The sequence below is a fragment of the Bradyrhizobium sp. Ses1 genome (genome assembly GCF_059512365.1).
This window is the reverse complement of the sequence record NZ_JCAMOQ010000016.1, coordinates 56996-114350: the sequence shown is the minus strand read 5'-3', so window position 1 is coordinate 114350 and position 57355 is coordinate 56996. Positions and strand designations below refer to the sequence as shown.

Sequence of the window (57355 nt, the reverse complement as noted above, 5' to 3'; positions counted from 1 at the left end):
CGATGTCAGGGGACGCGGACGAACGCAATTGGCGTGTCGGTTTCGGTCGGACTGTCTCAACCGTCCGGATTTGCGACACCTCGCGGGGAGCGGCGATGCAGTCGTCGACGGGCGCAGCTTCACGCCGTGAAGCGTCAGAGAAAGACAATGTGCGCGAGCGTCGCGCGAACCTCATCGGCAGGGCGGCCACCGCCGAGATCCCCCGCGTCACGGTCGGAGGGCTTCGGCTCGCCGTACTCGATCTCGAGCAGACCGCCGATTTCATGATCGAACAGGTTTCGCCAAAACGCCGCGCTGGCCGTCCGCTCTATCTGACGTCGGCGAATGGCGAGGTGGTGGCACGCTGCTCGACCGAGCCGATGACGGACCGCCTGTTCCGCGCCGCCGACCTCATCAATGCCGACGGACAGCCGCTGGTCACGGTGTCACGGTTCAAGTCATCGCAGCCGCTGCCGGAGCGGGTTGCCACAACCGACCTGTTCCACGTCGTCGCGCGCAAGGCCGAGGCGGCCGGGCTCTCCTTCTACATGTTCGGCGCTGACGAGGCGGAGAATGCCGCCGCTGTCGCCAATGTCCGCAGGATGTATCCGAAGCTGAAGATCGTCGGCCATTCGCATGGCTATCTGCGCGGCGACGCGCTACGTGCCAAGGTCGACGAGATCAATGCGTTGGCGCCCGACTATCTCTGGGTCGCGCTCGGCGTGCCCTATGAGCAGGCCTTTGTCGAGGAGTTCACGCCACGGCTCTCCAATGTCGGTGTCATCAAGACCTCGGGCGGGCTGTTCAACTTCCTCTCCGGCAGCCGCCGCCGCGCGCCGCAATGGATGCAGAATGTCGGGCTGGAATGGGCCTGGCGGATCTGGCTCGAGCCGCGCCGGCTGTTCTGGCGCTATCTGACTACCAATCCGCGCGCGCTCTATCTGCTATTTAACCGGAGCCATTCCACGCCAACCGAGCGCGACTGACGCTGCGTGCCGTGCCGAGCGGTTGCAATAGCAAATAATTAACCGCGCTTCACGAAGCTCATTCCATGACCGGAGCACAAATTCAGGTGGATGCGGGCGCGCTTGACGGCGCGATCCCGCACATGCGCGGTGTCGACATCGAGCGGGCCGCAAAGGCCATCATGAATTGGTCCATCACCATCAATGTGGTGGCATCGATGGGGACCCTCAACACTGCCCTATTGGCGGTGGAACAGACCTATCTGCAGCAGTTCGCTGCGCTGTCGATGTGGATTGTGCTGATTTATGCAAGCGCGTTTGTGCGACCTAATCTGCGGCTCGGGTTCAACCCCGACTTGATCGGGATCGTTTCATTCTATGTCCTTGCCGCCATTTCCGTGTTTTGGACGAACCTGAGCCTCGCGGCCATCATGAAAAGCGCGGCTCTTGCAATAACGACCCTCGGCGCATTCTGTCTTATCACGCGACTGGATATTGACGACATTGTCAAATCGGTCACTCGGGGCCTCCTGGTACTGGTTGCGGCATCCGCTTTGTTCGCCGTGTTCGTGCCGGACATAGGAGTTGACAGCAGTTGGATGCACAACGGCCAATGGCAAGGTGTTTATGAGTCAAAGCAAACACTAGGCTTCGTCGGAGCCTATCTCATGTTCTTTGCCTATTATCGAAAGACGACAGGGCAAAGATGGCTACCCTTCCTTGTCACGTTCTTGCTCGCTTCAACGTGCGTCCTGGCTTCGGGCTCGCGAGGCGCCGGTGCGGTGGCGTTGGCGGCCTGCGGATTGCTGTTCACCTCCTTGCGGTCGGTGAATTGCATGAAAGTCTATGCGGTGTTGCCCTTTGTCATGTGCATCATGGCGGGCTTGCTGATCCTGTATTTCTACGTGACCGGATACGACTCCATCCATTTGTTTGACACGACGATCGACTTCACGGAGAGAACCTTCATTTGGCAGTACGCGATAAGCCACTTCGACGATGCGCCCTTGCTTGGCTTTGGAATAAACGGATTTTGGACGACCCAATCGATCTATGATTATTTCGAGCAGAATCACGGTTGGGTGCTCGACAACTACCACAGCGGCTACATCACCATTCTCATGGAAACGGGGCTTTTGGGTTATTTGCTTTTTGCGGCAAGCGTCTTCCTGTTTTCGAACAAGGTGCTCCATCTGATTTCATCCCGATCGATCGATCGGTTTCATTGTGCCCTGATCATAGGGTTCTCCGTCCTCAGTTTTCAGACCAATTTTACGGAGACGATATTCCTCCGTTCCACGATGTTTACATCGGTGCTGTTGCTGGTCTTCTTCCTCGCAACCTGTCGGCCGGTGCTGCCGGAAGATCACGGCGATCGTGAGTTGGCGGAGCAATGATCGGCACACTTGCCCGCCGGCCAGCGGCCCTCAAGTTCCTCCTGCTGGCTTTCGTCTTGGCAATGTGGATCCCGCGAGCCTACGGATCCGAGCAGATCGCGTTTCGCGACGTCGCGGGCTTGGGACGCGGCATCAATATCCTGGGATATGACGGCATCTGGGAGGGCGCCGAAAATGCCCCATTCCGTTTGGAGAACCTGACCGCAATTCAAAGGGCCGGCTTCTCACATGTCAGAATCAATTTGTTCGGCTTCAAGCATATGGATTCGGATAACATCCTTGATGAAGCCGTCTTGAAGCGCCTCGATAGAGTTATCGAAGAGGTTCTTGCAAGGAAGCTCATTCCCATTCTGGATGAGCACGACACCGATTTTTGCCAGCGTTATATCTCGCGATGCGCCGACAAGCTCAAATCATTCTGGAAGCAGATCGCGTCGCGCTATGCAGGGAAGTATCCTGCGCTTGTATTCGAAATTCTGAACGAGCCTGGGGGACATATGACCTCGGCCGAATGGAACTCACTTCTCAATGAATGTCTCGGCATTATCAGGGTTGCGAACCCTGAGCGAACTGTCATTGTCGCTGTTCTCAACACCGACGATGCGCCTATTGACGAGTTGACTCTGCCGGCCGGTGACAGAAAACTGATCGTGACTTTTCACTATTACGCGCCGATAAGGTTTACCCATCAAGGCGCGCCATGGTCGCGAACATTCTCGACGATTGGACCCCAGGATTGGGGTGCCCGCGAGGACGAAGCGAGAGTTGTCGCTGATTTCACCAGAATCAATCTTTGGTCACGCCGCGAGAAACGTCCGATCTATCTCGGCGAGTTCGGGGTTTATGAGCGCGCGCCATCTGAAAGCCGCCAGAGATACTTGTCGTTCGTGGCGCGAAACGCTGACCGATTTGGCTGGGCATGGGCCTACTGGCAATTCGACCACGATTTCGCTGCGTTCGATAGCGTCCGTCAAATGTGGAATCGGGACATTTTGCGCGCTCTCATTCCGTCGGGGCAGTGAAGCATAGTCGCAGGTTTGGAGAAGAAAAATTGAGCGGAAGCGCGGAGAGCCGAGCCAAGGATGACGTCGCCGCCTATCGGGCCGTCGAACTGATCTACCATTCCTATCTCACGGGCCTCATCCTGATGCTATCGTCGCGCGCCGGCGCCGCGCGAGCGGCGGAGGTGGTGTTTCGGACCTTCCGACGCCAGCAACTGGCCCGCTTTGTTCCGGGATTGAAAAAGCTCGGGCTCGACAAGCTTCCGCACGCGGTCGCGTGCGCGCAATACCATTATCTTTCAAACCAAGTCGGCGGCGTTAAGGTCGAATATGTTTACGAGAGCGACCAAAAGGCCTGGGTACGATATCCGCCGCCGCGGTGGATCTGGTCGGGCACCGCGATCTGCGGCATTCCGTCGGAAGTGTCGCGCGCGATGCTGCGCGGATGGCACGCCAATAATGGCGTCGTCCTCGGTAATCCGCGGCTGGGCTTCGTCTGTACGGGCCAAACGGTCGACGGACAGCCCGGCCTGGAAGGCTACTACAAGGAGTGGGATCACGACCTCACACCCGATGAACGGCTGCAGTTCTCGCCCGGCGAGCAATGTCCCCCGTTTCGGGTCGATCTTGCGCCACGGCTTGCCGAAAACACCTGGCCCGAAGGGCGCCTTCAAAAGGTCCTGCGCAACTACGCGATGGAATACATCACGTCGATCGTGCCGGAAACCATCGCGGTGCTCGGTCCCGAGGAGGGCGGCCATCTTGCCGGCGCTGCGGCGCGGCTGGTCGGGATGCACACCTTTGACGACGTTGCATCGCTGCTCGGTGGTGTCGGTCCCGGCGCCGAGGGCTTCGCCAGCGCCTTCGCGCGCATTGCCCGTGGGCAGGGCGACGACGCCGAGTTGCGCGTGCAGGGCGCGACCGCGATGGTACGGCAGACCTCATGGCGCCTGATGGCAGAGCGCGGGCCGATGTCTCCCGCGGTGTTCGATGCCTGGAACGAGCTCTGGGTCGGCGCCGCGCTCGCGCATGATCGTTTCATGCGCGTCGACATGACGGAGCGCCGCGATCGCGGCGATCCGTCCTGGTGCTGGCAATTCCGGTGACGAGGTGGCGGGCGCCCAGCCTGACGATCGGCGGCCTAACCTCGCTTCCTTGATACTCTATCGAACGCGAGGCTCGTTGCGACGCCGAGCAGGCTCCAGAACAGGAGTCCGGTGAGCACGACGGTCACCACGAACTGGTGCGAAAGGGACGCTGGCACTTCGGCATGAGACTCGGGTGCAACAGGGGCGCCGACGAGATGCGGGATGACAATGAGTATGACCCCGAGAACCGCAGCCCACGGCTCCGAGCGCAGGATCAGGAGGTAGAGCGCTGATGCTGTCAGAGCGGCGGTTGCGATCCACCAGATTTGCCGCGCGGTGAGATCGGCGACCGGCAGGCCCGGCAACTCGGGAGGGAGGCCAAGACCAGGCGCCGCGACAAAAACGGCGAACCCGGCAAGGCCCCAAAACAGACCTTCGCGCCAATGGACCGGTCGTTGCCGAAGCGCATAGATGCCGGTGAGCAGGAGGCCGAAGCCGATCGCGGTAAGGACGTTGGCGGCGACGGTGAGGGCGCTGCGCTGGAAGCCCTCCTCGGGCTCCCATTCCGCATCGTGATGATGGTCTGCTTCAGCGCTGCCGGCGTGGGAAGCCTTGTGGTGTGCATCGGCCGCAGCCTTCTCGAAGACCTCGCTCTTCTGGAGCAGCGGCACCGTTCCGAAGAACTGAACCACCGATATCAGCGCGCCGACGATCAATCCGGCAAGCGATGCCGCAAACACGATCGATCTGAAGACGTGCATCTGTCGTCAGTGACAGGGGAAAGCGTTGGCATGGCGCACGTCGTGGGCGGCGTTATGGACGGCGCTGATGTGCGAAAAGCCGACCATGCCGACGACGAACAAACCAAGAGCCATCGCCAGAACGGCCTGAACGATGACATTCGTTCCGGTGGCAACGGTGGTAAAATTGGCTGATTGCGTCTGCTGCATGATGATCCTCGTTCGGCAAGTCATTCTAGCCCACGGCATCATCAGATGCGACCGAATTTTTTAGCCGGCGACGGACGTCGCGGCTGGTGAGATGAAAGTTGTCCGTTTCCCGGATGCTTCTCGCGGCCAGTTTGGCGCGGGCCGCCGCTTCGAACGAATCCCGGTGTATCAGGTAGAAATCGATGCACTGCTGTGACGAAGGCATGCAGCCCAGCAGCGTCCGGAATGCGCGCCGGTGCATGACGCATATGCCCATGTGTCCGGAGGGACGGAATGCCAATGAATCGATGTCGCTGCGCCAGATCGGTTCGCCTTCGTCAGACATCGACGATTCACTCGAACATAGGCGCAGATCACATGGCCGACCGGATGACGGCAGCAACGCCGAGCAGGAAGCCAACCTCGAACACCTGCTCGATGGCCCCGAGTACGTCGCCGGTATAGCCGCCGATCGATCGTCGCGACCACAGCGTGACCGCAACTGCCAGTGCGATGCCGCAAGCGATGCCGCCAATAAGCGCGATCGGGGCATGCGTGTCGGAGGTCGCGGCGAGCGGTGCCAGCGCGAGCAGCACGACGATCGTCGCGAAACCGATTTCGCCTGCCCGGAGCGGAGAGGGCGCATAGGCCACCTTCATCGCGGAGGTGTTACCCGCATATTTCATCCAGCCGATGATCGGCAAGCCCACGGCGCGACCGCCGGCTCCACTTGCAATCAGCGCCGCCGCACCAATCCACGGCGGCATCTCGGCGACCGCCGCGACCCGCAATGCGACCGCGAAGATCAGCGCGAGCGTGCCATAGGTGCCGATCCGGCTGTCCTTCATGATGGTGAGACGCTGTTCGACCGTCCAGCCGCCGCCCAAGCCATCAGCGGTGTCAGCCAGGCCATCCTCGTGGAACCCACTGGTGAGAAGGACGCTTGCCAACACTGCCATGAGCGCCGCGATCACTGGTCCTAATACGAGCGAGCTCAGCAGAAGAGCCGCCGCCGAAACCAAACCGACGATCGCACCGACCAGCGGGAAAAACTGCGCCGAGCGGACCAGCCACTCGGAATCAGGCGCATCGTTCGAAGCGCCGACAGGAATGATGGTGAGGAATCGGACCGCGTCGCGAAAACGATCCAGGCTCATCTAGATCCTTCCTTCCAGCACATCGCTGAGGTCGGCGACGTCGGTCAGCAGGCGGGACGCGGCGCGCACCAGCGGGACCGCCAGTAGTGCGCCGGTGCCCTCGCCAAGTCTCATGTCGAGAGCGAGCAACGGCTGTGCCTGAAGTGCCGCCAATACGATGTCGTGACCTTTCTCGGCCGACCTATGCGCGAAGACGCAATAGTCACGCGTCGCCGGCGCCAGCCTGACGGCGACGAGGGCGGCGGCGGACGAAATGAAGCCGTCGATGACGACCGGACGGCGATGTGCCGCTGCACCAAGCGCGGCGCCTGCCATCATCGCGATCTCGAGGCCGCCGAATTCCCGGAGTACCTCGAACGGCGCGGTCGCATCGCTGCGATTGGCTGCCTTGTGGATGGCGGCGCGCTTGCGGGCCATGCCTGGCTCGTCCTGGCCTGCGCCGACGCCGATGCAGTCATCGAGCGGCGCGGGCGCCAGCCGATGCACCAGCAGCGCGGAAGATGCGGTGTTGCCGATTCCCATTTCGCCGAGCGCGACGATGTCGGCCCCAGCATCGATTTCACTGGAAGCTATGGCAAAGCCGGCCGCGAGCGCCTTGTGCGCGTCCTGGGCCGACATCGCTGCCTCACGCGCAGAATTCGCGGTGCCGGTCCGAATCTTGATGCTGAGGAGATCGGGATGGGAAGGCAGCTCGCTGGCGACGCCGGCATCCACGATGCGGATCCCGACATCTGACGCGGCCGCAAAGGCGTTGGCGCTGGCTCGGCCTGCGAGATAAGTCCTCACCATCGCGGCCGTCACGGCGGACGGATATTGCGAAACGCCTTCTTCCGTCAATCCGTGATCACCAGCGAATACGAGCAGAACGGCGTTTTGCAGCGCTGCGGCGGATGGATGCGCGATCATGCCGAGTTGCACCGCCAGGTCTTCGATTCGTCCCAGTGAGCCCGGCGGCTTGGCTTTGCCGTCGATTCGCGCGCGCATCGTTGCGGCAAGCGTCTGATCGAGCGGAGCGATTGCGGGAATTTGCCAATCGGATGGGATTTGGAAGGTCATGGGCTCCTCGTGCGCGCCTTAAGTGACCGAAGCAAACGGGCGGGTCAACTGCGGTTGACCGCCGTCGCGGGGACAGCTAGCGTGGCGGCGATGGTCCTTCCTTCGGGAAGGTGAAAAAGGGAAGTCGGTGCAATGCCGACGCTGCCCCCGCAACTGTAAGCGGCGAGCCAAAGCCGAGGCCACTGGGATGACCGGGAAGGCGGCGAAAGGCGACGACCCGCGAGCCAGGAGACCTGCCATCGCGCATTGTGCTTTGGAGGTTCGTCGGGCGGGGTGCACCGGACGGAATGAGTTCGATGGTCTTCCACCGTCGAACGCGATCCAACAAAGCTCGCGGCCGTCATGGGCCTGACTTGAGCATCGTGATGGATCGCAACGACGTCGATCAGCAAGATACTGATTCTCGCCCGGGCGAATATTTGCCGCCGACTGCGCCCGGCAGTCCCGTCGTCGTGAGCGTATGCGTCACCTGCAAGACGTCGGAGGGCGTGTTGGCCGGGCCCGCCATGTTCGACGCGATCCGGGTCGCTACAGGCAAACGCGACGCGGCCGTTCAGGTCCGGCGCGTGCAGTGCTTGAGCGTGTGCAAGCGGCCGACCACGGTCGCGGTTTCGAGCTCGGATGGTTACACCTTCCTCTTCGGCGATCTCGAGCCCGAGGGCGCTGGTGCCGTCGCGTCTTTCGTCGATTCCTATCGCAAATCGACCTACGGCCTGGTGCCGTGGCGCGAGCGCGCCGAGATCCTGCGCAAGGGGATGGTGGCGCGGCTGCCGCCCGTTCGCTGGTCGCCCGAAGATGGCAGCGCTCCGAAATGACTGATCTCTCGACCACGCTGGTACTGGGCGGCGCACGCTCGGGCAAATCGGCTTTTGCCGAGCGAATGATTGCCGAAAGCGGCCTTGCTCGCGTGTATCTGGCAACAGCTACCGCAGGCGATGGGGAGATGCAGGACAGGATCGCGCATCATCGCAGCAGGCGCGGTTCGGATTGGACGACCGTGGAGGAGCCGTTGGCGCTCATCGATGTCCTTACGCAGGTATCGCGACCCGGCTGCGCGGTCCTGGTCGATTGCCTGACACTCTGGCTCTCCAACTTGATGCTCGCCGGGCGTGACCTCGATGTCGAGGCGAAACGGCTCGCGGAATTTCTAGGCGTCGCCGCAAACCCCGTTGTCCTGGTGTCGAACGAGGTCGGTCTCGGCATCGTGCCCGAAACCAGGCTCGGCCGCGATTTCCGCGATGCGCAGGGCCGTCTCAATCAGATGGTCGCCTCAAGCGTTCCCAACGTCGTGTTCGTCGCGGCCGGCCTTCCGCTGTGGCTCAAACGTTCCCTTAAGGAGTCCTGAAATATGTCCCGTGTTCCAGTCACCGTGCTCACCGGTTTTCTCGGTGCCGGCAAGACGACACTGTTGCGCTCGCTTCTGACGCAAGCCGACGGCCGCCGCATCGCCGTCATCGTCAACGAGTTCGGAGATGCCGGTTTCGACGGCGGTCTTGTCGAGGAATGCGCGGCCAAGGCCTGTGCGCCCGGCGACATCGTCGAGCTGACCAATGGCTGCATCTGCTGCACGGTCGCCGACGATTTCATTCCGACCATGGACAAGCTGCTGACGCGCGACGAGCCGCTGGACGCGATCGTGATCGAGACCTCAGGCCTCGCGCTGCCGCAGCCACTCTTGAAGGCGTTCGCGTGGCCCGCGGTCCGCACGCGCGCAACCGTCGATGGCGTGGTGACGGTCGTCGACGCGTTGGCGCTATCGGAAGGACGCGTCGTGCTCGACGAACATGCGGTCGCGGCCCAGCGCGCCGCGGACGAGGAAATCGATCACGACGACCCGATCGAGGAAGTGTTTGAGGATCAGCTCGCCTGTGCCGACCTCGTGGTCGTTTCCAAGAGCGATCTGGTGTCGCCGGATGTGCTCAGCGGCATCGAAGACCGGCTTGCTGCACAATTGAGGCAAGGTGTCCGTGTCGTACGCTCCCATGGAGCGCTTGCGCCCGACGTCCTCATCGGGATGAAGGCCGATGCCGAGAACGACCTCGCTGCGCGGGCCGGGCATCACGGAGAGGAAGAGGAGCACGATCACGACGATTTCGACAGTATCGTCGTAAGGCCTGCGGCGGCCGAGAGCGTCGAGGCGATGCGCGCACGGGTCAGCGATGTCCTCAGTCTCGCGGGGGTGCTGCGCGTCAAGGGCCATGCGCGCATCTCCGAAAAGCCTGCGCCGATCGTGGTGCAGGCGGTCGGCAGCCGTGTTGAGCTGGCGTTCGCGCGGCCCGACGCCAGGCAGGCCGAGCATCTTGTCGTGATCGGCCTGAAAGGATTTGACGCCGATGCCGCACGTCGGGCGCTTGCGGGATAGCCTTTCGAAGGGCGATCAATGCATCTGAAACTCGACAGCGGTGGCAGCATCGACGACGGAGATGTCGCTCGCGACCTCGGCCAGGAAACCGCCGACATCGTGATATTGTCTGCCGCGGACAGTGATCTCGCGGCCTTCGGCGCTGCGCATGCGGCATTGCCTGCGGACTTCCCGAGTGTCCGTCTGACCAATCTGCTGGCTCTTGGTCATCCCGCTTCTGTCGATCTCTATGTCGAACGTACGCTCAGCGAAGCCAAGATCGTCGTTCTTCGGATGCTCGGCGGCGAAAGCTATTGGCCGCACGGTGTCGAAAGCCTTCGGCGCGATGCGATCCAGCGCGGGACGTTGTTCGCCTGCATTCCCGGAGAAACCGACTGGAACGCCGCATTGGCTGCGCGCGGCACGCTGGGCGCCGACGAGACCTATGAACTGTGGCGCTATTGCACCGAAGGCGGCATCGACAACGCGCAGTTGGCGCTTTGCTTCGCTGCGAATCTGATCGGCTACGGCAGCAGGCCGCCCTCGGCGCGGCCAATGCCGGCCGCCGGCTTCTGGAACGGCGAACCTGCCACTGACCAACGCCCAAACGCTGCCGTGATCTTCTACCGCGCCCTCGTCGCGGGCGGCGATACCGCCGCGATCAATGCGCTGTGCTCGGCGCTGGGGGCGCGCGATCTCAATGCAGTCGGGCTCTATGTCACGAGCCTCAAGGACGAGCGTTCGATCGCGTTCCTGCGCACGGCGCTCGCCGCGCACCCACCTGACATCATCGTGAACGCAACAGCCTTTGCGACGGCGACCGCGCGCGAGAATGCGGGGATATTGTCCGAGACCGATTGTCCCGTGCTGCAGGTCGCTCAGGCTGGCATGTCCCACAACAGCTGGGAAAGCTCGACCCGCGGCCTCAATCCGCGCGACCTTGCTATGCATGTGGTCCTGCCGGAGGTCGATGGGCGCATCTTCGCCAATGCCATCGCATTCAAGGAAGCCGGCCAGAGCATTGGCTCCTTCACGCCGACGGCCTTTCGGCCGGTCGAAGATCGCGTGGCGGCGACGGCCGATCTTGCCGCTGCGTGGGTGCGGCTACGCCGTACGCCAGCGAGCCAGCGACGGGTCGCCATTGTCCTCGCCAATTATCCCAACCGCGACGGCCGTCTTGCCAATGGCGTCGGTCTGGATACGCCGCAAAGCCTGATCGGAGTCCTCGCTGCGATGAGGAACGAGGGGTACGAGATTTCCGGCGCACCCGATGATGCGGCCGACATGATGCGGTTGTTGCAGGAAGGTCCGACCAATGCGCTCGGAGAGCGCGGCTTGCGGCGTGGTGGCGCATCATGGCCGCTTGCGGAATACGGCGCGGCATTTAGTGCACTCTCTCCCAATGTTCAGCGTGCGGTCACGAAGCGTTGGAATGATCCCGTCCATGATCCGCATGTCGCCAATGGCGTGTTTCGTCTCGGCCTGCATCGCTTCGGCAACGTCGTCGTCGGCGTACAGCCGGCGCGAGGTTACAACATCGATCCCAAGAGCTCCTATCACGATCCGGACCTCGTTCCGCCTCATCACTATCTGGCATTCTATCTTTGGCTGCGCCGCGTGTTCGATGCCCACGCGATCGTGCATCTCGGCAAGCATGGCAATCTGGAATGGCTGCCGGGCAAGAGCACCGGGCTTTCCGCCGATTGCCTGCCGGACGCGGTGCTCGGCCCGTTGCCGCATCTGTATCCATTCATCGTGAACGATCCCGGCGAGGGCATCCAGGCCAAGCGCCGGACATCCGCAGTTATAATCGATCATCTGACGCCACCGGTGACCCGCGCCGGATTGCATGACGATCTGGCGCGGCTGGAATCGATGGTGGACGAATATTCGGTTGCGACCGACCTCGATCCGAAGCGCGCGGCTGTGATCGCCGAGGACATTCTTTCGACGGCGCGGGCCAAGCAGCTCGATGCAGACGTCAACCTGACGCGCGACATGCCAGTCGGCGAGGCGCTGCGCGCTCTCGATGCGCATTTGTGCGACATCAAGGAAATGCAGATCCGCGACGGACTCCACGTGTTCGGGCGCGCGCCCGATTCGAGACAATGCGCCGATCTGCTCGTGTCGATCGCGCGCGTGCCACGCTCGGACCGCAAGGCTGAAGACGCCTCGCTGCATCGCTCGCTGGCTCTCGATCTCGGCCTTGTCGATTTCGACCCGTTGACCCGCGACCTCGCTGGCACATTCAGAGGGCCACGGCCGGCGGTCCTAGCCGGGCTCGGCTCGGGCTTGTGGCGGACGACGGGCGACACAGTCGAGCGGATCGAAGAACTGGCGTTGCGGCTGGTGTCGGGTGAGATGAAGCCAGACCCATCATGGGTACGCACAGAAGCAGCGCTGAATTGGGTCGAGACGAGATTGCGACCGGCCATCGACGCGAGCCCGCCGCAGGAGATGATGGCGTTGCTGCGCGGCCTTGACGGTCGCTTCGTGCTTCCCGGTCCCTCGGGCGCGCCGACGCGCGGCAGGCCCGATGTGCTGCCGACGGGCCGCAACTTCTTCGCTGTCGACGTGCGCGCGGTGCCAACGCCCTCGGCATGGCGGATCGGGCAATCGGCGGCCGAACGGCTCGTCGAATCCTTCTGGCAGGAAACCGGCGAATGGCCGCGGACGATTGCGCTGTCAGCCTGGGGGACCGCCAACATGCGCACCGGCGGCGATGACGTTGCGCAGGCGCTCGCCTTGATCGGCGTTCGGCCAACGTGGGAGGAGACCTCCGGACGGGTGACCGGCTTTGCGATCACGTCCCTGTCTGAACTGAAGCGTCCGCGCATCGATGTCACGTTCCGTGTGTCAGGCCTGTTTCGGGATGCATTTCCGACCCAGATGGACATCATCGCGAGCGCAGTGGCGGCGGTCGCGGAGCTCGACGAACCTGATGACGCCAATCCCATCGCGGCGAATGTTCGCCGACGGCGGCAGGCGCTGGAGGCAAGCGGCATCAGCCGCGACATCGCTGAGCGACGCGCCGCTCATCGCGTGTTCGGCTCAAAGCCCGGCGCTTATGGCGCGGGGCTGCAAGCCTTCATCGACGAAGGCGGCTGGAACGATCGCGCCGATCTGGCCGACGTCTATCTGGATTGGGGCGGCTATTCCTATGGCGCGGGGGCTGAGGGGAACGCGGCCCGCGACGATCTCGTCGCGCGGTTGGCCGACGTCGACCTGATCGCGCAGGCCCAGGACAACCGCGAGCACGATATCCTGGACTCCGACGACTACTATCAGTTCATGGGCGGACTGGCTGCAACAGTATCGACATTGCGCGGGCAGGCACCGCGCATCGCGCATATCGATACGTCGCGGCCGGAGATGCCGGCGGTGCGACCGCTGGCGCATGAGATATCGCGCGTGGTGCGGGGCCGCGCCGCCAACCCGAAATGGATCGTCGGCGTCATGCGACACGGCTACAAAGGCGCGTTCGAGATGGCCGCGACCGTTGATTATCTGTTCGGTTTTGCCGCCTCGACCGACGCGGTCTCAAATCATCACTTCGATCAATTGTTCGCAGCCTATCTCGAGGACGACCCGGTGCGAGATTTCATCGAGCGCTCCAATCCGGCCGCGCTCCGCGAGATGGCCGCCCGGTTCGCGGAAGCCATCAGGCGCGGATTATGGACGCCACGCTCCAATCGCGCCGCGGATTTGATTGCCGAAAGCCTGTACGAAGCAAAGAGAGAAATCGCATGATGAATCCATCCGACGTAGCCGACGACGAGAACGCACGCCATCGCGAGAAGGCCCGGAAGCACAAGGCCGCGCGCGACAAGATCATGGCGACCAAGACCGGCGAAAAGGGGCTCTTGATCGTCCATACCGGAACCGGCAAGGGCAAGACATCAGCCGCGCTCGGCATGGTGTTTCGGCATATCGGTCACGGCTATCCTGTTGCTGTCGTGCAATTCACCAAGTCGCCGAAGTGGGATACCGGAGAAGCGCGGGTATTGGCCAGGTTTCCGGAGCTCGTGACATTGCATGTGATGGGCGAAGGGTTCACTTGGGAAACGCAGGATCGCGAGCGCGACATTGCAGCCGCCCGGAAGGGTTGGGGGCGCGCCAAGGAACTGATCCGCGACGATCGCCATCGCATGGTCCTCTTGGACGAACTCAACATTGTCCTCCGTTACGATTACCTTCCGATCGACGAAGTGCTTGCATTTCTCCGTGACGAGAAGCCGGCTGACAAGCACGTCGTCATCACCGGACGCAACGCGCACGCTTCGCTGATCGAGATGGCCGATCTGGTCACCGAGATGACGCTGGTCAAGCATCCGTTCCGATCTGGGGTGAAGGGTCAGAAAGGGATAGAATTCTGATGGCGCGGCCGACGCCGGCGCTGATGATCCAGGCCACCGGCTCGAACGCCGGGAAGTCGACTGTTGTCGCGGGCCTGGCGCGCGCGCTGGTGAGGCGCGGCCTCACGGTCGCGCCGTTCAAGCCGCAGAACATGTCGAACAATGCGGCGGTGGCGGTCGATGGCGGCGAGATCGGCCGCGCGCAGGCGGTGCAGGCCCGCGCCGCGCGGATGGCACCAAGCGTCCATATGAACCCGGTGCTCTTAAAGCCCGAGACCGACACCGGTGCGCAGGTGATCGTGCAGGGCCAGCGACGCAGCACGCTTCGGGCGGCCGATTATCTCGGAAAGAAGGCGGCGCTGATGCCCGCTGTGCTCGACAGTTTCGCACATCTCGCCCGGGCAGCGGACATCGTGCTGGTCGAAGGCGCGGGCAGTCCGGCCGAGATCAATCTGCGCGCCGGCGATATCGCCAACATGGGTTTCGCCACGGCAGCCGACGTACCCGTGGTGCTGCTCGGCGACATCGATCGCGGCGGTGTCATCGCCAGCCTCGTGGGGACGCATCTCGTGCTGGAAGCCGAGGAGCGCGCGCGCATTCATGGCTTTCTGATCAACAAGTTCCGCGGCGATCCCAGGCTGTTCGACCAGGGACTTGAAGCAGTGACGCGCATGACCGGTTGGCCCTCGCTCGGCGTGGTGCCGTGGCTGCCTGAGGCTGCCTGGCTGCCTGCCGAGGACGCCGTCGATCTCGATCGTGTGCAGACGTCATCCGCGCGGAGGGTCATCGCCGTTCCCGTGCTCGCGCGCATCGCCAATTTCGACGATCTGGACCCGCTGGGCATGGAGCCCGGTGTCAGGCTGGTATTCGTGCGGCCGGGCGAACCGATCCCGGCCAATGCCGATGTCGTGATCCTGCCCGGCAGCAAATCGACGATCGGCGATCTCGCCTTCCTGCGCGCGCAAGGCTGGGATATCGACATCAAGGCGCATGTTCGGCGCGGCGGTCAGGTGCTCGGGCTATGCGGCGGCTACCAGATGCTCGGCCGGACGATCGCTGATCCCGATGGCATCGATGGCCCGGCGGGCACGGTCGAGGGACTCGGGCTGCTCGATATCGCCACGACGATGGACGCCCATAAATCGACGACGCTTGTGCAAGCGGTTCATTGTGCCACAGGCAGCCCGATCGAGGGCTATGAGATTCATCTCGGCCGCACCAGCGGTGCAGATTGCGCGCGCCCGGTGGGCATGATCGCCGGCCGCCCGGATGGTGCCGGCTCGGCCGATGGCCGCGTGCAGGGGACGTATCTGCACGGGCTGTTCGTCAATGACAGCTTTCGAAAGGCGTGGCTCGCCAATCTCGGCATTGCGTCGTCTGTCGCTTATGAAGCTCGGATCGAATCGGCGCTCGATGCGTTGGCCGACCATCTGGAAGCGCATCTCGACATCGATCGCATGCTCGAGATCGCGCGGAGCCGTCAAACCACCAACGCCAGCGCGGCATAGATGACTGCTTCGAGCGAGCAGGCGGCCATCAGCAGCTTGAGTGCGCGGCGGATATCGGCAGAACCGGCATTCATCCGGGCGCCGGCGTTGAGGAAGGGGTCATCGACGAGGCGGTCGCCATAGCGGCGAGGCCCGGCCAGGGCGAGACCGAGCGCGCCTGCCATGGCGCTTTCCGGCCAGCCCGCATTCGGCGATCTATGCTTTGAAGCGTCGCGCCACATGACTTTGAATGCCTGCGCGACGGAGCCACCTGCAATCGGCGCAGCGAGTGCGATCAGTACCGCAGCCAGTCTTGCTGGGACGAGGTTGAGCAGATCGTCAAGCCGCGCCGCCGCCCAGCCAAAGGATTCGTGGCGCGGACTGCGATGGCCGATCATGGAGTCCGCGGTATTGACGACCTTGTAGACGAACAATCCCGGCAACCCGAGCAGCGCCAGCCAGAACAGCGGCGCGACGACGCCGTCGGAAAAATTCTCTGCGCAGGATTCGATCGCCGCGCGCGAGACGCCGCTGGCGTCGAGCTGTTCGGGATCGCGGCCGACGATCATGGACACCGCGCGCCTTGCCTCGGCAAGTCCGCCGCCGGTGAAGCCGGAGGCGACCCTGTTGACATGTTGATGGAGGCTCCGCTGCGCGATCAGGATGGAGGCCACAAGCCCTTGGGCTGCTTGCCCGAGCAGCGTCCACCCGAGCGTGGCTTCCAGCAGCAGGCCAAGGCCGCCGCAGATCGCGACCAGCAGGCCCGTGGTCAGGCATCCCGCGGCCCTGCGCCGTGTGGCCGACCATTGCTCGCGGTTCAGCGCGCGATCGAGCAGGTCGATCACGGAGCCCATCAGCGTCACCGGATGAGGGAGACGCCGCCACAGCAAATCCGGATCGCCAATAAGCGCGTCGAATGCGATCGCCAGCACAACGATCAGGATCGTCTCGCTTCCCGCCAGCATGTCATCGCGCCACACGGCCGAGTTCGGAGACGAGGCGTTCCAGCGCCTCCGAAAGCATCGGCCCGCCGCAGACAGTCAGTTTCTCGGGGATGACCAGGCGTTTCGACGGCGGATAGAAACGTTCCAGCGCGGGATGCAGCAGGAATGCCTCGCCTTCGTCCTCCGCGAAGTCGCCGCTATCAGATACAAGGAGCAGATCGGGTCTCAGCTTGACGATCGCCTCCAGCGACGCAAAACCTCCGAGCTTGTAGCCGAGGTCACTTGCCGCGTTGTTGAGGCCGATCGTGGCCAGCATGGAACTGATCAGACTGCCGCCGCCCGAGACCCAGCCGCGCCGCGACAAGGCGAGCACGCGATAGGATCGCTGCGATACCGCCGCCCTGGCGTGCTGGATTGCCGTGTCCAAGCGCCCTATCTCGGATGCGGCGCGATCCTTCTGGTGCAGCAGTTCGCCCATTTGCCGAATCTGGCTCTTCACATCCTCCAGCGAACGCGCAGCGTCGAATTCGATCACGCGGACGCCCTTGTCCTTCAGCAGCTCCCGTGTTGCACGCTTGGTGAACTTGCCGGCGACCACGGCGTCCGGTTGCAAGATCAGCACATCTTCTGCTTCGCCCGATAATCGAGGGTAGGCTGCGGCTTTTCCCGCGTTCCAGGAGCGGGCGGGGTCACGCGAATAGGGACTGAGGCCGAGAATTTGGCCTGGGTCGGCCAGCGCCAGCAGCAGTTGGTCGGTGCACACATTGATGGAAGCGACGCGTGGCAGATCGGCTGCATGGGCGGCATGTGCTCCGAACAGTGCTGCGAGTAACAAGAACGTTGCGCCGATCGCCGGCCGCGTTAGGCCAACAAGGGTCTCGCGCAGGAGCGCGATTGATGGCATGAAGCGATTATGAAGCACGGCGGTGATCTGACGGAAGCTATTGCGCACCACGGCGGCGAGCCTGCGGACTGGCTCGACCTGTCGACCGGAATCAATCCCTGGCCGTGGACGATTCCGCACTCCCTTCCAGACAGTGTGTGGACGCGCTTGCCATCGCGTGCCGACGAACGGGACCTCCTCGCCGCCGCACGCGAAGCTTACGGCGTACCCGACGATGCAGGCATCGCAGCCGCCGCCGGCACGCAGACCCTCATTCAATGGATTCCGCATCTCGCCGGGCCCGGAGCGGTCGCGATCGTCACTCCGACCTATGGCGAGCATTCGGCTGCGTGGAGGAGCGGAGGCCGAGAGATTATTGCATTGAATGATCTCTCCGCGCTGCCTGACCGCGCCATTCACGCTGTCGTCGTCAATCCCAACAATCCGGATGGACGTATCGCGGACCGCAGGGCGCTCCGGCAGGTTGCCGAACGGCTCGATCGTCGCGGAGGCTGGCTGGTTATCGATGAGGCCTTTGCCGATGTCGATCCCGGCATCAGTGCTGCCGCGATGAGCGCCAATCTTCCCATTCTCATACTGCGTTCCTTCGGCAAGTTCTATGGGCTCGCCGGACTTCGCCTCGGCTTCGTGATCGGCCGACGCGATATCGTCGAACGTATATCGGCGGCGCTGGGCCCGTGGCCGGTCTCCGGCCCAGCGCTTCACCTGGGCACGGCCGCCCTGCGGGATCGATCCTGGGCTGATGCGATGCGTGCGAAGCTCGCTCGGCAGTCGAGCAAGCTGGATCGGGTCCTGACAGCGGCGGGCCTTCAGCTCGTCCGAGGGACGACGCTCTTTCGCCTTGCCTCCCATCCCGATGCCCCGACGTTGCACACCGAATTGGCCCGACGCCACATCTGGTGCCGGAGCTTTAACGGCGCACGCGAATGGCTGCGATTTGGCCTTGCGTCGGACGATGGTCTCGATCGCCTGGCCAGCGCGCTTGGTTCGGTCAAATAGCGCACCCCGCGCGCGCATCATCACATCCGCTTCACCAGTGGGCACTGAACCCGGCGTAAGCCGCAGGTCCGGTCGTGCCATAGTTGTACACTTCCTGATAGTGCTCATTGAAAATGTTCTCGCCGCGCAAGTACACCTTCCAGGTCTCATCGATCTTGTATTCGGTGTAGAGATCGACGCGGACGTAAGGGGCGAGTGGTAGCGTCTCGTTTGAACCGCTGTAGCGCGTGGATACCGCGAGCACGCGTGGCTCGATCAGCCAGCCCTCGATCGGTGTGATCGGGAACGAGAATCTCGCCAGGTTTTCCGGCCGGCGCGCCAGCGTCAGGCCGGTCGAGAGATCCTTAGCCTGCAGATAGGTATAGGCGGCGTTGAATTTCAGGTAGCCCGGCAGGATATCGACGTTGACCCCTAGTTCCAGTCCGTCGGTTTCGGCACGCGAGACGTTGACGTAGTGCCCGAGCGGGTGCGCCGGATCGGTCACAAAGTCGATCAGGTTGCTGAACCTGTTGCCGAAGCCTGTCAGCGAAACCACAACGCGGCCTCCGAACAGGCTTTGGTCGATGCCGGCATCGTAGCCGAAGCTCTCCTCGGGACTGAGCGCGGAATTGCCATAGGTCGGCGCATAGAGCTGATAGAGCGTCGGGGCCTTGGCGCCTGTCCCGGCGCTCGCATGCAGCTTGGTGCCGGTCTCGGCGATCGTGTAAGCCGCGGTGGTTCGCCATGTCTCGAACCGTGCCACATCGACGACGTCGTCAACCCGGCCGCCCATCGTGATGTTGAGCCGCTCGCCGATCGGCAGTTGCCAGAGCGCAAACACTGAATTGGTGTCTTGCGTGCCTACGAGCTGTGGCGTCGACGCTCCAGGAATCGGCAATAGGTTGGTGGCGGAGGTGCTCGCCGTTTCATGCTGCACACGCGATCCGACGATGAGCGATCCCAGCGGGCCGACCTTCAGGTTGCCCTGATATTCCAGGCCCGTGCTGTCGCCGACGAAATTGGAGAGGATGGATGTCGTGTTCTGCGGCAGCTTGTTGATCTTGTAGGTGACGTCGTCGAACGAGCGGTCGATATGCGTCTCAAATGCGCTCACGCTATGGGTGAGAATGCCGCCGAACGTGTCGAACGACGCGCGTCCCCAGACCTGTTCGAGCAGGCGCGTCGCGCTCGACGGCGTGTCCGGGAACGTTCCGGAGGCCTGATCATAGGCGGACCGCGTGAATGAGGCCAGCATACCCGTCTCCAGGCGTACGCCTTCGCCGGAATCGTAGCCGACGCGTGCCGAACCGCCGACGCGGTCGAAGCCATCGCGCTCGAGCGGGCCATACTTGGCTTCGAGCGCGGGGATGCGATAGCCGTAGCGTGAAAAGCCGTTGCTGTGCTGCCCGCTTCCCGTGAACGCGTAGGACCACGGCCCAGAGGTTCCGGTCAGCGCTGCGCTGGTGCTCGCCGTGCCGTAGCTTCCGCCCTCGGTGCTGACGTCGAGTTGTGCCGGACCGGTGCCCTTCTTGGTGATGATGTTCACGACGCCGCCGATCGCGTCAGATCCGTAGAGCGCGCTCTGCGGTCCTTTCAGCACCTCGATCCGCTGGATCGCGCCCGGGGCGAACATCGCGAAATCGAAGTCGCCGCTGGCGGCGGTCGGATCGTTGACCCTGATGCCATCGATCATGACCAGCGTCTGGCCGGTATTGGCGCCGCGCAAGCGCACATTGGTCGTCGCGCCTGGTCCGCCGCTTTCGGTGATATCGAGTCCCGGCACGGTCCGCAGCGCATCGACGAGCGAAGTCGGATTGCTGGTCGCGAGCATTTCGTGCGTGACCACGCTGACCGAGCTTCCGGTCCGGCTCGCCGGCTCCAGTGTACGGTCGGGAGTCACGACCACTTCGGGAGTCGCGGCCGGCGCCTCGTTACCGGGCGCCGGGCGCGCAGGATGGGTCGTTGAAGCCCTTTGCCTATTCCTCGGAGCCGGCTTGGACCGGACCTCCGGATTGATGACGACAGCAGGAAGCTGTTCGGGACCCGATTGGGCCATGGCGCCAGTGTGACCGCACGCAGCAACGGCCGCACACCCGGCAAGAAAACGCCGCAAGTTCATTAATGCCCTTCCGCCGACCCACCGTCGAACGAGTTGATACCCGTCAACGGCCGGTCTCCTGGCTTGCGGTCGTCTCGCGATCCGCCTTCCCAAACCTGCTTGGCAGGCCCAGTGGCATCCGGATCGCAAATAGTCCGCTTACAGTTGCGGGGGCAGCCGCGGCATTGGGGAAGATTCCCGCACCGCGTTCCCGTTTCACCCTACAAAGGGCACCGATGACGCGCGCAAAGAAGCACAAGGCGGAGCAAAACTCAAATCGATAACGATCAGAACCCAACAGCATTTTTGCGGATCGCTGATAGCGGCGACCTGAATGACGAACACAGAAAGTTGCTGACAGGCGAAGGGACGGCAGATGGCAAATCCTACAGCCTTATGCGAGCATCACATGCCACCCACACGCGTCGCTAAACTTGGATGATACCGTTCATGTGAGCATCGACAGATTCAACGGAGGAACAGGAAATGTCGGTCCCATGCAAACTCGAACGCAGCCTCCTCAGTCACGATGAATACGAGACGATCCGCCTCACGCATCATCCCGCCATCTATGACGTCGAGCCGGCTGATCTTGCGGACATGCGATCCCGCTTGCGCAAGATGCGCGACAAGGAGCGAACGCTCGGCCGACAAAAGCGGCGAGAGACGCGCGGGAAAGGCCAGCCTCGCGGCGCGAACTTCCCCGGAACTGCCGATCGTCCATCACAACGCAAGCAGGTCTTTGCCGCGGCACTGAAGCGGGTTAACAGCGAACTCAGGCGTCTTCACAACCTGGCAGCTCGCACCGCCAATGTCGAAGCGGCTCGAAAGGCTATCGCGCTGCGTCGGGCCGCGGACTTCATTCCCTATCCCTCCGCCGGATCGACCGCCAACGAAGGGATGGTGCCGCGCTTGAGCACGCGTCGAAAAAAGATCGTCACGGGCGCGCGAATCGGACGGGTGTCGCAGGCGACGAAAGTCGCCCAGGCAATCCGCGATGCACGAGGGGCGTGAGCCGGCGCTGATCGAGTTGGTGACAGCTTCGCTGCCATCGAGATCTTTGAAAAGCACGGGGCTCTACCCATCCTACGGAAGGTCTGAACCTGTAATGCCTGTTCTCGACACCCGCGTCGTGGCTTCAGAATTCGGTGGCGCGATCCTGATCGGCGCGCTCTAGGGAATCTTGTCAAGCTGGCCCCCGGGGAATCATGTATTTTCAGGCGCGTCCTCCTTCGGCACTATGGAGATATCCTCAATGAGCGAGGTGATCTCATGCGCTACCTGATGGCACTCTTATCTGCGGCCGGCTTGATCTGGATTGCCGAAGCTGGTCCCGCTACGGCACGGGACTATCCCTATTGCCTGCAATCTCGAACCACTGGGATTCCGGGAGATTGCTCCTTCCGCACGCGGGCGGCATGTATGGCCGCGGCGTCGGGGCGAGGGGCCATATGCGCCGTCAATCCGCGCGTGGCATTCGGGCGATATCACCGGCGGGGCCGTGCGAACTCCAGCCAATGATCCAATACTCGCTGCGTAACCCGGCGCGACGACTGCTGCTCGAATTGTCTGCGCCTCAGGGCGCAACCAGCTTCTTGCGAATCGCATAGCGAACCAGCTCGGCTGTGGATGACATGCCAAGCTTGCGCATGGCGGACGCCCGATGGGTTTCGACAGTTTTCACGCTGAGCTTCAAGATGGAGCTGATGGCCTTGTTGGTATGCCCCTCTGCAATCAACTGCACGACGTTCTGCTCCCGCGATGTGAGGAGCGCACTGGACTTGTTCTGTTTGTTGAGCTGGTAGTCGGTCAGCAATTTCTCCAACACGACGCTGGTAAAGTAAGGTCGGCCGTCGAGCAGAGCTTCGATTGCTGAAATGAGATGCTTCCTGGCGTCCGATTTGAGCAGGAAGCCACGTACCCCGGTCAGAAGAGCCTCGGTCAAAATCTCCTCACTTTCATGCATGGTGAGGATCAACACTTCCGAACGCAGACGAAGCGTCTTGATGCGGCGGCTGACTTCCAGTCCGTTTACGAGGGGCATGGAATAGTCGGCGATGATGACGTCCGGTCTCGTTTCCAACGCCAATGCAATCGCCTGCTCACCGTCGGGAGCTTCTGCAGTTACAATCCAATTGGAGCGCGTTTCAACGATCGCGCGAAGCCCGGAACGTACGACTTCATGATCATCCGCAATCAGGATGCGTTTCATGGCGTCGTTCCCTTGCGCTGGAACGGTCGATAGCGATAGCCGACAGCGAGGTCAGAATCATACCGATTGGCTTTCCGGCAGTTATCCCGCAAAACCCTCGGATTTCGCAGGAAATATACTGAGGTCAGCTTAGCCTCCCGGGCTCATGGCAGAACAAGCCGGAACATCAAGCGCCGGATCATGCTTTGGCGTGTCATGCTTCCAGCAGGCGGGCGCGAACCGCGTAGCGGACCAGATCCGCCGTCGAGTGGATATCCAGCTTGCGCATCGCGGCCGCCCGGTGCGCTTCGGCGGTTTTGACGCTGAGGTTCAGGATGGCGCCAATGCCTTTGTTGCTGTAACCCTCCGCAATCAGCTTGACGACTAATCGCTCCCGCGGCGAGAGCCTGTCCCGATCTCCGGTCGAGACCTCGTTCGATTCAGGCGAACAGCTCTCGGTGCAAAATGGTTTATGCGCCAGAAGCGACTCAACCGCCGCCAACAACAGCCTGTTGGCATCCGATTTCAATACGAATGCCCGGGCGCCTGCCTCGAATGCCTCCTGGGCCAGCAGGCTGGAATTGTGGACCGTGAAGATCAATACTTCGGTTGGCAGGCGATACTCCCTGATCCGCCGCGCGACCTCCACTCCCGTCATGCGCGGCATGGAGAAATCGACGATTGCGACATGGGGTTGGTTTGCGATCGCCTCGGCAAGGGCCTTGCTGCCGTCGTTCGCCTCAGCAACGACTTCCCAGTCGGCACGTTGCTCCAGAACCGCGCGTAGTCCCGACCGCACCGCTTCATGATCGTCGGCGATAAGAAAGCGCTTCATGGCGGGTTAGCTCCCACTCGTGTTGCGTCGCAGGCTCGACCGGCACCAGTGACGCGAGTTCGGCTGTACGATCAGTGAACCCGTTTGCGCGGACCATGATGGCGGGGGCGGCCCTTGGCCGGCGGCGATTTTTCGGTCGCCGGACCGCGCGGGAACACCGCGGATAATGTCGTGCCGGGCTGCCCCGGTCCCGGCTCGGAGCGGATTTCGAGGGTACCTCCGATCTGCTGCAGTCTCACCTTCATTGCGGGAATTCCGACGCCGGGCGGCCCTGCCATCGCGCCGCCGAGCGCCTGGTCGAGCGGCATGCCGCGCCCATTATCGCTGACCCTCAGCCGGAAATGGTCATCGGTCGTCTCGATCGAGATCTCGACTTTCGTTGCTCTTGCATGACGAAAGACATTCGTCAGCGCCTCCTGGACCACCCGCAGCAGGGAGCGCTGCGTGTCGTAAGGTACGCGATCGATCTCGGGCGAGATGCTGGCATCGACTCTCAACGATGTGCGCGCCGCGAACCCTTCCGCATATCTCTCGATTGCTGCCTTCAGCCCGGCAACCGTCAGATTTTGCGGGTGCAGCAGGTAGGCAAAGGCCCGAATTTCCTTGATTGCCTGATCGATCGACGCATCGATATCGTCGCAAAGCCGCTCGGCATTGGTCGGCTCACTCAAGCTGTTCCGCATCCGCATGAGCCCGAGGCTTGCGGCGATCAAATGCTGGCAGGTCGAATCGTGGAGGTCGGAGGCAATGCGCTGCTGCATGTCTTCCTGAATGGAAACCAGCTTGGCGCCCATGCTCGCACGACCGTCCGAGATGGCTGCAAGGTCGTGGGAGGACGCTCCGTCCATGATCCGATGGCTACCGATAAAGGTGGCAATGCAGCCGGTCATGGGACCGCAGATTGGCGCAACGATTGTCTCGACAGTTCGTGGGGATCCCCCGAGCGCGAGCCGATGCCGGATCCGAACCTCGGCACCTCCGGCGCGACAAGCATCAAGCGCCTCGTGAACGGACCTGGCATCCTGCTTCCCCATGCAGTCGCAAACGGCCATCCCCCGGATGTCTTCCGACGCGATCCCAACAAGAGATTCGAACGCCGGGTTTATATCTTCATAAACAAAGCGCCCTTCACATGAAGGGCGCACCACAAAGAGAAGGTCGGAGGCTAGTTTCCAGTACAGCCGATCGCTCGCGCTTGCTGCGCCAATGCCTGGCCATCCCTGTGCATTGGTTCGATCCGATCCGCACGTAGGAGCATTATGTTGCTTCACGGTACGCATTCGCCTTCCACGCGGCTCTCGATGCTGAGAGCCGCCCTTGCCTCGACCAATCTCCCTGACCCGATCGGATACCCAGTCCGCACCATACACCGTCAGGTAGCAAAGCGCCATTGACGTGGAGCAATCTTTGGATTGGAACTCGCGAATTCTTGCGCTGCACCAGTCGCGAGTGGGACGGCGGCGAATGAGGCGCTGCCATTCGTGATTGGCACTAACCGCATATCGCCTTCGCGTCTCGTGCATCTTTCGGTTCTGATTGAATCAGAGCCGAAGCTCTGGAGAAACGCTTTAACGCCGAGTGCCCGCAAGGCGCAGCATCATCATGAACAGGTTGATGAAATTGAGGTAGAGCGACAACGCGGCAAGTACCGACTTGCGGCCTGCGGAAGTTTCATCGTCCCCAGAGTCGTACATCGCCTTGATGCGCTGCGTATCATAGGCAGTCAGGCCGGCAAAGATGCCGACGCCCACGATCGAGATCAGCCAGTCAAGTCCGGTTGAGCGCAGGAACAGGTTGACCACGCTTGCGATGATGACGCCAATCAAGCCCATGAACAGGAAGGTGCCCAGTCCGGACAGGTCGCGCCTGGTGGTGTACCCAAGGATGCTGAGCGCTCCGAACGTTGCGGCGGCGATGAAGAACACGCGTGTGATCGAGGAACTTGTGTAGATGTGGAGCAAGGTCGAGAGCGACACGCCGACCAGGGCTGCATAGACAAAGAACAACCAACGTGCCGTTGTCGCCGATAGCGTATGGATGCGTGAACTGATGAAGAACACCAGGGCCAGCGGCGCCAGGATGAAGATCCACATCAGCGGATTCTGCAGTAATGCCGGACCGGTGAGCTGATAAGTCAGCCAGGCGACAAGAGCGGTGAGGCCGACACCTGCGGCCATGTAGTTGTAGATGCGCAGCATGTAGTTGCGGAGGCCGACATCGACCGCGATGGCATCGCTGCTAATCGCACCGGAGGTGACTGTATCCTGGTCATAGTTTGACATGGCTTGCCTCCTCTCGACCGCGCCCAGCACGGGATAGCCAAGCCTATGGTGATGGCCCGATGCAGGATATCAGATAATCACCCGATATTCGGGGGCGGGAACTACGCTGCTTCGGCGCAGGGCATTGTGGCTGGAGGAGATGCCTTATTCACTGGGGCCGCCGCTCGTCGCCACTTGTCGAAGCGGATGCTATATTGCTTTCGGGCGGCTCGCCTCCTGATATCGGACGTCGCGCAGCATGGCCGCGATCCGCAGTTTCTGCCGCCCGCTCCTACATAGAATCCCGGATGTGCGGGCGGCAAAGTCGCCGATAGGATCGTAGTCATCGGCTGCCGGCATCCCGCATTCCTTGCTGCCCTTAGCGCTTGCACTATCGCCGATGGGAAATATGGAGGCATGCATGAACATCCGACTCGTGGTCGGCGCTCTGATCGTCGGCGTAGTTGCAGCCATCGCAGCGCCGCCAAGCCTGTCCGTGGCCCAATCGACTGACCAAGGCGCGGCTGCGCAGAAGAGCGCAACACCGAATACAAATATGAACCCACACAAGCATCGCCATTGGCGCCACCGCGGCGGACGGCATCCGCATTTCGGCAGCAGGCGGGTTCGCACCTATGCCCCTGCAGGGCGGTCGTCGGCCAACTGAACCGCTAGCCGGCCGATTGTGTGGCACGACAGGCCCAATCCGTTCACGTAACTTGAGCGATCGATGACTGATCCAAACGCAGTACAGGAACGAATCCGACAGCGGTGGATGTTCGATGAGCGAGACTAACGGGCAGCGGAGCGAGGGCGCGCCTGCCTCGACCGGTTCGGGAAGAGCCGATCTTCTATGGCGGCGGTTACCCTATGTCGTCGCACTCGTGCTCGCCATCGCAGGCGTCGCCTATACCAATATCTCGCATCAGCCGCTTGTAGGTTATTGGGAGTTCCTGGCGCTTGCCGTCGCTGTGGTCTGCGTCGTGACCAAATGGCCCGAGCTCGGCAGCAAGCAGGCTCAGTTTCGGTTGATCTGGACCCAGGCGCTTCATTGGGTGGCCGTCCTGGTGACGATGAACATCATGCTTGTCTCCGGCGTTCAACAGCTGCTCCCCACGCCGGCTACCAGCCTGGTGCTTCTGACCCTATTGGCGCTCGGCACCTTCCTCGCCGGCCTTAGCCTTTTGTCCCCGCAGATCTGCTTCCTCGGCATCGCCATGGGTGCCGCAGTTCCGGCGCTCTCCTGGCTGAAGCAGTCGGTGATCTTCTTCCTGCTTGCGGCCGTATTCCTGGTCGGCATCGGCATGACGTTCTGGCTTAGCTATGGCCGCGCGGCCGCACCTCACAACACCGAAGATCAAGTCGAGGCCTGAGATGCAGACGATACGGTTGCTTGGCGCCTTGTGCGTTTTCGCTTCAATTTCCACCCTCGCAACGCCGGCGCAAGGCGAGATATTCAGGGTCGGTCGGCTGTTGTGTTCGAGCAGCCCGCGGATTGGATTCCTTGTGGGATCGACGCAATCACTACGTTGCGTATTCTACCGGCGAGGTTCGTCGCAACGCTACATTTACGCAGGACGGATAAGGCGTGTCGGCCTTGACCTCGGCGTCACCGGAAGTGGCGTTCTATCCTGGGCCGTCTTTGCCAAGAACTCGCGGATTGGTCCCGGCACCATGCGCGGCAGCTATGTGGGAGCCAGCGCCAATGTTGCGCTGGGACCCGGCTTTGGCGCCAACGCGCTGATCGGCGGATCGCGCCGAAGCGTCGTACTGCAGCCGCTTTCCGTCGAGCGCGCGATCGGCGTCAATCTTGCGGCGACGGTAACCCATTTGACCCTGGGCGAAAGAGGACGTCGATAGCGCAGCCGCGAAATCTTCCTATCGAAGCAATTCGGAACATTGCTGAGCTTTGGCTCAGGGTTTTGTCGGATGTCGGTGTTGGCGGATGGGAGCTACGATCAGTCTTGATACGGTTCCCAATGGCGGCCGGGTGAACAACGGCTCGGCGCGCGCGACCCGTTAGCGCGCCGGCAATGGACCATGTGTCCGGATGTAATGGATGAGGTCCGTCGGCAATGAGAAAAGGCCGAAACCGCTGGCTGATCATCCTGCTCGCCGTACTTTTGGCCGCAGGTGGCTACTACGCCTGGCAGAGGCTCGCGAGCGACAATCTCCCGCCGGGAATCGCCAGCGGTAACGGCCGCATCGAAGCGGTCGAAATCGATATTGCCACCAAGACACCGGGGCGCATCCAGGAGATCCTGGTCAGAGAGGGCGATTTTGTCACAGTCGGACAAGTGCTCGCGCGCATGGACACGACGCAGCTCCACGCCCAGCTCCGTCAAGCCGAAGCGCAATTGCGCCGCGCGATCATCGGTGTCGATACCGCCAAGAGTCTCGTCGCCCAGCGAGAAGCCGAGCGAAAAGCCGCCACCGCAGTGATTGCGCAGCGCAACGCCGAGCTGGATACGGCCGACCGAAGGCTGCGGCGATCCGAGCAATTGATCAAAACCAACGCCGTGCCTCAACAGACGCTCGACGACGATCGTGCGGCCGCCGAGGGGGCGAAGGCTGCGGTGGCCGCGGCCGAGGCTCAGCGTGCGGCGGCGGAGGCCGCCATCAGTTCCACCCAGGCGCAAGTGGTCGACGCCGAAGCATCAATCGACGCGGCAAAGGCGGCCATCGAGAGTATCAAGGCCGACATCAACGATAGTACCCTGACAGCACCGCGCGATGGGCGCGTACAGTTTCGCGTGGCGCAGCCGGGCGAAGTCCTTGCCGCCGGCGGTCGTGTGCTCAATCTCGTCGATCTCGGCGACGTCTACATGACCTTCTTCCTGCCCACCGCGCAGGCCGGGCGCGTCGCAATCGGCGCGGATGTCCGCATCGTGCTTGATGCCGCGCCCCAACATGTCATTCCCGCCAAGGCGAGCTTCGTCGCAAACGTCGCGCAGTTCACGCCCAAGACGGTGGAAACGGAGGAGGAGCGTCAAAAGCTCATGTTCCGCATCAGGGCGCATATCTCGCCGGACCTGCTGCGCAGGAACATCGAACAGGTCAAGACCGGGCTTCCAGGCAGGGCCTTTGTCCAGCTTGACCCCAAAGCCGAGTGGCCGGCGCGGCTTACTGAGAGACTCGTCCAATGAGCGATCTGTCGACCGCAGGGGAGACCCGCCCATCGCCAGTGATACGCCTGGATGCGGTCGAACTGTCCTACGGCAAGACGCGCGCACTTGCTGGCATCACGCTCGATATTCCTGCCGCGCGCATGGTTGGGTTGATCGGACCCGATGGCGTGGGCAAGTCCAGCCTGCTGTCTCTTGTCGCCGGGGCTCGCGCGGTGCAGCAAGGGCGTGTCGATGTGCTCGGCGGAGACATGAGCGATGCCGCGCACCGGATGCTGACGTGCCCCCAGATCGCCTACATGCCGCAGGGTCTCGGCAAGAACCTTTATCCGACGCTGTCGGTGTTCGAGAATGTCGACTTCTTCGGCCGCCTGTTCGGCCACGGCAAAAGCGAACGCGAGGAGAGGATCGATCAGCTTCTGAAAGGAACGGGGCTTGCTCCTTTCGCGGATCGGCCAGCAGGCAAGCTGTCGGGCGGCATGAAGCAAAAGCTCGGCCTTTGCTGCGCGCTGATCCATGATCCCGACCTCCTGATCCTGGATGAGCCGACCACCGGCGTCGATCCGCTCTCGCGCCGCCAGTTCTGGGAGCTGATCGATGAGATCCGCAAGAGCCACCCGGGCATGAGCGTCGTTGTCGCGACCGCCTATATGGAGGAGGCGGCGCGTTTTGACTGGCTGGTTGCAATGAACGAAGGCCGCGTGCTCGCTACCGGCGCACCCGCCGACCTGCTGCGGCAGACCGGTGCTGATAATCTCGATGCCGCCTTCATTGCGCTGCTTCCGGAGGAGCAGCGGCGGGATCACACGGAAGTGGTGATTCCGCCTCGATCAAGCGAACACGCGGACGACATCGCGATCGAGGCCGAGCAGCTTACCGTGAAGTTCGGCGATTTCACCGCCGTCGACAATGTGAGCTTCCGCATTCCCCGCGGCGAAATCTTCGGCTTTCTCGGCTCAAACGGTTGCGGCAAGACCACGACCATGAAGGTGTTGACCGGACTGTTGCCCGCCAGCGAAGGCACCGCAAAATTATTCCGCCATGAGGTCGACACCAACGACATGGATGTCCGGCGCCGCGTCGGCTACATGTCGCAGGCCTTCTCGCTCTATTCCGAACTGACGATCCGGCAGAACCTTGAGCTACATGCGCGATTGTTCCGGCTTGCCCCTGACACGATCGAGGGACGTGTCCAGGAGATGACGCGGCGGTTCGACCTCGTCGACGTCATCGACGCATTGCCCGATGCGTTGCCCCTTGGTGTCCGCCAGCGCCTCTCACTTGCGGTGGCGATGATCCATGCACCCGACATCCTGATTCTAGACGAGCCGACATCCGGCGTCGATCCTGTGGCACGCGACGGCTTTTGGCAAATCCTGTCGGATCTATCCCGCAAGGACGACGTCACGATCTTTGTCTCGACTCATTTCATGAACGAGGCCGAGCGCTGTGACCGCATCTCGCTGATGCACGCGGGCAGGGTGCTGGTCAGCGACACGCCGGCGAGGCTTGCCGAGCAGCGCGGCGGCGGCAGTCTCGAAGAGGCTTTCGTCGCCTATCTGCAGGACGCGATCGGCAGGACGGACGCCAGGCTGCAGGTCGCCGCACCGGCCGCGGCTTTGCCGGGCGACCAAACCGGTGCGGCACACCAGCGGCTCATGCGCTTCTTCGATCTGCGGCGCGTGTTCGCCTACACCCATCGGGAGGCGCTCGAACTGCGGCGCGACCCGATCCGCGCCACGCTGGCTATTCTCGGCAGCCTCATTCTGATGTTCGTGATGGGCTACGGCATCAACATGGATGTCGAGAACCTGTCCTTCGCCGTCATGGACCGCGACGAAAGCGGGATCAGCCGTGATTATGTCCTGCAGATTTCCGGATCGCGCTTTTTCACCGAATTGCCAGCGATCACCGACTACGACGATCTCGACCGCCGCATGCGCAGCGGTGAGCTAAGCCTGGCGCTCGAGATCCCGCCGGGGTTCGGGCGCGACGTGGCGCGCGGCAGCAACGTTCAGATCGGCGCGTGGATTGACGGCGCCATGCCTTCGCGGGCGGAGACGGTGAGGGGCTATGTGCAGGCGATGCATGCCCAATGGCTGACGGAACGGGCCCGGCTGCTATACGGCAACGCCGCGGCGTCCGGCAATTTCCAGATCGAGACACGTTTTCGGTACAACCCCGACCTCAAGAGCATTGTGGCGATGGCTCCCGCCGTGATCCCGATCCTCCTGCTGATCATACCTGCGATATTGGCGACGCTGAGCGTCGTGCGCGAGAAGGAGCTTGGATCGATCATCAATTTCTATGTGACGCCAGTGACACGGCTGGAGTTTCTCGTCGGCAAGCAGCTTCCCTATGTGGCGCTCGCCATGCTGAATTTCTTCCTGTTGACCGCCTTTGCCGTGTTCGTCTTTCGCGTTCCATTCACGGGCAGTTTCCCGGCGTTCACCGTCGCGGCGCTTCTCTACGTGACTATTACGACGGCGATGGGGCTTGTGATATCGGCGTTTATGACCAGCCAGATCGCCGCGATCTTCGCGACTGCGCTGCTCACCATGATTCCTGCCACCCAGTATTCGGGCCTGGTCGATCCGGTGTCGTCCCTCCAGGGCGCTGGCGCCGTCATCGGGCGGATCTACCCGACCGCGCACTTCGTCACCATCACGCGCGGCACTTTCTCGAAAGGGCTCGATTTCGGCGACCTGTCGGCCGAGTTCATTGCGTTGCTCATAACCATCCCGGTGCTGCTTGGTGTCGGCGTGGTGCTCTTGAAGAAGCAGGCGAGCTAGACATGGATATCGCCAACCTCGTCCAGCTCGGCATCAAGGAATTGCGGGGTCTTCTGCGCGACCCGATGCTGATGATCCTGATCGTCTATGCCTTCACGATCTCCATCTATACCGCTTCCAGGTCGCAGCCCGAGACCTTGAACCAGGCTGCGCTCGCCATCGTCGACGAGGACAACTCGCCGGCATCGACGCGCATCATCACGGCGTTCAATCCACCCTATTTCACGATACCGCGCCTTATTCCGCAGTCGGACGTGAACATCCGCATGGATGCGGGTCTCGACACTTTCGCGCTCAACATTCCGCCGAACTTCCAGCGCGATCTACTGGCCCAGCGATCGCCGGCCATCCAGCTCAACGTGGATGCGACCCGCATGTCGCAGGCCTTTACCGGGAGCGGCTACATCCAGACTATCGTGAACGAGGAGGTCAGCGAGTTTCTGGCCCGCTATCGCTCGGCCGCGCCTCTGCCAATCGAGCTCGCCCTGCGCGCGCGTTTCAACCCGGAGCTCAACAAAGGCTGGTTCGGCGCCATCAACAACGTCATCTCCTCCATCACCATGCTGTCGATCATTCTGACCGGAGCCGCGCTGATCCGCGAGCGCGAGCACGGGACCATCGAGCACCTGCTCGTCATGCCGGTGACGCCATTCGAGATCATGGCGAGCAAGATCTGGTCGATGGGACTCGTCGTGCTTCTGGCCTCCAGCGTTGCGCTCGTGTTGGTGGTGCAGGGATTGCTGTCGGTCCGGATCGGAGGCTCGATTCCGCTTTTCCTGTTCGGCACCGCGCTCTACATCTTCGCCATGACCAGCCTGGGCATCTTTCTGGCGACGGTCGGCGGAACCATGCCGCAGTTCGGCCTGCTGATGATGCTGGTGCTGATGCCGCTGCAGATGTTGTCAGGCGCAACGACGCCGCGCGAGAGCATGCCTGAGATCATCCAGAACATCATGCTCGCCGCGCCCAACACTCACTTCGTCATTCTCGCCCAGGCCGTGCTGTTCCGCGGCGCCGGGTTCGACGTCGTCTGGCCGCAGATCGCCGCACTGCTGGCCATCGGCGCGATTTTGTTCGGGTTCTCCCTCTGGCGATTCAGACAGTTCTTGCGATAGCGAAGCAGCTTCGTTGCCACGCGGAGGCTGGAATAGGCCGGGCTGAGGCCTGCCAAGCAGGGCGGATCGTAATTTGTTCTGAGTGGCGCGCCAAATTGCCATCATTCTAGTAAGAATTGCAGAGGCGGACTCGCCTGGATCTTCTTGGGTTCCGAGATTCGGGGGAGAAGCCGAGGCGTACGGTGAATCCGCTGGAGTTCGAAAATGAATGCGCGCTACTCCACCCGATCATGTCGTCGGCTTGGGCAGGAAGCGTCGCTGCCGTGGTGAACGTGAAGAGCGGCGACATCGGCACCCTCAAGGCGAACCAGTGATTTTGTCGCTTCGATCGGTTCTGACATGTCTCTTACCGCTGGCGATCCTTGCGCTCGTCTGCAGCGCGGTCCGCGCGCAGGGCATAGCCCCCGACAAGGAATTGGTGGTGGCGACCAAGGAAGCCCCGCCTTTTGCGATGAAGCAGCCGGATGGGAGCTGGGGCGGTATCAGCATTGAGCTCTGGAAGAGGATCGCTGATCGCGCGCATCTTAAGTTTCGCCTGGTTGAGACGCAGAGTGTGCAGGATCTGCTGGATGGCGTCGCGAAAGGCACCTTCGACGCCGGCGTCGCGGCCGTAACCGTGACCGCTGCACGTGCACGCGATGTCGATTTCACCCAACCTTTCTACAACACCGGACTCGGGATTGCGGTGGCTCTCAACGAGAGCCCCTGGGTCTCGATCGGACGGGCGCTTCTCTCTTTCGGCTTCTTCCAGGCTGTCGGTCTGCTGCTTTGTTTTGCGATGGCGGTGGGCTTCATCATTTGGCTGCTGGAGCGGCGGAAGACGGAACATTTCGGCGGGGGCGCCAAGGGGCTCGGCTCCAGCTTCTGGTGGTCGACCATTGCCATGACGCAGGCCGGAGCCGCAGCGAATGCACCGGCAACGCTTCCCGGGCGGATCGTCGCGACCGGGTGGATGATCGCTTCCGTGATCGCGATCGCCGTGTTCACCGCCGGCATCACCTCCACCCTCACGCGCAGGGAACTGCAAGGCGCAGTCCACAGCTTCAACGACCTGCGATCCGTGCGCGTCGGCGCCGTCGCGAACTCTCCGACAAGCGACTACCTCACGCGCCAGCAGCTTTCGTTCCGAGCATTTCCAGACGCTCAAAGCGGCCTGTCCGCACTGAGCCGCGGTCAGATCGATGCCTTCGTGCATGACAAGCCGCTGCTGGCCTGGATCGTTCGTAACGACTTCTCCGGCTCGATCCGAGTCGTCGACACCAGCTTCAGCAGCGAGCGATATGCGATCGTGCTGCCGAAAGGCAGTGCCTTGCGGCCGATGCTCGATCTTGCCGTGCTCGATCAAATCGAAAGCGATCGGTGGCAACAGACGCTGTTCCTGGCTCTTGGAAACGCGCGATCGCCCTGACTCTCGCGTCGGCTCAGCCGGCGCTCGTCAGCGCTTGGCGCGATGAATGCTGCGCCGCTTTGAGGAAGATCAAGAAGCGATTCAGATGACGTCCGCTATGCGCAGGGGCGGTCGGCTTGGCGTGCAGAGGGTGACCTGCTCCCAATTGCGCTACGTCGGAAGTCGCCAGAGCATGATCCGGAAAAGTGGGAAGCGTGAGACGATTCGAAGAAACGTCATCACGCTCTAAGTAGGTCGCGGTTTCCGCTCAGACGGCAGTCCCTGCTCGATGCTTTGAAACCGCAGCGGTGCGAGGGCGACGGCGCGTTGCCACCAGTCCGTCACGCGTTCGTCGAGCGCGGTTCCGCCTCGGCCTTTGCCCGGGATGATCCTGATGCCCCTGACGACTTCGGCCTGATAGCAGCGGGCGAGGCGGGTGATCTTGATGACGATGCCGGCCCGGCCCCGCTTGGTCAGCGGGACCAGCAGGCGGCCGTTGCGGCGGAGCGATTCGATCCACAGCGGATGCGGATGATTGAAGCCGGCATGGACGATGATCACATCGGCCGGGCCGCTCACGTCGTTGCAGCCGTCGCCGTGGACCACTTCGACGTTCTTGTATCGGCGGAGATTGGCGGCGGCACGGTCGGCCAATGTCTTGTTACAGTCGATGGCAAGGACCATGCCTTGCGCGCCGACGATCCTGGACAGGATCGCCGAATAATAGCCGAGCCCGCAGCCGATCTGCACCACGCGCTCGTTCGCCTTGATGTCGAGAACATCGAAGAAATGCGCCCACAAGCTCGGCAGTCCGGTCTCGAGCTTGCGCCGTTCATCGATCGCCACCAGCGCGTCGTCGTAGAGGTGAACGGGATCCGCATCGGCGGTGGAGCTGTAGCCGCGTCCGACCTCGCGCCGGATGCGCCAGGGGCCATCGCCCGCAAAGTGCTCGCGCGGCACCGTGGCGAAAGCCCGCAGCAGGCGCGCCGACGAAATCTGCTCGCGTTGCCGGATCGCTTGCGCGTAGCGTCGTTTTGCCGTCGCCAGATCGCTCATCCCGCCTGGTGTAGCCCTGTCTGGTTGGCCCATGGATGCTGCCTTGACGGATTCGCGCCGAGTTCCTCCATCAGATTCCACGCGTCCTTCAGGTCCGGCGTAAGGAAGCCTTCCGAGAACTGCGCCGTAACAGGCACGAGCAGTTCGACGGCCTGCTCGCGCCTGCCGGCATCGCGCCAAAGGCGCGCCAGGCTGACGACCGATCGCAATTCCCATGCAAGCGCGCTCTGCTGGCGGGCCAGCTCGATCGAGCGGCGGAACAGCTCCTCGACGTCGTCGGCCACAGCGAGCCCGCCTTGAGCAAAGGTCGTTTCACCCTGCAGGCGATAGACCTCGGCGAGGAAGAAATGGTCACCGGTGCGCCTCGCAACCGCCAGGGCGCCGTCCAGCGTTCGCAGTGCCGCTTCCAGCCGGCCGACTTTCGCATAGGCAGTCGCGAGCAGGCTCCTGAACCAGCAGGTCGCCAGCCAGGCCTCCATGGCTTCATAGCCTTCCAGTCCCACCCGCATCTGCTTCAGCCCTTCGTCGATATCGCCGAGTTCGACCATCGCCCATGCGCGCAGAATGCCTGCCTGCTGCTTCCAATGCTGGAAGCCATGATCCGACGAGACCACCATGGCGCGGTCGGAATAGTTCATGGTGCCCTCGACATCGCGCAGGTGCTGGCAAAGATAGGCGCCGAACTCGAGGGCAAAGGCGAGCGTGAACGGATGACGCAGCTGTTCGGCGTTGACGATCGCATCCTCGGTGTGCTGGCGCGCCGCATCGGGACGGCCGAGAAACCACTGGAGATATCCGAGATAGGACAGCGACACGACGCCAGGATCGATACCGTGCCGTTCGGTCAGTTCGCCGTGCCATTCGGGCGTGTAGAGCCCGATGCAGCGCTGCAGATGATAGTGCGAAGCCGCAAATCGCCCGCGATAGAGCATGGTCATGGCGATCGACCTGTGGGCCTCGATCAGATATCCGGCATGCTGCTGCATCGATTGCGCGGTTGCCTTCGGGCGTACGCGCTTCGCGAATTGCAGGAGTTCGACGCTGAGATCATGGGCGCGCTTCAGATCGGCGCGGATGAAATGGTACACCCAAAGCCCGCGGGTCGCCGCGAACACATTTGCCTCATCGTCAAGCTGACGGCCGAGCTCGAGCGCCTGGGCGTAGTTTTCCTCGACCTCCTGCGCGGCGTAGCCCTTGGCGGCGATCAAGGCGTTGCCCAGCGCGGTGCGAAGCTCCAGCTCCATTTCGTCGCGTCGCATCATCTTGGGATGGCTTTGGGTGACGCCGAGGCCGCGCCGGAGATGGCTGATCGCTTCCAGATTGGCGCCCGCCTTTGCGGACTGCCTGCCCGCCTTCAGCCAGAAACCAACAGCAGGTTCGGCCTGGCCGGATTCGGTCAGGTGATAGGCGAAAAGCTCGGGCTCGCGCTCGGTACGTTCGGGATGGAGATCCGCAATCACCTCAGCGATCCGCGAATGCAGCCTTCGTCTTTCGCTGTGCAGGAGGCTCGAATGCGCCGCGTCCTGGATCATCACATGCTTGAAGGCATAGATCGCATCGGGCGGATGACCGCGGCAAACGATCAATCCCGCTTGCTCGAGATGATCAAGCGCTGCCTCGATCTGCTCCGCCGGAGCTTCGGCGACCGCGCGAAGGATCTCGTAGGAGAACTCGCGGCCGATCGTGGCTCCGATCTGGGCGATCTTCTTGAACGGCCCCATGCGATCGAGGCGCGCCATCAGCGAGTCGGTCAGCGTGGCCGGGATCGAGAGCTGGCGCCATGGTCCGGTGAAGACGTAGCGCCCATGCCGCTCGGTGAGCAGGTTGGATTCGATGACGGCCTTGGTCAGCTCTTCCAGGAATAGCGGCACGCCATCGGTCCTGACGATGATCTCCTCGACCACTTCCCTCGGCAGTTCCCGCCGGCCTGCGACCCGCTCGACCAGTGTCGTCCGCAGTTGCCGGCTGAGCCGGTTGAGCGTCAATGCCGTGATGTGGCGATGCGCATTCCAGCTCGGCTTGAATTCCGGGCGGCAGGTGACGATCACGAGGATGGCTGCGTTCTGAGCCCTTTCCACCAAGAGGTCGAGCACCTCCCGCGAGGTCGGATCGATCCAGTGGGCATCCTCCAAGGCGATCATCAATGGCTGGTCGCGCGCGAGCCCGACCAGATGGTTCACCAGCGCGGCGACCGTCACATCCTTGTGCTGCTGCGGCGAAAGCTCCGGCAGCGCATGCCGATCGCCGGTCGAGATCGACAATAGCGCAGCAAAGATCGGCACCACCTGCTGCACATTGCCCTTTGCGGCGATCACGGCCGCTTCGAGGCTTGAAAGCGCCAGCACCGAAGAGCCTTCGCGATCGAGTCCGATCGCGAATTTGAACTGCTCGATAAACGGATAGAACGCGGTGCCGGTGTAATAAGGAGAACACTGGAACGACAATTGCCCGTGATGCTCGCCCGCGATCCGCTCGTGAATCTCCTGGAAAACGCGCGACTTGCCGATTCCGGGCTCGCCCGACAGCAGCACGACCTGGCCATGACCCCGCTTGGCCTGTTGCCAGCGTCGCATCAGCAGGGCGATTTCTTCCTCCCGGTTGACCAGCGGCGTCAATCTCGGACCCATTGCCGCGGCGAAGCGTGTTTCCGTGCGCGCGCGGCGGACCACGCGCCAGGCCTGGACTTTTTCGGATATCCCCTTGAGCGCGTGAATGCCGAGGTTCTGGTAGTCGAACTTTCCCCTCAACAGCGATTGCGTCGAGGACGCGATGACCACCCCATTGACGGGGGCAAGCGGCTGCAGCCGGGCGGCAAGGTTCAGCGTTTCGCCGACGGCGGAATCGCGCTCCTCGGTGCTCTGCCCGATCAGGTCTCCGACGACGGCAAGGCCGGTCGCAATTCCGATCCTAACCGCAGGCGTATAGCTGGACGCCGCTCGCTGCTCGCCGCCCTGTGCCGATGACAGCGCCTCGACGATCTCAAGCCCGGCGCGCACCGCACGCTCGGCGTCGTCTTCATGCGCGTGCGGGTAGCCAAAATAGATCAGGATGGCGTCGCCGATATAGCGCGCGGCGAAGCCGTCATAGTGCTTCACGATCCGGACGCAGGTCTCCCTGAAACGGCCGATGATGTCGCGCACATCCTCGGGATCGAACTGCTCGGAGAGCGAGGTGGAGCCGACCATGTCGCAGAACATGGCGGTGAGCTGGCGCCGCTCGGCGGCGTTGCCCGTTCTCGGCGGGACGCTGCGATCCGCTACCGGATTGCTCGGTGCGATCGGGACGAGCGAGCCTATCGCGCGCTGCAGGCGCCTGCGATCGCCCATCGGCAGACCAAGCTTCGCCAGATCTTCTTCGGTCAGATCGGGGATGACATCGAGGCCGATGCGGTGCTGGATGAAAAGATCGGCGTATTGGCCGAGGCCGGCCTCCTCGAGCCAGTGCTTCAAGCCATCTGTCGTTTCAGAACCTGGCTTATTCTCCGGCATGATTATCCGTCGAGCTGCATCTCAGGAGAAAGGACGTGTCTCCGTTCGGTTGCGCACATTTTGGGGACTTTTGCCCGACCTCGGTCTGGACGGATCTGCGAAGTTCGAGAACAATAGCTCAACTCGAGCAAAAAGGCACGAGCTTGTCGGACATCGCAGCCACACCGTCGCAAGGATCGGCCGGCCGCAGCACCGGAGGCCAAGCCGTTTCGTGCATCCAGGCCTTTTCGAGCATCGGCGATATGCTGGATTTTTATTCCCGCAATGCGCCCGATCGGCCGGCGGTGCTTGCTCCCGGGCGCGGCGCGGTGACCTACGCCGAGCTTGCCACGCGCACCAGTGAGACTGTCCATCAATTGCGCAGGCTCGGCATCGCTCAGGCCGATCGCGTCGCCGTCGTATTGCCGCGGGGCGTCGATAACGCGCTGGCCGTCATTGCAGTCGCAACAGCAGCCGTCTGCATCCCGGTCAATCCGGACCTGACCGGGGATGAATTTCAGCGCTATTTCAGCGAGCTGGAGCTTGCCGCTCTCGTCACGTCTACGGAAGCGGGGTCTGCAAGCCGGGCTGCCGCGCACGCGCTGGGGGTTGCTGTGATCGATCTGTCGCCCCGGGGCGGCCAGGGTCTTGGCGCCTTCGAATTGGCAGGCCCGTCGGTTGGGCCTGCCGTTGTGGGCGGGGCTGCGCGCGGAGAGGATGATGCCTTTATCCTGCTGACCTCGGGCACGGCGTCTCGCCCTAAGATGGTGCCGCTGACACATGCGAGCGTGTGTCTTTCGGCCTACAATGCTGCGGTGGTCTTCGCGCTCGGGCCGCAGGATCGCCTGCTCAACATGCTGCCGCTGTTTCATGCGCATGCCCTGATATCCGGCCTGCTCACGGCGCTCGCGGCCGGATCGAGCGTGATCTGCACCGCGGGCTTCGACCCCGTTTCCTTCTTCGCCTGCCTCAAGGAGTTGAAGCCGACCTGGTATACTGCGGTGCCGACCATCCACCGCGCGCTGCTATCCGCTTCAGAGCATGACACAGAGATGACGCGGGGGTCTTCGCTGCGCGTGATCCGCTCGGCATCGGCGTCGCTGACCCCCGACATTCTCCAAGGGCTGGAAGCGCGGTTCGGCGTGCCCGTGATCGAGATCTACGGCATGACGGAAGGCGCATCCCAGATCGCCGCCAACCCTCGCCACCGGCGCAAGCCGGGCTCGGTCGGCCTGCCCGCCGGCCCCCAGATCGCGATCATGGATAATGAAGGCCGGCGGCTGCCGGCCGGCGAGCACGGCGAGATCGTGCTGCGCGGCCCGACCATCAGCCGGGGCTATTACAACGATCCCGAGGCGACCAGAGCCGCCTTCCGGGATGGCTGGTTCAGGACCGGCGACCTCGGCTATTTCGACCCCGACGGTTATCTGTTCATCGTCGGCCGCATCAAGGACGTCATCAACCGCGGCGGGCAGAAGATCTCGCCGTTGGAAGTGGAAGAGGCGTTGTTGGGCCACCCCGATGTGCTCGAGGCCGGCGTCTTCGGCATTCCGCACCAGAAGCTCGGCGAGACCGTCGGCGCAGCGATCGTGCTGCGGCCGCAGTCCGGCGCGACAGCGCATCAGCTTCGGCAATTCGGCCGGCAGCGGCTCGCCGCCTATAAGGTGCCTGGCCTGATCCGGATGGTTCAGGCGTTGCCGAAAGGGGCGAGCGGCAAACTCAAGCGAAGCGCGCTTGTCGAATTGGTGTCGGCCGGACCGGCAAGCGAGGACACCGAACACAAGCGTTTGCCTCGCTCCGAATTGGAGCGGCAATTGGCCGAGATCTGGGCGAGGCTCCTGGAAGTGGAGCGGGTCGGCGTCGATCAGGACGTCTTCGCGCTGGGCGCGGATTCGCTCGGCGTGACGCAAATGCTGTCGCGCCTGCGCGAACAATTCGGCGCTGATCTGTTGTTCAAGGAGATTTTCGACGCGCCGACGGTCGCTGAGCTTGCCCGGCGACTGCAATCGGGAGCGGCGGGCCGCGACCTCGTGATGCCGGGATGGCGCAAGACCGCAACAGAGTCAGGCCGCGCGCCGCTCTCGTTCCAGCAGCAGCGGATGTACGTCCTCAGCCGGTTGGATAAGACCAAGTACAATTACAATGTCGTCGAAGTGGCGCGCCTGTCCGGCCGGCTCGATGTCGCCGCGTTCGAGGCTGGTATCGCAGCGCTTTGCGAGCGGCACGAGGTCTTGCGTTCGACCTTCTCCGAATGGCTGGGCGAGCCGGTGCAACGCGTCGATGCGGCGATGCCACGGCTCGAACACGTGGACTCGAAGGGATGCGCCAAGGGTGAGCGCGAAACAGCGATCCGGCGGGAAGCACTGAGATTGGCGCATCACCAATTCGATCTCGAACATGAGTCGCCGCTCAAAGCCAGGCTGTTGCGCTTTGGGGTGACCGATCATGCGCTGCTGATCAACATCCATCACCTCGTCACCGACGGTTGGTCACAGCGGTTGTTCTGGCAGGAGCTTCAAGCGCATTATGCGGCAAGCCGCGCGGCCGCGTTGCCTCCGCTCGCGTTCCAATACCGCGACTTTGCCGCGTGGCAGCAGGATTGGGCGGCGACGTCGGCGGCAAAGGAGCAGTTGAGCTACTGGCGCAGGCAGCTTGATGGCGTCACCACGCTGCCGCTGCGCACCGATCGCCCACGCCCACAGATCTGGAGCGGGCGCGGCGCCCGGCATTACATCGAACTGCCGCAAGGCTTGTCGGCGCGGCTGAGGGCGCTGAGCCAGGCCAAGGGCGTCACGCCGTTCATGACGCTGCTCGCGGCGTTTCAATGCCTTCTCCATCGCTACACCGGCCACGACAATGTCGCGATCGGCTCTCTGATCGCGAACCGCAATCAGATCCAGACCGAACGCCTGATCGGGCTGTTCGCCAACACCGTGATCCTGCGAACCGACTGCTCCGGCGATCCGACCTTCGGCGAGCTATTGCGGCGGGTGCGGCATGTCACGCTCGACGCCTATCGCAACCAGGATCTGCCGATCGAGGAGGTGTTGCGGGCGCTGCAGGTGTCGCGCAGCCGCGACGGCAACCCGCTATTTCCGGTGATGTTCATCCTGCAAAGCGCTTCGATCGAGGCGGCGACGTTTCCGGGCTTGTCGACACAGCGCCTCGAGATCGATCCCCAGATTTCGCGCTTCGACGTCACGCTCGAGCTGGTCGAGGCCGATGGCCGTTTTTCGGGTTTCTTCGAATACAGCACCGACCTGTTCGACGCTTCGACGATTGCCGGAATGGCTGTGCATTTCGAGCGGCTCCTGAAAGCGGCCATTGCCGATTTCGAGGAGCGAATTTCGCGCCTGCCGCTGCTGTCGCCGGCAGAGCGCCGCCGCGCGCTGGCGGCTTGCAATGGGGTCGAAGCCGATTTCAGTGCCTTCGATCTCTGCGAGCGGTTCGACCAGCAGGTCGCGCGTGCGCCGGCAGCGGTCGCGGTCTCCGCAGGCGAGGTGCGTGTGAGCTACCGCGAGCTCGCCAGCCGCAGCGCGGCAATCGCCGCGCGGCTCGCGCAGGAGGATATCGGCGACGAGACGGTGGTCGCGCTATTCGCCGAGCGAAGCCCGGATCTGCTGGCTGCGATGCTCGCGGTACAGCGCGTCGGGGCGGCCTTTCTCTGCCTGGACCCGACCCAACCCGCTGCACGGCTGGCCGCGATTCTCGCATCCAGCGGGGCACACTTGATATTGGTCGGAGCAAGCAGCTCCTCGGCCTTGCAGGAAGTGCTTTCCAGCTCGCTTATTCAGCGCTCGATGCCCATCGTCCAGCTTGAGGGCCTGACCGCTGCCAATCCGGTAAAGCCGGCGCGGCGCACGCCATCGAATCTCGCCTATGTCATCTACACCTCCGGCTCGTCGGGGACGCCCAAGGGCGTGATGATCGAGCAGCGGGGATTGTCCAATCATCTCGCGTCCCTGATCTCCGAGCTTGGCCTGTCGTCCGCGGACGTCATCGCGCACACCGCGCCGCAGAGTTTCGTGATCTCGGTCTGGCAATTTCTCGCCGGTATCGTGGCCGGCGCACGCGTCCACATTTGTGCCGACGAGATCGTGCGCGATCCCGAACGGCTGGCGCAAGAAATCGAGCGGGCAGGGGTCACGGTGCTGCAGATCGTGCCGTCGCTGCTGCGGGTTATCCTTGAACAAGCCGACGAAGCGCCGGTGCGGCGCGCCTTCTCCCGACTGCGCCTCCTGATCTCGACCGGCGAGCCGCTCGCCGTCGATCTCTGCCGCGCCTGGTTTCGGCGGTTTCCCGAGGTGCCGTTGGTCGACGCCTACGGCGCATCGGAATGCTCCGATGACGTCGCGCTCTATCGCCTTACTGCGCCGCCGGCGCTCGCGACCAGCGTTCCGATCGGCCGCCCCTTGCCAAATACGCGCCTTTACGTGCTCGATCCGCATCTGCAGCCGGTGCCGGCCGGGATGGTGGGGGAGCTCTGCGTCGGCGGCGCCGGGGTCGCGCGCGGCTACATCAATGATCCTGGGCAGACGAATGCACGTTTCCTGTGCGACCCCTTTTCGCAAGATGCCGACGCGCGATTGTATCGGACCGGCGATCTCGCCCGGCGCCGCTCCGACGGCACGATCGAATGCATGGGGCGCATCGACGATCAGGTCAAGATCCGCGGCTATCGGATCGAGCTGAAGGAGATCGAGCATGTTCTGCTTGATCATCCGGATATCCGTGCTGCCATCGTCGAGCCGCGCGACGCCGGCGGCGAGACCCGGCTGGTCGCGCACATCGTCGCGGCTCCGGGCAGCCGGCCGGATGCCGGTGCGCTACGCGATTTCCTCAAGAGCAGGCTGCCGGGCCACATGGTGCCCGCAGCCCTCCTGTTCCTTGAACGCATTCCGCTCAACAGTCACGGCAAGGTGGACCGTGCCGCGCTGAGGGGGGTACATCAATCCGAACCCAAGGCCAGCGGCGTGACGGCGCCGGCGCGTCGCGGCACCGAGAAGACGCTGACCGATATCTGGATCGATCTGCTGAAAGTCCCCAGCATCGGCATCGCTGACAATTTCTTCGACCTTGGCGGCCATTCATTGTTGGCGGGCCAGGCGATGGCGCGTCTCGCGCGGGCGTTCGGGGTGTCGTTGCCGATCAAGACGATCTTCGAGGCGCCGACCGTAGAAGAACTCGCGCAGCGCATCGACGGTGCGTTGGCAAGGAAACCGCAGCACGTTCTGCCGATCATTCCGGATCTCGTGGAAACGGGCCCGCGCCTGCCGTCCATCGCGCAGGCCCAGATGCTCGGCATCGAGAGCGCGCTTCCGGGGCTTCCCCTGTTCAACCTGCCCTTTGCACTGCGGCTGCAGGGGCTGCTCGATCTCGCCGCACTAAAGAAAAGTCTTGGTGAGGTGATGCGCCGTCACGAGTCGCTGCGCACCGCCTTTGGCTGGGATGGCGACGAGCCCGCGCTCGTGATCACGCCGCCCGGCAAGCGCGCCGCGCCATTGAGCGTTGAAGATCTGGCGGTTCGGGCGCCGTCGGGCGACCGGCGCGTCAGCCAACTGCAGTTAAGGAAGGCCATGCTTCGCGCCGAGCAGGAAGCACGGACACCATTTGACCTGACACGCGCGCCGCTATGGCGGGCGCGCCTGTTGCGATTGGGACCGGACGACCATGTGCTGCTGCTCACGATCCACCACGCCATCGCCGATGGCTGGTCAATCGGAATCCTCTTTGACGAGATCTCGCGACGCTATGCGTCGCTCGTCGCTGGTCGCTCGGGACCGGCGCTGCAACCGGCGTTGCCGTTCTCCGATGCGGCGCTTCGTCAGCGCGGATGGTGTGCGACCGACGCTGCGGCGCAGCAGGCCAGTTATTGGAAGGAGAATTTGCGCGGCGCCACGCCGGTCTTTGGTGACATTGCCGGCGTCGCGCCGGCCCCACCTAGCGATCATCAGCCGGTGCGCCTGTCGGGCGATCTGGTCGCAGCGGTGACCGCCTTTGCAAGCCGAGAGAATGGCACGCTGTTCATGGCGCTGTTGGCGGGTCTGAAGACACTGCTCGCGATACAAACCGGCCGCGATGACATTTGCGTGGCCACTGCGATGGCCAATCGCTCCCGGCCTGACACCGAGCAAGTGATCGGACCGTTCGAGAACACCGTAATCGTCCGCACCCGCATCGATCCCGGCCTTTCGTTTCGACAGGCATTCGCCCGCGTGCGCGACAGCGTTCTCGAAGCCCATGCCCGACAGGAATTGCCCTTCAACATTCTCGCCGCGCGGCTCGCAGAAACGGGCATCGATCCAGCCTCCCTGATCCAGGTCTACTTCACCTTGCAGAATCCGCTGCGCCAGCCGCTGAAGTTTTCGGATGTGAAGATACGCACGCTTGGAAGCGCCTACCGCGAAGGACAGCCCGTGCTGCCGGTCAATCAGACTTGGCTCTCGCTGATGCTGAAGGAGCGGCAGACTGGCATCACCGGCTCGTGCAGTTACAAGCGCGAGCTGTTCGGACACCATGTGATTCCGCAATGGATGGAGGATCTTGTTGTGATCCTCACGCGTGCTGCAGCGCAGCCTGATGCGCCGTTGCAACGTTTGCTCCGTCGCCGCGCCGCATGAGATGCGCAGGCGTCGATTACTCCAGGCTGTAACGAGCGAGAAAACTACCTTGATTATTTGTCGCTTCGCGAGCAACATCGTTCCCGCGCCTGGCAAGGGGCGGCGGGAAACCCGGGGTATTTACTATGGGATTTGTTCCGTATCTTGATTTCGATAAGCTGACACCCGACGAAAAGAAAAGTCTGAGGGATCTGCTCAAGCGCGAGCGGGATCAGCTCAGAGATGCGTTGGCCCTCACGGAAAAGGGTTTGGCGAAGTTAGGCAAGGCCGCCAAAGCCAAGAAGGCCAAAAAGAAGAAAAAGAAGAGCAGGTAGAAGCTGCGCGACATCGATGCCATGCGCGTCAGCGCGAGAGGCCGCCTTGCCATCCTGCATCGCGCCTGGCCGCTCGTGCGTGGCATTGGCGCGGCATTTTGGCAAACAAGCGCAGATACCGATCGTCGGAGCTATCGGCGATGAAAGCCAGGCTCCGCGTATTCCCTGCCGTTTCGCGCAACCGCGATCCTGCAAAATATGCCGACGAGCTGATGCGGGTCGCGCATTTCGCCGACCGCAACGGCTTCGAAGGGATCTTGCTGTTTGCCGGCAATGACGTGTTCATCGAGCCGTGGTCGATGGCCCAGCATATCCTCGCGCGCACGCAACATTGTGCGCCGCTGATCGCGGTCAATCCGGTCTATCTGCATCCGTTCACCGCGGCAAAACTGATCTCCTCCTTTGCGCTGCTCTACGGCCGGAAAGTCTACCTCAACATGATCACGGGGACTGCGCTGAGCGATCTGCAGGGCCTGGGCGACGAGCAGTCCCACGCCGAGCGATATGCAAGGCTAGGCGAGTTCATCGCTGTGGTACGCCAATTGTTCGCGAGCACGCGGCCCGTTAGTTTCCGGGGCAGGTTCTACACCACGAATAACCTGCAGATCTGGCCGCGCCTGCCGAAGGAATTGATCCCGGAATTTCTGATCGCCGGCCAATCGGACGATGCCCGCCGCGTGGCGACGGAGATGCAATGCCTGATGATGCAGATGCTCCCGCCCGATCTCGAGCAGGGAATAAAGGCTCCCGGGTTGAATTTTGGGATCTTTGCGAGGGAAAGCCGCGCGGAGGCGAGGCGGGCCGCAAAGCGTCGATTTCAGGACAGCGACGACAATCGCGAATTATTCAAGCTGACCATGGGGAACACCGATTCCGTCTGGAAGCGGCGGCTTGGCAACGATGAGCAGGACGGCGCGATCCGCGACAACGGCTATTGTCTGCTTCCATTCCTGACCTTCCAGGCGGATTGCCCGTATCTCGTGGGCAGCTATGCTGAGATCGGCGCGAAACTGCGCAGCTTCGCCGAGTTGGGCGTCGGCAATATCATCCTCGATGTGGTCGCGGACGAGCAGGAACTCGATCACGTCCGCAAGGCGCTTGCGCGCAGCGGGGTGTTCTGAATAACGGCGCCGATAAGGTGGAAATGAGTCGACAACTTCGCGAAGTCGAGCTCCAGCGGCTTGCCGAGGCCGAGTCTGCGCTCGTCTGGAATCAATATCACCCCCGGAAACATCACTCGGTCGGGCGGCGTCCGGTGCGCGGGTTGAGCGGGGCGGTCGCCGGTCGCCGCAGCGCCTCGGGAAGAAACGGTTCGTCCGGCGCGGGTAAGGGATCGGCCCGGACGTCGGCCGCAGTTTGCGCCCGTTCGTGGGGGCTTTGATTGTCCCTGAACTTCCGCTTCACGTCGACGCCGCTGACGGGATCGTTGACGCCATGCTGGATGTCCCTGGTGTCCGTCATGATGTGTCTCCTGGAAGATCGGCGCCTCGAGTTGAGAACGCCCGCGCTGGCCCGCTGTTCCCCTGGTTTCCGAGTCGGGAACACGCAGCGTCGCAGGAACCTCTCGCCGGGCGCTTGCTTGATATCGAACGATCGACGACTCTGGAGCTGCAACTATGCACGACAGCACCGTCAAGAAAGTATCGGAAAAGACCTCGCCAAAGGGTGCGATGGGACAGACCTATCTGGTCTCGGGCAAGCGCGTTGCCATGCGGATGTGGAACAATGAGCGGCCGCAAACCGACCTGCCGCATCGACGCGATTACGAGACGGTTGGCTATGTGATCTCCGGCCACGCCGAACTGCTGTTGGAGGGGCAGACGATCAAGCTCGGCCCTGGCGATTCCTGGCTGGTGCCGGCCGACGCCGAGCACTGCTATCACATCATCGAGCCCTTCACTGCGGTCGAGGCGACCTCGCCGCCGGCGCAGGTACATGGCCGCGATGAGATGATGCGATAGGCCGCAAGGCGACGACGCGATCGGAGTCTCTGCACCTCTAGACCCCGATCGCGTTTTTTGCCACCACGTCGCGATAGAATTCCGCGCTCAGTTTCGGCACCCGCGCTTGCGTCTCGAAGTCCACCCGGTAGAGACCGAAGCGCTTCTCGTAGCCGAAGATCCACTCGAAATTGTCCATCAGGCTCCAAAGGAAATAGCCGCGCACCGGGACGCCCTCCGATGTCGCGCGCTGGAGCTGGGTTAGATAGTTGCGCAGATACATGATGCGGTCGAGATCGTAGACTTTGCCCTCGGCCGTAAGCTTGTCCTCGGATGAGGTGCCGTTCTCGCTGATATAGATGTTCTTGATGTTCCAGATCTTCGCCGCGAGCCTCGGCGCCCAATAGATCGTCTCGGGGCCGACCCGCAGCCATTCCGAATTCATGTGCGGGAACGAGGCCGGGAACGGCAGCACGTTGAAATGCGGCTTGCGGTCCGAGGCCGTGATGTAGAACTGCGGTGCGTAGATATTGAGCCCGACGAAATCGGTCGGCGAAGCGATGATCTTCAATTCCTCGGGCGTGAATTTGGGCGCATCGGCGCCGGCATATTCGAGGAAGCCCTCGGTATATTTGCCCTCCAGGATGACGCCGAGGAAGCCCGCGTTCAATTCGCGCGTGGCAATCTCGGCGGCGCGGATGTTCTCCGGTGTCGCGATCGCGGGTACGCAGGCGGCTATATTCTCGGCGACGCCGACCCTGGTGCCAGCGCGTCCCTTGGCGCGGATCGCCTGCACCGCAAGCCCATGGCCGAGCGCGACGTGATGGCGAACCTGGTTCAATTGCGCCGTCGGCAGTTTGAGCCCGGGCGCGTCGATGCCCCAGCCATAGCCGAAGTTGACGAAGCGGCCGGCCTCGTTGACGGTGAAGATGTTCTTCACCCGGTCGGTGATGCGCTCGGCTACATAAGCGGCGTAGCCGCCGAACGCCTTTGACGTTTCGCTCGATTGCCAGCCACCGACGCGGTCCTCCAGCGCTTGCGGCAGGTCCCAATGGTAGAGCGTGGCATAGGGCTCGATGCCGTTCGCGAGCAATTCGTCGATCAGGCGGTTGTAGAAGTCGAGCCCTTTCGGGTTCGGCGCACCTGCACCTTCCGGAAACACCCGCGGCCAGGCGATCGAGAAGCGATAGGCCTTGACGCCGAGATTCCTGATCAGGGCTACGTCCTCTTTGTAGCGGTGATAGTGCTCGTTGGCGCGGTCGCCGTTGCTGTTGTCCTCGATCTTGCCGGGCGTGTGGCTGAATGTGTCCCAGATCGAGCGGCCGCGGCCGTCCTCGTTGACCGCGCCCTCGATCTGGTAGGACGAGGTCGCGGTGCCCCAGACAAAGCCGGCGGGAAACGGGCCGGGCGCGTGCGGGTTGGCGGCAGCGGCCCGAGTCACGTTGCTCTCTGCGGCAGCGGCCGGCGCCGACGCGACGCCGAGCGCGGACATGCCCGCAAGCTTGGCGAAATGCCGGCGCGAAAATCTACCGAACATCGGTCACTCCGGTGGGGTTGGCGTCGATCTGATAGACCGAGATCCGGTCGATCTCGAATGCGATGCTCTTGGGCGAACTGGCATCGACGAAGCCGACGCCGAGAAAGAATTTCGATCCCATCGCAAGATTGACGATCATGTACATGGGATCGTCGTATCCGATGGGGACCCTGATGTCGGACACCGGCTTGCGGTCGATGAAGTAGATCAGCCGATCTTCTTCCCACAGCACACCGTAATTGTGGAAGTCGGAGTCCGCGCCGGGCACGGTGAAATCAAACCCGCAGGACTGGATGCGCTGGGTCGAAGGAAGCCGCCAATGCGTCGTCATCACGACGTCGCCGGGCCGCTCGCCTCGTCCTTCCACGACGTCGATTTCCGGAGGCCAGCCGCCGTCGTCGGCGAGCATCCAGAACGCCGGCCACACGCCGCGGCCCAGTGGGATCTTCGCGCGAATTTCGAAATAGCCGTATTTCTGCGAGAACTTGCCCTGCGTCGTCAGGATGCCCGAGATGTATTCATTGTCGAATAGCGCCGGCTTCAGATCGGGCGGCGTGCGGCTGGCGACGATCGACAGCACGCCATTGTGAACCCTGAACGGGTCAAGTCCCAGCGGGGTGTTCATTCGGCCGCCATAGCGGGGATCGACATAGATCTGCTGCTCGCCATTGGCGCTGGTCTTGCGTTTGAAATCGGAGCCGTCGCCGCCCCAATAGCGGGCCTCCGGCCACGCCGCCCCGCCGGCATAATGCGGCACCCATCTTCCGCCTTCCAGCGGATGTTCGTTGAAATCGTCGCTGAAGGTCCGATGCAGCGGCCGGAAGGTCAGCGAGGTCGGCGGCTGATCCTCAACGCGGCGGCACTCGGTGGTCGTTGGATCGGTGGTCACCTGCAAGGTGAGTGCTGCCGGTGCCGATTGGAGATCATTCTGGGCGAGCGCGGGCACCGTCATGGCGACATAACCGATCGCGAGTAGAACTCTCGGGGTCAATTCGCCGATCATTTCCGGCCTGCAATGGGTAGGTTAATCCAGGTTAACCTTTCGCGCCGCCGCCGGGCAAGTCGCGTGTGAGCGCACGCGCGCGGGATCGTCCCGGAATGTAACGCAGCGGTGATCGCGGCCGCGGTTCCCGTTAACCGGATGTCAACGATCGAAGCAGCTGTCGCTTCAACCGAATCTTAGCGGTTTCTACTCGTATAGTGTGTCGATCGTCCCGGGGTGTGTGCGTGCGTTCATGATGCGGCGATGGCCCTATCTGGCCAGGAGTGCGCTGGTCGCGGCCAGCGTGGCCGCCTTTGCGGCGGGCGGACATTTTGTCGCGACCACCGCGATCGACACGCAGCAAGCCAAGCAGCTTGAGGAATTGGCCAATATCGCGCTGCGACGCTCCGAAGTCGCGGTGGATTTCAGCGTTGCCACGCTCAATGATGTCATGCAGCGCGGTCCGATGACCTGCGATGCCGCTTCCCTCCAGGCCGTCCGCCTCAAGGTCTATCAGCGTTCCCAGGTCAAGGACATCCGCCTCGTCAACCGGGAAGGATCGGTGATCTGCTCCGCTTATTCGGAGACGCTCGAGTTCGACAATGAATGGGTCACGCGGCCGCGCATGCTGCAGACCGCCGATCACAGCCTCCTGCTGTTTCGGGTCGACCAGATCAATGGCGTCGCGCTCGGCGTGTTGAAGGACATCGACGCGCGGACGTCACTGGTCGCCATCCTCGGTGTCAGCGCTATCCTGTTCGACATCCTGCCGACGGAATTGCGCGACCACGGCGAGGTGATCGCCCAGCTCGACAACGGCGCCGATATCGGGCGATTTGCCGCCTCGCAGGTGTTGGATGCGACCGACGCCGTGACCTTCAGCAGCGCATCGCACCGCTATCCCCTGCGTGCACTGGTCCGGGTCGCGCCCGACGCCCTGCGACGCTGGAACAGGGACGGCTATTGGCCGTCGATGCTGCTCGCCGCCGTGCTCGGCCTCGCTTTCGGCCTGTTGCTGACGCGGGCGGTGGCGCGCCTGGAAGGGCCGATTGCCGATATCGACCGCGCCCTGGCGCGGCACGAATTCAAGCCGTACTTCCAGCCGACCTTCGATCTGCGCACCGGCGCGATCGGGGGGTGCGAGGTGCTGGCGCGCTGGGTGCACCGGGACGGCAGCGTCACGCCGCCGATGAATTTCATTCCGCTTGCCGAATCCAGTGGCCGCATCGAGGCGATCACCTGGCAGATCCTCGCACTGGCCTTGAAGGAGATGCGCCCGCGGCTCGCGGCGGACAAATATTTCAAGATGTCGGTCAACATCACCCCGCGCCATTTGCTCAGCGATGCCTTTGTCAGTCGGCTGCGTCGCGAGGTCAGGGAAAGCGGCGTCTCGGCGCGCCAGATCGTGATCGAGGTGACCGAGCGCGAAGCATTTCCGGACCTCGAGAAGGCCGCCGCCGTCGTCGAAGCGTTGCGTGAGCATGGTTTCAGGGTCGCGCTGGACGATGTCGGAGTCGGCCACAGCGGCCTGTCCCAGATCAAGCGGCTCGGGGTCAACACCATGAAGATCGACAAGTTCTTCGTCGATACCATCGTGCAGGATGGCTCGGCCGCGACCATCGTCGAGATGCTGGTACGGCTCGCGTCGAAGCTCAGGATGAACGTGATCGCCGAGGGCATCGAGACGGCCGAACAGCGCCAGGCGCTGCTCCGTTGCGGCGTCGAGTGCGGCCAGGGCTACCTGGTGTCGCCGCCATTGCCCTATGCAAAGTTCGACGAATTCCTCGTCGCATATGAGGCCCGGATAGAGGCCGAGGCGGTCGTTCGGCAAGCCTCCGTCGCTTAGCGCCCGCCGCGCGTCGCATAACGCTTTGCCTGCAACCGGCTCGCGCCTATAGTGATGTCTCGAAGACAGCATTGGTCCTGAGAGGTCACGTGACTGCACCAAATCCTGCAGCAGGCAAGCCGGTCGATCCCGCTTCGCTTGCAAACCTCCCGCGGCTCGTCACGGCGTATTTTGCATCGAAGCCCGATCCGGCTGACGCCGCGCAACGCGTTTCCTTCGGAACCTCGGGACATCGCGGTTCCTCGCTGCGGAATTCCTTCAACGAGGATCATATCCTCGCGATCACGCAGGCAATCTGCGACTATCGCCGCGAGGCCGGGCTGACCGGGCCGCTGTTCATCGGTATCGACACCCACGCGCTGGCGGAACCGGCGCTGGCGAGCGCGGTCGAGGTGTTCGCCGCCAACGGCGTCGAGATCATGATCGACGAGCACGGCGGCTATACGCCGACGCCGGTCATCTCGCACGCGATCCTCACTTACAACAAGGGCAAGAGCTCCGGCTTAGCCGATGGCGTTGTCATCACGCCGTCACACAATCCGCCGGAAGACGGCGGCTACAAATACAACCCGCCGCATGGCGGGCCCGCCGATACCGACGTCACCGGCATCGTCGAGAAGAACGCCAACCGCTATCTGGAGGCCGGGCTGAAAGGCGTCGCGCGGATGACTTACGACCGCGCACGAAAGGCGCCATCGACGCATCTCTATGATTACGTGACGCCATATGTCGCCGATCTCGGCAACACGGTCGACCTCGCCCTGGTCAAATCCGCCGGCGTCAGGATCGGCATCGATCCGCTCGGCGGCGCGGCGGTGCATTTCTGGCAGCCGATCATCGAGCGTTATGGAATCGATGCGAGCGTGGTGAACGACGCGGTCGATCCGACCTTCCGCTTCATGACCGCGGACTGGGACGGCAAGATCCGCATGGATTGCTCTTCGCCTTACGCGATGGCGAGCCTGATCCAGATGCGCGAGAAGTTCGATGTCGCGTTCGCCAACGACACCGATGCTGATAGACATGGCATCGTGACGCGCTCGAACGGCTTGATGAACCCCAACCACTTCCTTGCGGTGTCGATCGCCTATCTGTTCGGTCACCGCCCGCAATGGAACGCGAACGCCGCGATCGGCAAGACCATCGTCTCCTCCTCGATCATCGATCGTGTGGCGAAGAAATTGAACCGCAAGCTGGTGGAGACGCCGGTCGGCTTCAAATGGTTCGTCGAGGGGCTTGGCACCGGCGCGTTCGGCTTCGCGGGCGAGGAGAGCGCCGGCGCCTCGTTCCTGAAGCGCGACGGCTCGGTTTGGACCACTGACAAGGACGGCATCATCTTAGGTTTGCTTGCGGCGGAAATGATCGCCAAAACCGGTCGCGACCCGAGCCAGCTCTTCGCCGATCTTACCGCCGAGCTCGGCGTGCCCTTCTATGAGCGCATCGACGTTGCGGCGACGCCGAAGCAGAAAAGCGCGCTCAAGGCCGTGGGTCCCGAGCAGCTCAACATGAAGGAGCTTGCGGGCGAGCCGGTGCGCGCGGTCAGGACCAAAGCGCCGGGCAACGATCAGTCGTTCGGCGGCATCAAGGTCGAGACCGAGTCCGGGTGGTTCGCGGCGCGGCCCTCGGGTACCGAGGACGTCTACAAGATCTACGCCGAGAGCTTCCGCGGGGAGGATCACCTGAAGCGGATCCAGGGCGACGCGCAGGCGGCAATCGCGAAAGTTTTCGGATAGGGGTCTGCCGTCATCGCCATGCGTATTCTGCTCACCGGTTCCTCCGGCTGGCTGGGGCGCTTCCTTGTGCCGAGACTGCGGCAAGCCGGCCATCACGTCATCGGCCTCGATATCGTCGCGGGCGAAGCGACCGATGTGATCGGCTCGGTTGCCGACCGGGCGGTCGTCGAGCGGGTGTTCGCCGATCACGCCATCGGGGCCGTGATCCATGCGGGCGCGCTGCACAAGCCCGATATCGCCCGCTTTTCTCCGCAAGCCTTTGTTGACGTCAACGTGTCGGGCACGCTGAATTTGCTGCAAGCGGCGGTCGCCGCGCGTCATGACCGCTTCATCTTCACCTCGACGACATCGTTGATGATCTCGCAGGCGATCAGGGAAGGCGAGGGGCACGCCGCGGTCTGGCTCGACGAGACTGCGGGCCCGCTCGAGCCGCGCAACATCTACGGCGTGACCAAGCTCGCCGCCGAGGGGCTATGCCGCATCTATAGCCGCGAGCACGGGCTGAACTGCGCCGTGCTGCGCACCAGCCGCTTCTTTCCGGAGGAGGACGACACCGAGCGCGGATTTTCCGGCGAGAATCTCAAGGCGAACGAATTCTTGCACCGCCGCCTCACCGTCGAGGACGCTGCGGACGCGCATCTGGCAGCGCTCGATGGGGCCAAGGGCTTCGAGATCTTCATCGTTAGTGCGCCGCCGCCTTTTGCGTCTACCGAGGTCGAAGCGCTGAAATCGGATGCAGCAAGCGTGATCGCGCGCCATTTCCCTGATGCGGCCGCGCTCTACGCCAAGCGGAATTGGCGCTTGCCGCGCAGCATCGGCCGCATCTACGATCCCGCCAAGGCCGAACGTCTGCTCGGCTTCCGAGTTCGAATCGGTTTCGCCGAGGTCCTCGACGCGCTGCGCCGCGGCGCGCCGCTTCCCTTCGCGCACGATCCCGACTATGTCTCGCCGTCCACGAGGTTGCAGCATGGCTGATTTCCACGGCGTCTTTCCCTATCTGGTCTCGCCGCTCGATCCCGCCGGCCATATCCGCAGCGAGGTGCTGGGCCGGCTGTGCGATGATCTGATCAAAGCGGGCGTGCATGGACTGACGCCGCTCGGCTCGACCGGCGAATTCGCCTATCTCAACAATGCGCAACGCGCGCAGGTGGTGCAGACGACGATCGAGGCCGCTGACGGACGCGTGCCGGTCGTGGCCGGCGTGGCCTCGACCTCGACGGCGGATGCAGTGGCGCAGGCCAAGTCCTACCAGAAGCGCGGCGCCAGCGGCATTCTCGCGATTCTCGAAGCCTATTTTCCGCTGCCGGACGCGCAGGTCGAGTCGTACTTCCGCGCCCTTGCCGACGCGGTCGACATTCCCGTCGTGATCTACACCAATCCGCAATTCCAGCGCTCGGACCTCACGCTCGACGTCATCGAGCGCCTCGCCGCCCATCCGCGCATCGGCTACATAAAGGACGCCTCGACCAACACCGGCCGGCTGTTGTCGATCATGAACCGCTGCGGCGACAACATCAAAGTGTTCTCGGCCTCCGCCCATATTCCCGCGGCCGTGATGCTGATTGGTGGCCTCGGCTGGATGGCGGGCCCCGCCTGCATCATCCCGCGGCAGAGCGTCGAGCTCTACAATCTCTGCCGCCGCGGCCGCTGGGACGAAGCGATGGCGCTGCAACGAAAGCTCTGGCGCATCAACGAGGCCTTTGCCCGTTTCAACCTCGCCGCCTGCATCAAGGCCGGCCTCTCGATCCAGGGCTACGATATCGGCGATCCCATCCCGCCCCAAGCACCGCTGACGGATCAGCAGCGCAAAGTGGTGGAAGCTGCGCTGCAGGAGCTGGACTCGTAGTCCTGTAGGGTGGGCAAAGCGCAGCGTGCCCACCATTTACACTCCGCCCGTGATGGTGGGCACGCTGCGCTTTGCCCACCCTTCAGCTTCTCCCGTCTTTGCGAGGCAATCCACGTCTCCGCGGGCGGTGAGACGGATTGCTTCGCTGCGCTCACAATGACGAGTGGAGATGCCGTGAGGGCACTCTGGATCGCGCTGGATTGAAAGAGCGTGACGCAAACGTTCGCTTTAAGCGATCAATTAGCTCCCCATATTAGGTGTGAGACACAACTGGAAAGGAACCAGTCATGAAACTCGCAGCAATCATGCTCGCAACTGCACTGGCTCTCTCGAGCACGGCGGCGCTGGCGCAGACGGCAGCGCCGACGGCCGGAACTGCTGGCTACGGATCGGTCGTCGGGCCATCAGTGGGATCATACAATTGGCCGTCGGTAGGCTCGACAACCGCAGTTCCCACCTGGAGCAACACGACGAACGCCGCGCCTCTGCCCGGTCGGCTGCAGTCGGGTAACGTGCCCTTCGGTACCTCGACGGTTCGCAGGTAGGCACCGTAGGGTAGGAAAAGCGAAGCGTGCCCACCATTCTTGCTCGGCTCGTGATGGTGGGCGCGCTCGGCTTTGCCCACCTACAAATCCTACGTCATCGCGATGCCATTTACCGCGCCCTCTCCCCTTGTGGGAGAGGGCTCCTCGGCGCCGGCCGCGGACTCGTTCGGGTGAGGGGTTCTCTCCGCGGAGATAATCCCTCATCCGTCGCGCATTGCATGCGCGCCACCTTCTCCCACAAGGGCAGAAGGGAAGGGGATCCGCGGCTCACACCGCGCGAAGTCCCTCAGGTGCCTCCCGGATCAACGCTTCTAAATCGCGCTGCTCCAGCGTCTCCTTTTCCAAAAGCTTCTTCGCGGCGCGGTCGAGGACGGCGCGCCGCGCGCTCAGGATGCCCTGCGTACGCTGGAACACGCGCTCGACGATGTCGCGCACCTCGTGGTCGACCACGGCCGCAGTCTCTTCCGCATAGTCGCGTTCCGGCATGGGGTAGGGCCGGTCGGCGCCGGCCAGGAAATTGCCGGGCTCGCGGTCATAGGCGATGCTGCCGAGCTTTTCCGACATGCCGTAGCGTGTGACCATGCTGCGGGCGATATCGGTCACCCGGCGCAAATCGTCGGCCGCGCCGGTGGAAAGATGGTCGAACACGATCAGCTCGGCGACGCGGCCGCCGAGCAGCACCGCCATCTTGTTCTCCAGTTCCTCCTTCGTCATCAGGAAACGATCCTCGATCGGACGTTGAATGGTATAGCCGAGCGCACCGACGCCGCGCGGAATGATCGAGACCTTGTGCACGGGATCGACACCCGGCAGCGACAGCGCCACCAGCGCATGGCCCATCTCGTGATAGGCGACGATCTCGCGCTCCTTCGCATTGAGCAGCCGGTTGCGCTTTTCGAGCCCGGCCACCATGCGCTCGATCGCATTGGTGAAGTCGCTCATGGTGACGGCATCGCCGCCGCGGCGCGTCGCCAGCAGCGCGGCCTCGTTGACGAGGTTGGCGAGATCGGCGCCGGTGAATCCCGGCGTCAGCGCTGCGACCGCCTCGGGGTCGACGCCGGGGGCAAGTTTCACCTTCTTGATG

General features: G+C 62.9%; 49 protein-coding genes and 2 riboswitches (1 of these 51 only partly in view). Of the genes, 30 read left to right on the top strand and 19 right to left on the bottom strand.

The window, feature by feature from the left end; translation table 11 throughout:
• The first annotated feature begins 95 nt into the window (after window positions 1–95).
• The 4 genes from AC5ZG5_RS20095 (at window position 96) to AC5ZG5_RS20080 (ending at window position 4448) form a co-directional block, all read left to right on the top strand.
• Window positions 96–965, top strand: coding sequence for a WecB/TagA/CpsF family glycosyltransferase (locus AC5ZG5_RS20095; RefSeq protein WP_456643687.1), 870 nt, complete (start codon window positions 96–98; stop codon window positions 963–965).
• A gap of 65 nt (window positions 966–1030) precedes the next feature.
• Complete coding sequence (locus AC5ZG5_RS20090) at window positions 1031–2341, top strand: O-antigen ligase family protein (RefSeq protein ID WP_130222933.1); 1311 nt, start codon at window positions 1031–1033, stop codon at window positions 2339–2341.
• Window positions 2338–3363, top strand: a complete 1026-nt coding sequence (locus AC5ZG5_RS20085) for a glycoside hydrolase family 5 protein (protein ID WP_456643686.1) — start codon at window positions 2338–2340, stop codon at window positions 3361–3363. Before AC5ZG5_RS20090 ends, AC5ZG5_RS20085 begins: the two co-directional genes overlap by 4 nt.
• A 29-nt stretch (window positions 3364–3392) precedes the next feature.
• Window positions 3393–4448 carry a hypothetical protein gene (locus AC5ZG5_RS20080; protein ID WP_456643685.1) on the top strand — a complete coding sequence of 352 codons (1056 nt, stop codon included), beginning with the start codon at window positions 3393–3395 and terminating at the stop codon, window positions 4446–4448.
• Between the two features lie 35 nt (window positions 4449–4483).
• Here the strand turns inward: AC5ZG5_RS20080 and AC5ZG5_RS20075 are convergent, their stop codons facing one another.
• The 5 genes from AC5ZG5_RS20075 to cobT are packed head-to-tail and all read right to left on the bottom strand — an operon-like array spanning window position 4484 to window position 7572.
• Window positions 4484–5191 carry a CbtA family protein gene (locus tag AC5ZG5_RS20075; protein ID WP_456643684.1) on the bottom strand — a complete coding sequence of 236 codons (708 nt, stop codon included), beginning with the start codon at window positions 5189–5191 and terminating at the stop codon, window positions 4484–4486.
• A gap of 6 nt (window positions 5192–5197) precedes the next feature.
• Complete coding sequence (locus AC5ZG5_RS20070) at window positions 5198–5380, bottom strand: CbtB domain-containing protein (protein ID WP_028161697.1); 183 nt, start codon at window positions 5378–5380, stop codon at window positions 5198–5200.
• 25 nt (window positions 5381–5405) lie between these two features.
• Window positions 5406–5705: a hypothetical protein gene (locus AC5ZG5_RS20065; protein WP_130222926.1), complete on the bottom strand. Its 300-nt coding sequence runs from the start codon at window positions 5703–5705 to the stop codon at window positions 5406–5408.
• A 28-nt stretch (window positions 5706–5733) separates the two neighbouring features.
• Complete coding sequence (gene cobS / locus AC5ZG5_RS20060; RefSeq protein ID WP_456643683.1) at window positions 5734–6516, bottom strand: adenosylcobinamide-GDP ribazoletransferase; 783 nt, start codon at window positions 6514–6516, stop codon at window positions 5734–5736.
• Window positions 6517–7572, bottom strand: coding sequence for a nicotinate-nucleotide--dimethylbenzimidazole phosphoribosyltransferase (gene cobT, locus AC5ZG5_RS20055; RefSeq protein WP_456643682.1), 1056 nt, complete (start codon window positions 7570–7572; stop codon window positions 6517–6519).
• A 74-nt stretch (window positions 7573–7646) separates the two neighbouring features.
• Window positions 7647–7827: riboswitch (cobalamin riboswitch) on the top strand.
• 110 nt (window positions 7828–7937) lie between these two features.
• On the opposite strand from cobT, the gene AC5ZG5_RS20050 reads away from it, so the two are divergent.
• Genes AC5ZG5_RS20050 through AC5ZG5_RS20025 form a run of 6 tightly spaced genes read left to right on the top strand, consistent with a single transcriptional unit; the run spans window position 7938 to window position 15776 of the window.
• Window positions 7938–8387: a DUF1636 family protein gene (locus tag AC5ZG5_RS20050; protein WP_456643681.1), complete on the top strand. Its 450-nt coding sequence runs from the start codon at window positions 7938–7940 to the stop codon at window positions 8385–8387.
• Window positions 8384–8917 carry a bifunctional adenosylcobinamide kinase/adenosylcobinamide-phosphate guanylyltransferase gene (cobU, locus tag AC5ZG5_RS20045; RefSeq protein ID WP_456643680.1) on the top strand — a complete coding sequence of 178 codons (534 nt, stop codon included), beginning with the start codon at window positions 8384–8386 and terminating at the stop codon, window positions 8915–8917. Before AC5ZG5_RS20050 ends, cobU begins: the two co-directional genes overlap by 4 nt.
• A 3-nt stretch (window positions 8918–8920) precedes the next feature.
• Window positions 8921–9934, top strand: a complete 1014-nt coding sequence (gene cobW, locus AC5ZG5_RS20040) for a cobalamin biosynthesis protein CobW (protein ID WP_456643679.1) — start codon at window positions 8921–8923, stop codon at window positions 9932–9934.
• Between the two features lie 18 nt (window positions 9935–9952).
• Window positions 9953–13663, top strand: a complete 3711-nt coding sequence (gene cobN / locus AC5ZG5_RS20035; RefSeq protein WP_456643678.1) for a cobaltochelatase subunit CobN — start codon at window positions 9953–9955, stop codon at window positions 13661–13663.
• Entirely contained in the window at window positions 13663–14289 is a 627-nt protein-coding gene (cobO, locus tag AC5ZG5_RS20030; RefSeq protein WP_456643724.1) for a cob(I)yrinic acid a,c-diamide adenosyltransferase, read from the top strand. Before cobN ends, cobO begins: the two co-directional genes overlap by 1 nt.
• Complete coding sequence (locus AC5ZG5_RS20025) at window positions 14289–15776, top strand: cobyric acid synthase (RefSeq protein WP_456643677.1); 1488 nt, start codon at window positions 14289–14291, stop codon at window positions 15774–15776. The genes cobO and AC5ZG5_RS20025 overlap by 1 nt, the downstream gene beginning before the upstream one ends.
• Here the strand turns inward: AC5ZG5_RS20025 and cbiB are convergent.
• Entirely contained in the window at window positions 15749–16720 is a 972-nt protein-coding gene (cbiB, locus tag AC5ZG5_RS20020; protein ID WP_456643676.1) for an adenosylcobinamide-phosphate synthase CbiB, read from the bottom strand. The genes AC5ZG5_RS20025 and cbiB overlap by 28 nt on opposite strands.
• Window position 16721: 1 nt before the next feature.
• Window positions 16722–17603 (bottom strand): ABC transporter substrate-binding protein, encoded by an 882-nt coding sequence (locus AC5ZG5_RS20015; protein ID WP_456643675.1) that lies wholly within the window; start codon window positions 17601–17603, stop codon window positions 16722–16724.
• 9 nt (window positions 17604–17612) lie between these two features.
• Between AC5ZG5_RS20015 and cobD the strand changes: the two genes are divergently transcribed.
• Window positions 17613–18602, top strand: coding sequence for a threonine-phosphate decarboxylase CobD (gene cobD, locus AC5ZG5_RS20010; protein WP_456643674.1), 990 nt, complete (start codon window positions 17613–17615; stop codon window positions 18600–18602).
• Between the two features lie 31 nt (window positions 18603–18633).
• On the opposite strand, the gene AC5ZG5_RS20005 is transcribed toward cobD, so the two are convergent.
• On the bottom strand, window positions 18634–20481 hold the full coding sequence (locus tag AC5ZG5_RS20005) for a TonB-dependent receptor plug domain-containing protein (protein WP_456643673.1): 1848 nt from the start codon (window positions 20479–20481) through the stop codon (window positions 18634–18636).
• Window positions 20482–20731: 250 nt separating this feature from the next.
• Window positions 20732–20932, bottom strand: a riboswitch (cobalamin riboswitch).
• Between the two features lie 359 nt (window positions 20933–21291).
• On the opposite strand from AC5ZG5_RS20005, the gene AC5ZG5_RS20000 reads away from it, so the two are divergent.
• Together AC5ZG5_RS20000 and AC5ZG5_RS19995 are read left to right on the top strand one after the other, a co-directional pair.
• On the top strand, window positions 21292–21693 hold the full coding sequence (locus AC5ZG5_RS20000) for a hypothetical protein (protein ID WP_456643672.1): 402 nt from the start codon (window positions 21292–21294) through the stop codon (window positions 21691–21693).
• 258 nt (window positions 21694–21951) lie between these two features.
• Window positions 21952–22200 (top strand): DUF3551 domain-containing protein, encoded by a 249-nt coding sequence (locus AC5ZG5_RS19995; protein WP_456643671.1) that lies wholly within the window; start codon window positions 21952–21954, stop codon window positions 22198–22200.
• 55 nt (window positions 22201–22255) lie between these two features.
• Here the strand turns inward: AC5ZG5_RS19995 and AC5ZG5_RS19990 are convergent, their stop codons facing one another.
• The 5 genes from AC5ZG5_RS19990 to AC5ZG5_RS19970 form a co-directional block, all read right to left on the bottom strand.
• The gene (locus tag AC5ZG5_RS19990) at window positions 22256–22891 is read right to left on the bottom strand and encodes a response regulator transcription factor (RefSeq protein ID WP_130222900.1); all 636 of its coding nucleotides are present in this window, start codon (window positions 22889–22891) and stop codon (window positions 22256–22258) included.
• A 193-nt stretch (window positions 22892–23084) separates the two neighbouring features.
• Window positions 23085–23705 (bottom strand): response regulator, encoded by a 621-nt coding sequence (locus AC5ZG5_RS19985; RefSeq protein WP_130222898.1) that lies wholly within the window; start codon window positions 23703–23705, stop codon window positions 23085–23087.
• A gap of 71 nt (window positions 23706–23776) precedes the next feature.
• Window positions 23777–25228, bottom strand: coding sequence for a sensor histidine kinase (locus AC5ZG5_RS19980; protein ID WP_456671147.1), 1452 nt, complete (start codon window positions 25226–25228; stop codon window positions 23777–23779).
• 45 nt (window positions 25229–25273) lie between these two features.
• Window positions 25274–25987, bottom strand: coding sequence for a Bax inhibitor-1/YccA family protein (locus AC5ZG5_RS19975; protein ID WP_130222894.1), 714 nt, complete (start codon window positions 25985–25987; stop codon window positions 25274–25276).
• A 189-nt stretch (window positions 25988–26176) separates the two neighbouring features.
• A complete protein-coding gene (locus tag AC5ZG5_RS19970) occupies window positions 26177–26326 on the bottom strand; it encodes a hypothetical protein (protein WP_456643669.1) in 150 nt (49 codons plus the stop codon).
• 61 nt (window positions 26327–26387) lie between these two features.
• Here AC5ZG5_RS19970 and AC5ZG5_RS19965 point away from each other — a divergent pair, with 61 nt between their 5' ends.
• From AC5ZG5_RS19965 to AC5ZG5_RS19930, 8 genes are all read left to right on the top strand, one after another.
• Entirely contained in the window at window positions 26388–26633 is a 246-nt protein-coding gene (locus tag AC5ZG5_RS19965; RefSeq protein ID WP_130222890.1) for a hypothetical protein, read from the top strand.
• A 115-nt stretch (window positions 26634–26748) separates the two neighbouring features.
• On the top strand, window positions 26749–27339 hold the full coding sequence (locus AC5ZG5_RS19960) for a hypothetical protein (protein WP_456643668.1): 591 nt from the start codon (window positions 26749–26751) through the stop codon (window positions 27337–27339).
• Window positions 27290–27826 carry a DUF992 domain-containing protein gene (locus AC5ZG5_RS19955; protein ID WP_456643667.1) on the top strand — a complete coding sequence of 179 codons (537 nt, stop codon included), beginning with the start codon at window positions 27290–27292 and terminating at the stop codon, window positions 27824–27826. Before AC5ZG5_RS19960 ends, AC5ZG5_RS19955 begins: the two co-directional genes overlap by 50 nt.
• Before the next feature lie 215 nt (window positions 27827–28041).
• Window positions 28042–29112, top strand: a complete 1071-nt coding sequence (locus tag AC5ZG5_RS19950) for an HlyD family secretion protein (protein WP_456643666.1) — start codon at window positions 28042–28044, stop codon at window positions 29110–29112.
• Entirely contained in the window at window positions 29109–31883 is a 2775-nt protein-coding gene (rbbA, locus tag AC5ZG5_RS19945; protein WP_456643665.1) for a ribosome-associated ATPase/putative transporter RbbA, read from the top strand. Before AC5ZG5_RS19950 ends, rbbA begins: the two co-directional genes overlap by 4 nt.
• Before the next feature lie 2 nt (window positions 31884–31885).
• Complete coding sequence (locus AC5ZG5_RS19940) at window positions 31886–32998, top strand: ABC transporter permease (RefSeq protein WP_456643664.1); 1113 nt, start codon at window positions 31886–31888, stop codon at window positions 32996–32998.
• 182 nt (window positions 32999–33180) lie between these two features.
• Window positions 33181–33312, top strand: a complete 132-nt coding sequence (locus AC5ZG5_RS19935) for a hypothetical protein (protein WP_283813229.1) — start codon at window positions 33181–33183, stop codon at window positions 33310–33312.
• A complete protein-coding gene (locus AC5ZG5_RS19930; RefSeq protein ID WP_456643663.1) occupies window positions 33309–34406 on the top strand; it encodes a transporter substrate-binding domain-containing protein in 1098 nt (365 codons plus the stop codon). Before AC5ZG5_RS19935 ends, AC5ZG5_RS19930 begins: the two co-directional genes overlap by 4 nt.
• Before the next feature lie 225 nt (window positions 34407–34631).
• Here AC5ZG5_RS19930 and AC5ZG5_RS19925 read toward each other — a convergent pair whose 3' ends face one another.
• Window positions 34632–35441, bottom strand: a complete 810-nt coding sequence (locus tag AC5ZG5_RS19925; RefSeq protein ID WP_456643662.1) for a protein-L-isoaspartate O-methyltransferase family protein — start codon at window positions 35439–35441, stop codon at window positions 34632–34634.
• A complete protein-coding gene (locus AC5ZG5_RS19920; protein ID WP_456643661.1) occupies window positions 35438–38929 on the bottom strand; it encodes an AAA family ATPase in 3492 nt (1163 codons plus the stop codon). Before AC5ZG5_RS19920 ends, AC5ZG5_RS19925 begins: the two co-directional genes overlap by 4 nt.
• Window positions 38930–39171: 242 nt before the next feature.
• Here AC5ZG5_RS19920 and AC5ZG5_RS19915 point away from each other — a divergent pair, with 242 nt between their 5' ends.
• The 3 genes from AC5ZG5_RS19915 (at window position 39172) to AC5ZG5_RS19905 (ending at window position 46963) form a co-directional block, all read left to right on the top strand.
• The gene (locus AC5ZG5_RS19915; protein ID WP_456643660.1) at window positions 39172–45528 is read left to right on the top strand and encodes a non-ribosomal peptide synthetase; all 6357 of its coding nucleotides are present in this window, start codon (window positions 39172–39174) and stop codon (window positions 45526–45528) included.
• 125 nt (window positions 45529–45653) lie between these two features.
• Entirely contained in the window at window positions 45654–45842 is a 189-nt protein-coding gene (locus tag AC5ZG5_RS19910; RefSeq protein WP_035688766.1) for a hypothetical protein, read from the top strand.
• Between the two features lie 140 nt (window positions 45843–45982).
• Entirely contained in the window at window positions 45983–46963 is a 981-nt protein-coding gene (locus AC5ZG5_RS19905) for an LLM class flavin-dependent oxidoreductase (RefSeq protein ID WP_456643659.1), read from the top strand.
• Between the two features lie 112 nt (window positions 46964–47075).
• Here the strand turns inward: AC5ZG5_RS19905 and AC5ZG5_RS19900 are convergent, their stop codons facing one another.
• Window positions 47076–47303: a hypothetical protein gene (locus AC5ZG5_RS19900; protein ID WP_456643658.1), complete on the bottom strand. Its 228-nt coding sequence runs from the start codon at window positions 47301–47303 to the stop codon at window positions 47076–47078.
• A 155-nt stretch (window positions 47304–47458) separates the two neighbouring features.
• Here AC5ZG5_RS19900 and AC5ZG5_RS19895 point away from each other — a divergent pair, with 155 nt between their 5' ends.
• Window positions 47459–47803 (top strand): cupin domain-containing protein, encoded by a 345-nt coding sequence (locus AC5ZG5_RS19895; protein ID WP_028161721.1) that lies wholly within the window; start codon window positions 47459–47461, stop codon window positions 47801–47803.
• A gap of 37 nt (window positions 47804–47840) precedes the next feature.
• Here the strand turns inward: AC5ZG5_RS19895 and AC5ZG5_RS19890 are convergent, their stop codons facing one another.
• Window positions 47841–49319, bottom strand: coding sequence for a GH1 family beta-glucosidase (locus tag AC5ZG5_RS19890; protein WP_456643657.1), 1479 nt, complete (start codon window positions 49317–49319; stop codon window positions 47841–47843).
• Entirely contained in the window at window positions 49309–50322 is a 1014-nt protein-coding gene (locus AC5ZG5_RS19885; protein WP_456643656.1) for a glycoside hydrolase family 16 protein, read from the bottom strand. Before AC5ZG5_RS19885 ends, AC5ZG5_RS19890 begins: the two co-directional genes overlap by 11 nt.
• Before the next feature lie 232 nt (window positions 50323–50554).
• On the opposite strand from AC5ZG5_RS19885, the gene AC5ZG5_RS19880 reads away from it, so the two are divergent.
• From AC5ZG5_RS19880 to AC5ZG5_RS19860, 5 genes are all read left to right on the top strand, one after another.
• Window positions 50555–52147, top strand: a complete 1593-nt coding sequence (locus AC5ZG5_RS19880) for an EAL domain-containing protein (protein WP_456643655.1) — start codon at window positions 50555–50557, stop codon at window positions 52145–52147.
• 89 nt (window positions 52148–52236) lie between these two features.
• A complete protein-coding gene (gene pgm, locus AC5ZG5_RS19875; protein ID WP_456643654.1) occupies window positions 52237–53880 on the top strand; it encodes a phosphoglucomutase (alpha-D-glucose-1,6-bisphosphate-dependent) in 1644 nt (547 codons plus the stop codon).
• An 18-nt stretch (window positions 53881–53898) separates the two neighbouring features.
• Window positions 53899–54855, top strand: a complete 957-nt coding sequence (locus AC5ZG5_RS19870) for an NAD-dependent epimerase/dehydratase family protein (RefSeq protein WP_456643653.1) — start codon at window positions 53899–53901, stop codon at window positions 54853–54855.
• Window positions 54848–55726 (top strand): dihydrodipicolinate synthase family protein, encoded by an 879-nt coding sequence (locus AC5ZG5_RS19865; protein ID WP_456643652.1) that lies wholly within the window; start codon window positions 54848–54850, stop codon window positions 55724–55726. Before AC5ZG5_RS19870 ends, AC5ZG5_RS19865 begins: the two co-directional genes overlap by 8 nt.
• 287 nt (window positions 55727–56013) lie before the next feature.
• Window positions 56014–56271 carry a hypothetical protein gene (locus AC5ZG5_RS19860; protein WP_245287150.1) on the top strand — a complete coding sequence of 86 codons (258 nt, stop codon included), beginning with the start codon at window positions 56014–56016 and terminating at the stop codon, window positions 56269–56271.
• Window positions 56272–56538: 267 nt separating this feature from the next.
• Here the strand turns inward: AC5ZG5_RS19860 and ftsH are convergent, their stop codons facing one another.
• Window positions 56539–57355: the final stretch of an ATP-dependent zinc metalloprotease FtsH gene (ftsH, locus tag AC5ZG5_RS19855; protein WP_456671149.1), read on the bottom strand. Its footprint extends 1025 nt past the window's final position; only the last 817 of its 1842 coding nucleotides appear in the window; its start codon lies beyond the right edge, outside the window; it ends in the stop codon at window positions 56539–56541.

Bases quoted from the DNA above. Each gene is read 5' to 3' on its own strand.
- cobN (WP_456643678.1), top strand. From the start codon at position 9,953: ATGCATCTGAAACTCGACAGCGGTGGCAGCATCGACGACGGAGATGTC.
- AC5ZG5_RS19925 (WP_456643662.1), bottom strand. From the start codon at position 35,441: ATGAGCGATCTGGCGACGGCAAAACGACGCTACGCGCAAGCGATCCGG.
- AC5ZG5_RS19980 (WP_456671147.1), bottom strand. From the start codon at position 25,228: ATGCACGAGACGCGAAGGCGATATGCGGTTAGTGCCAATCACGAATGG.
- AC5ZG5_RS19890 (WP_456643657.1), bottom strand. From the start codon at position 49,319: ATGTTCGGTAGATTTTCGCGCCGGCATTTCGCCAAGCTTGCGGGCATG.
- AC5ZG5_RS20075 (WP_456643684.1), bottom strand. From the start codon at position 5,191: ATGCACGTCTTCAGATCGATCGTGTTTGCGGCATCGCTTGCCGGATTG.
- AC5ZG5_RS19985 (WP_130222898.1), bottom strand. From the start codon at position 23,705: ATGAAGCGCTTTCTTATCGCCGACGATCATGAAGCGGTGCGGTCGGGA.
- AC5ZG5_RS19915 (WP_456643660.1), top strand. From the start codon at position 39,172: ATGCTGGATTTTTATTCCCGCAATGCGCCCGATCGGCCGGCGGTGCTT.
- AC5ZG5_RS20050 (WP_456643681.1), top strand. From the start codon at position 7,938: ATGGATCGCAACGACGTCGATCAGCAAGATACTGATTCTCGCCCGGGC.
- AC5ZG5_RS20070 (WP_028161697.1), bottom strand. From the start codon at position 5,380: ATGCAGCAGACGCAATCAGCCAATTTTACCACCGTTGCCACCGGAACG.
- AC5ZG5_RS20025 (WP_456643677.1), top strand. From the start codon at position 14,289: ATGGCGCGGCCGACGCCGGCGCTGATGATCCAGGCCACCGGCTCGAAC.
- cobW (WP_456643679.1), top strand. From the start codon at position 8,921: ATGTCCCGTGTTCCAGTCACCGTGCTCACCGGTTTTCTCGGTGCCGGC.
- AC5ZG5_RS19910 (WP_035688766.1), top strand. From the start codon at position 45,654: ATGGGATTTGTTCCGTATCTTGATTTCGATAAGCTGACACCCGACGAA.
- AC5ZG5_RS20095 (WP_456643687.1), top strand. From the start codon at position 96: ATGCAGTCGTCGACGGGCGCAGCTTCACGCCGTGAAGCGTCAGAGAAA.
- AC5ZG5_RS19960 (WP_456643668.1), top strand. From the start codon at position 26,749: ATGAGCGAGACTAACGGGCAGCGGAGCGAGGGCGCGCCTGCCTCGACC.
- AC5ZG5_RS20090 (WP_130222933.1), top strand. From the start codon at position 1,031: ATGACCGGAGCACAAATTCAGGTGGATGCGGGCGCGCTTGACGGCGCG.
- AC5ZG5_RS19900 (WP_456643658.1), bottom strand. From the start codon at position 47,303: ATGACGGACACCAGGGACATCCAGCATGGCGTCAACGATCCCGTCAGC.
- cobT (WP_456643682.1), bottom strand. From the start codon at position 7,572: ATGACCTTCCAAATCCCATCCGATTGGCAAATTCCCGCAATCGCTCCG.
- AC5ZG5_RS19940 (WP_456643664.1), top strand. From the start codon at position 31,886: ATGGATATCGCCAACCTCGTCCAGCTCGGCATCAAGGAATTGCGGGGT.
- AC5ZG5_RS19905 (WP_456643659.1), top strand. From the start codon at position 45,983: ATGAAAGCCAGGCTCCGCGTATTCCCTGCCGTTTCGCGCAACCGCGAT.
- AC5ZG5_RS19860 (WP_245287150.1), top strand. From the start codon at position 56,014: ATGAAACTCGCAGCAATCATGCTCGCAACTGCACTGGCTCTCTCGAGC.
- AC5ZG5_RS19950 (WP_456643666.1), top strand. From the start codon at position 28,042: ATGAGAAAAGGCCGAAACCGCTGGCTGATCATCCTGCTCGCCGTACTT.
- AC5ZG5_RS19865 (WP_456643652.1), top strand. From the start codon at position 54,848: ATGGCTGATTTCCACGGCGTCTTTCCCTATCTGGTCTCGCCGCTCGAT.
- AC5ZG5_RS19970 (WP_456643669.1), bottom strand. From the start codon at position 26,326: ATGCCGGCAGCCGATGACTACGATCCTATCGGCGACTTTGCCGCCCGC.
- AC5ZG5_RS19955 (WP_456643667.1), top strand. From the start codon at position 27,290: ATGGCCGCGCGGCCGCACCTCACAACACCGAAGATCAAGTCGAGGCCT.
- AC5ZG5_RS19975 (WP_130222894.1), bottom strand. From the start codon at position 25,987: ATGTCAAACTATGACCAGGATACAGTCACCTCCGGTGCGATTAGCAGC.
- AC5ZG5_RS19920 (WP_456643661.1), bottom strand. From the start codon at position 38,929: ATGCCGGAGAATAAGCCAGGTTCTGAAACGACAGATGGCTTGAAGCAC.
- cobO (WP_456643724.1), top strand. From the start codon at position 13,663: ATGAATCCATCCGACGTAGCCGACGACGAGAACGCACGCCATCGCGAG.
- AC5ZG5_RS19885 (WP_456643656.1), bottom strand. From the start codon at position 50,322: ATGATCGGCGAATTGACCCCGAGAGTTCTACTCGCGATCGGTTATGTC.
- AC5ZG5_RS19965 (WP_130222890.1), top strand. From the start codon at position 26,388: ATGAACATCCGACTCGTGGTCGGCGCTCTGATCGTCGGCGTAGTTGCA.
- AC5ZG5_RS19895 (WP_028161721.1), top strand. From the start codon at position 47,459: ATGCACGACAGCACCGTCAAGAAAGTATCGGAAAAGACCTCGCCAAAG.
- AC5ZG5_RS19995 (WP_456643671.1), top strand. From the start codon at position 21,952: ATGCGCTACCTGATGGCACTCTTATCTGCGGCCGGCTTGATCTGGATT.
- cbiB (WP_456643676.1), bottom strand. From the start codon at position 16,720: ATGCTGGCGGGAAGCGAGACGATCCTGATCGTTGTGCTGGCGATCGCA.
- cobD (WP_456643674.1), top strand. From the start codon at position 17,613: ATGAAGCACGGCGGTGATCTGACGGAAGCTATTGCGCACCACGGCGGC.
- AC5ZG5_RS20015 (WP_456643675.1), bottom strand. From the start codon at position 17,603: ATGCCATCAATCGCGCTCCTGCGCGAGACCCTTGTTGGCCTAACGCGG.
- AC5ZG5_RS19880 (WP_456643655.1), top strand. From the start codon at position 50,555: ATGATGCGGCGATGGCCCTATCTGGCCAGGAGTGCGCTGGTCGCGGCC.
- cobU (WP_456643680.1), top strand. From the start codon at position 8,384: ATGACTGATCTCTCGACCACGCTGGTACTGGGCGGCGCACGCTCGGGC.
- rbbA (WP_456643665.1), top strand. From the start codon at position 29,109: ATGAGCGATCTGTCGACCGCAGGGGAGACCCGCCCATCGCCAGTGATA.
- AC5ZG5_RS19990 (WP_130222900.1), bottom strand. From the start codon at position 22,891: ATGAAACGCATCCTGATTGCGGATGATCATGAAGTCGTACGTTCCGGG.
- cobS (WP_456643683.1), bottom strand. From the start codon at position 6,516: ATGAGCCTGGATCGTTTTCGCGACGCGGTCCGATTCCTCACCATCATT.
- AC5ZG5_RS20085 (WP_456643686.1), top strand. From the start codon at position 2,338: ATGATCGGCACACTTGCCCGCCGGCCAGCGGCCCTCAAGTTCCTCCTG.
- AC5ZG5_RS19870 (WP_456643653.1), top strand. From the start codon at position 53,899: ATGCGTATTCTGCTCACCGGTTCCTCCGGCTGGCTGGGGCGCTTCCTT.
- AC5ZG5_RS20065 (WP_130222926.1), bottom strand. From the start codon at position 5,705: ATGTCTGACGAAGGCGAACCGATCTGGCGCAGCGACATCGATTCATTG.